This is a genomic window from Variovorax sp. OK212 (genome assembly GCF_900112425.1).
Lineage (GTDB): Bacteria > Pseudomonadota > Gammaproteobacteria > Burkholderiales > Burkholderiaceae_C > Variovorax.
Genome location: NZ_FOLP01000028.1, coordinates 1 through 56,855, shown reverse-complemented (window position 1 = coordinate 56,855; position 56,855 = coordinate 1). Strand labels below are relative to the sequence as shown.

The 56,855-nt window shown below is 69.5% G+C and carries 53 protein-coding genes (1 of these 53 running past the window's edge); 27 read left to right on the top strand and 26 right to left on the bottom strand.

The features are described from left to right. From BM004_RS36925 to BM004_RS36905, 5 genes are all read right to left on the bottom strand, one after another. A protein-coding gene (locus BM004_RS36925) for a phosphotransferase family protein (RefSeq protein WP_093221373.1) crosses the window boundary here: on the bottom strand, positions 1-846 show its 5' portion. 189 nt of this gene lie to the left of the window's left edge; 846 of the gene's 1,035 nt are visible here — the first part of the coding sequence; the start codon lies at positions 844-846; its stop codon lies beyond the left edge, outside the window. A gap of 6 nt (positions 847-852) precedes the next feature. Beyond that, positions 853-1,482, bottom strand: a complete 630-nt coding sequence (locus BM004_RS36920; protein WP_093221371.1) for a histidine phosphatase family protein — start codon at positions 1,480-1,482, stop codon at positions 853-855. 25 nt (positions 1,483-1,507) lie between these two features. Further along, complete coding sequence (locus tag BM004_RS36915; protein WP_093221368.1) at positions 1,508-2,659, bottom strand: acyl-CoA dehydrogenase family protein; 1,152 nt, start codon at positions 2,657-2,659, stop codon at positions 1,508-1,510. 121 nt (positions 2,660-2,780) lie between these two features. Continuing rightward, positions 2,781-4,337, bottom strand: a complete 1,557-nt coding sequence (locus BM004_RS36910; RefSeq protein WP_093221366.1) for a long-chain-fatty-acid--CoA ligase — start codon at positions 4,335-4,337, stop codon at positions 2,781-2,783. 85 nt (positions 4,338-4,422) lie between these two features. Further along, positions 4,423-5,640 carry a 3-hydroxyacyl-CoA dehydrogenase family protein gene (locus BM004_RS36905; protein ID WP_093221363.1) on the bottom strand — a complete coding sequence of 406 codons (1,218 nt, stop codon included), beginning with the start codon at positions 5,638-5,640 and terminating at the stop codon, positions 4,423-4,425. 185 nt (positions 5,641-5,825) lie between these two features. Here BM004_RS36905 and BM004_RS36900 point away from each other — a divergent pair, with 185 nt between their 5' ends. Genes BM004_RS36900 through BM004_RS36870 form a run of 7 tightly spaced genes read left to right on the top strand, consistent with a single transcriptional unit; the run spans position 5,826 to position 13,176 of the window. Then, positions 5,826-6,587 carry an SDR family NAD(P)-dependent oxidoreductase gene (locus BM004_RS36900; protein WP_093221361.1) on the top strand — a complete coding sequence of 254 codons (762 nt, stop codon included), beginning with the start codon at positions 5,826-5,828 and terminating at the stop codon, positions 6,585-6,587. Between the two features lie 24 nt (positions 6,588-6,611). Then, entirely contained in the window at positions 6,612-7,841 is a 1,230-nt protein-coding gene (locus tag BM004_RS36895; protein ID WP_093221358.1) for an ABC transporter substrate-binding protein, read from the top strand. Between the two features lie 18 nt (positions 7,842-7,859). Then, positions 7,860-8,738, top strand: coding sequence for a branched-chain amino acid ABC transporter permease (locus tag BM004_RS36890; RefSeq protein ID WP_093129224.1), 879 nt, complete (start codon positions 7,860-7,862; stop codon positions 8,736-8,738). Positions 8,739-8,742: 4 nt separating this feature from the next. Further along, on the top strand, positions 8,743-10,560 hold the full coding sequence (locus BM004_RS36885) for a branched-chain amino acid ABC transporter ATP-binding protein/permease (RefSeq protein ID WP_093221356.1): 1,818 nt from the start codon (positions 8,743-8,745) through the stop codon (positions 10,558-10,560). Next, positions 10,557-11,339 (top strand): ABC transporter ATP-binding protein, encoded by a 783-nt coding sequence (locus tag BM004_RS36880; protein ID WP_256220240.1) that lies wholly within the window; start codon positions 10,557-10,559, stop codon positions 11,337-11,339. Before BM004_RS36885 ends, BM004_RS36880 begins: the two co-directional genes overlap by 4 nt. A gap of 10 nt (positions 11,340-11,349) precedes the next feature. Then, a complete protein-coding gene (locus BM004_RS36875) occupies positions 11,350-12,153 on the top strand; it encodes an SDR family NAD(P)-dependent oxidoreductase (protein ID WP_093129222.1) in 804 nt (267 codons plus the stop codon). Positions 12,154-12,162: 9 nt separating this feature from the next. Next, positions 12,163-13,176 (top strand): ketopantoate reductase family protein, encoded by a 1,014-nt coding sequence (locus tag BM004_RS36870; protein ID WP_093221353.1) that lies wholly within the window; start codon positions 12,163-12,165, stop codon positions 13,174-13,176. A 9-nt stretch (positions 13,177-13,185) separates the two neighbouring features. Here the strand turns inward: BM004_RS36870 and BM004_RS36865 are convergent, their stop codons facing one another. The 12 genes from BM004_RS36865 to BM004_RS36810 form a co-directional block, all read right to left on the bottom strand. Beyond that, positions 13,186-14,055 carry an SDR family oxidoreductase gene (locus BM004_RS36865; protein WP_093221351.1) on the bottom strand — a complete coding sequence of 290 codons (870 nt, stop codon included), beginning with the start codon at positions 14,053-14,055 and terminating at the stop codon, positions 13,186-13,188. 52 nt (positions 14,056-14,107) lie between these two features. Further along, positions 14,108-14,959 (bottom strand): enoyl-CoA hydratase/isomerase family protein, encoded by an 852-nt coding sequence (locus BM004_RS36860; protein ID WP_093221348.1) that lies wholly within the window; start codon positions 14,957-14,959, stop codon positions 14,108-14,110. After that, positions 14,952-16,829: an AMP-dependent synthetase/ligase gene (locus BM004_RS36855; RefSeq protein ID WP_093221346.1), complete on the bottom strand. Its 1,878-nt coding sequence runs from the start codon at positions 16,827-16,829 to the stop codon at positions 14,952-14,954. Before BM004_RS36855 ends, BM004_RS36860 begins: the two co-directional genes overlap by 8 nt. Further along, a complete protein-coding gene (locus BM004_RS36850) occupies positions 16,826-17,632 on the bottom strand; it encodes an ABC transporter ATP-binding protein (RefSeq protein ID WP_093129217.1) in 807 nt (268 codons plus the stop codon). The genes BM004_RS36855 and BM004_RS36850 overlap by 4 nt, the downstream gene beginning before the upstream one ends. Position 17,633: 1 nt before the next feature. Beyond that, positions 17,634-18,839, bottom strand: a complete 1,206-nt coding sequence (locus BM004_RS36845) for an ABC transporter substrate-binding protein (RefSeq protein ID WP_093221343.1) — start codon at positions 18,837-18,839, stop codon at positions 17,634-17,636. Between the two features lie 47 nt (positions 18,840-18,886). Further along, a complete protein-coding gene (locus BM004_RS36840; RefSeq protein ID WP_256220239.1) occupies positions 18,887-19,927 on the bottom strand; it encodes a branched-chain amino acid ABC transporter permease in 1,041 nt (346 codons plus the stop codon). Between the two features lies 1 nt (position 19,928). Next, entirely contained in the window at positions 19,929-20,801 is an 873-nt protein-coding gene (locus BM004_RS36835) for a branched-chain amino acid ABC transporter permease (RefSeq protein ID WP_093129215.1), read from the bottom strand. Further along, positions 20,798-21,622 carry an ABC transporter ATP-binding protein gene (locus tag BM004_RS36830; RefSeq protein ID WP_256220238.1) on the bottom strand — a complete coding sequence of 275 codons (825 nt, stop codon included), beginning with the start codon at positions 21,620-21,622 and terminating at the stop codon, positions 20,798-20,800. Before BM004_RS36830 ends, BM004_RS36835 begins: the two co-directional genes overlap by 4 nt. Before the next feature lie 199 nt (positions 21,623-21,821). Then, the gene (locus BM004_RS36825; RefSeq protein ID WP_093221341.1) at positions 21,822-23,486 is read right to left on the bottom strand and encodes an AMP-binding protein; all 1,665 of its coding nucleotides are present in this window, start codon (positions 23,484-23,486) and stop codon (positions 21,822-21,824) included. Between the two features lie 148 nt (positions 23,487-23,634). Next, positions 23,635-24,099: a MarR family winged helix-turn-helix transcriptional regulator gene (locus BM004_RS36820; RefSeq protein WP_093129212.1), complete on the bottom strand. Its 465-nt coding sequence runs from the start codon at positions 24,097-24,099 to the stop codon at positions 23,635-23,637. A gap of 144 nt (positions 24,100-24,243) precedes the next feature. Then, the gene (locus BM004_RS36815) at positions 24,244-25,176 is read right to left on the bottom strand and encodes a 3,5-dioxohexanoate:acetyl-CoA acetone transferase (RefSeq protein ID WP_093129211.1); all 933 of its coding nucleotides are present in this window, start codon (positions 25,174-25,176) and stop codon (positions 24,244-24,246) included. A 51-nt stretch (positions 25,177-25,227) separates the two neighbouring features. Continuing rightward, positions 25,228-26,142 (bottom strand): SDR family NAD(P)-dependent oxidoreductase, encoded by a 915-nt coding sequence (locus tag BM004_RS36810; protein ID WP_093129210.1) that lies wholly within the window; start codon positions 26,140-26,142, stop codon positions 25,228-25,230. Between the two features lie 140 nt (positions 26,143-26,282). Here BM004_RS36810 and BM004_RS36805 point away from each other — a divergent pair, with 140 nt between their 5' ends. The 9 genes from BM004_RS36805 to BM004_RS36765 all read left to right on the top strand — a co-directional run bounded on the left by BM004_RS36805 (position 26,283) and on the right by BM004_RS36765 (position 34,786). Then, a complete protein-coding gene (locus tag BM004_RS36805) occupies positions 26,283-27,767 on the top strand; it encodes a 3-oxoacyl-[acyl-carrier-protein] synthase III C-terminal domain-containing protein (RefSeq protein ID WP_256220237.1) in 1,485 nt (494 codons plus the stop codon). After that, positions 27,767-28,972: an acetyl-CoA acetyltransferase gene (locus tag BM004_RS36800; RefSeq protein ID WP_093221338.1), complete on the top strand. Its 1,206-nt coding sequence runs from the start codon at positions 27,767-27,769 to the stop codon at positions 28,970-28,972. Before BM004_RS36805 ends, BM004_RS36800 begins: the two co-directional genes overlap by 1 nt. Positions 28,973-29,038: 66 nt before the next feature. Next, on the top strand, positions 29,039-29,809 hold the full coding sequence (locus BM004_RS36795) for a glucose 1-dehydrogenase (RefSeq protein ID WP_093221336.1): 771 nt from the start codon (positions 29,039-29,041) through the stop codon (positions 29,807-29,809). A gap of 28 nt (positions 29,810-29,837) precedes the next feature. Then, positions 29,838-30,632: an enoyl-CoA hydratase-related protein gene (locus BM004_RS36790; protein WP_093129207.1), complete on the top strand. Its 795-nt coding sequence runs from the start codon at positions 29,838-29,840 to the stop codon at positions 30,630-30,632. Positions 30,633-30,654: 22 nt separating this feature from the next. Then, on the top strand, positions 30,655-32,196 hold the full coding sequence (locus tag BM004_RS36785) for an enoyl-CoA hydratase-related protein (RefSeq protein WP_093221333.1): 1,542 nt from the start codon (positions 30,655-30,657) through the stop codon (positions 32,194-32,196). Beyond that, entirely contained in the window at positions 32,193-32,654 is a 462-nt protein-coding gene (locus tag BM004_RS36780) for a MaoC family dehydratase N-terminal domain-containing protein (protein WP_093221331.1), read from the top strand. Before BM004_RS36785 ends, BM004_RS36780 begins: the two co-directional genes overlap by 4 nt. Further along, positions 32,651-33,052 carry a MaoC family dehydratase gene (locus tag BM004_RS36775; RefSeq protein ID WP_093221328.1) on the top strand — a complete coding sequence of 134 codons (402 nt, stop codon included), beginning with the start codon at positions 32,651-32,653 and terminating at the stop codon, positions 33,050-33,052. The genes BM004_RS36780 and BM004_RS36775 overlap by 4 nt, the downstream gene beginning before the upstream one ends. Then, the gene (locus tag BM004_RS36770; RefSeq protein ID WP_093221326.1) at positions 33,049-34,293 is read left to right on the top strand and encodes an acetyl-CoA hydrolase/transferase family protein; all 1,245 of its coding nucleotides are present in this window, start codon (positions 33,049-33,051) and stop codon (positions 34,291-34,293) included. Before BM004_RS36775 ends, BM004_RS36770 begins: the two co-directional genes overlap by 4 nt. A gap of 13 nt (positions 34,294-34,306) precedes the next feature. Then, positions 34,307-34,786: a PaaI family thioesterase gene (locus tag BM004_RS36765; RefSeq protein ID WP_093129202.1), complete on the top strand. Its 480-nt coding sequence runs from the start codon at positions 34,307-34,309 to the stop codon at positions 34,784-34,786. A 17-nt stretch (positions 34,787-34,803) separates the two neighbouring features. On the opposite strand, the gene BM004_RS36760 is transcribed toward BM004_RS36765, so the two are convergent. Next, entirely contained in the window at positions 34,804-35,820 is a 1,017-nt protein-coding gene (locus tag BM004_RS36760; RefSeq protein WP_093221323.1) for an NADP-dependent oxidoreductase, read from the bottom strand. A 111-nt stretch (positions 35,821-35,931) separates the two neighbouring features. Between BM004_RS36760 and BM004_RS36755 the strand changes: the two genes are divergently transcribed. Genes BM004_RS36755 through BM004_RS36725 form a run of 7 tightly spaced genes read left to right on the top strand, consistent with a single transcriptional unit; the run spans position 35,932 to position 43,211 of the window. Then, complete coding sequence (locus tag BM004_RS36755) at positions 35,932-36,390, top strand: MaoC family dehydratase (RefSeq protein WP_093221321.1); 459 nt, start codon at positions 35,932-35,934, stop codon at positions 36,388-36,390. Continuing rightward, on the top strand, positions 36,390-37,259 hold the full coding sequence (locus BM004_RS36750; protein WP_177206747.1) for an HpcH/HpaI aldolase/citrate lyase family protein: 870 nt from the start codon (positions 36,390-36,392) through the stop codon (positions 37,257-37,259). Before BM004_RS36755 ends, BM004_RS36750 begins: the two co-directional genes overlap by 1 nt. Before the next feature lie 52 nt (positions 37,260-37,311). Beyond that, complete coding sequence (locus BM004_RS36745) at positions 37,312-38,478, top strand: acyl-CoA dehydrogenase family protein (protein WP_093129198.1); 1,167 nt, start codon at positions 37,312-37,314, stop codon at positions 38,476-38,478. A gap of 34 nt (positions 38,479-38,512) precedes the next feature. Further along, positions 38,513-39,709 (top strand): acyl-CoA dehydrogenase family protein, encoded by a 1,197-nt coding sequence (locus tag BM004_RS36740; protein WP_093129197.1) that lies wholly within the window; start codon positions 38,513-38,515, stop codon positions 39,707-39,709. Between the two features lie 34 nt (positions 39,710-39,743). Further along, the gene (locus tag BM004_RS36735) at positions 39,744-40,655 is read left to right on the top strand and encodes an SDR family oxidoreductase (RefSeq protein ID WP_256220236.1); all 912 of its coding nucleotides are present in this window, start codon (positions 39,744-39,746) and stop codon (positions 40,653-40,655) included. A gap of 13 nt (positions 40,656-40,668) precedes the next feature. After that, complete coding sequence (locus tag BM004_RS36730; RefSeq protein ID WP_093221318.1) at positions 40,669-41,634, top strand: Bug family tripartite tricarboxylate transporter substrate binding protein; 966 nt, start codon at positions 40,669-40,671, stop codon at positions 41,632-41,634. Positions 41,635-41,636: 2 nt separating this feature from the next. Beyond that, the gene (locus BM004_RS36725; RefSeq protein WP_256220235.1) at positions 41,637-43,211 is read left to right on the top strand and encodes an AMP-binding protein; all 1,575 of its coding nucleotides are present in this window, start codon (positions 41,637-41,639) and stop codon (positions 43,209-43,211) included. Between the two features lie 7 nt (positions 43,212-43,218). On the opposite strand, the gene BM004_RS36720 is transcribed toward BM004_RS36725, so the two are convergent. Next, positions 43,219-44,076, bottom strand: a complete 858-nt coding sequence (locus tag BM004_RS36720; protein ID WP_256220234.1) for a FadR/GntR family transcriptional regulator — start codon at positions 44,074-44,076, stop codon at positions 43,219-43,221. Positions 44,077-44,101: 25 nt separating this feature from the next. Further along, positions 44,102-45,385 carry a chromate efflux transporter gene (chrA, locus tag BM004_RS36715; protein ID WP_093221314.1) on the bottom strand — a complete coding sequence of 428 codons (1,284 nt, stop codon included), beginning with the start codon at positions 45,383-45,385 and terminating at the stop codon, positions 44,102-44,104. Positions 45,386-45,781: 396 nt separating this feature from the next. On the opposite strand from chrA, the gene BM004_RS36710 reads away from it, so the two are divergent. Together BM004_RS36710 and BM004_RS36705 are read left to right on the top strand one after the other, a co-directional pair. Then, positions 45,782-46,348, top strand: a complete 567-nt coding sequence (locus tag BM004_RS36710) for a hypothetical protein (RefSeq protein ID WP_093221313.1) — start codon at positions 45,782-45,784, stop codon at positions 46,346-46,348. 111 nt (positions 46,349-46,459) lie between these two features. Further along, positions 46,460-46,942, top strand: coding sequence for a hypothetical protein (locus tag BM004_RS36705; RefSeq protein ID WP_093221311.1), 483 nt, complete (start codon positions 46,460-46,462; stop codon positions 46,940-46,942). 64 nt (positions 46,943-47,006) lie between these two features. Here the strand turns inward: BM004_RS36705 and BM004_RS36700 are convergent, their stop codons facing one another. From BM004_RS36700 to BM004_RS36680, 5 genes are all read right to left on the bottom strand, one after another. Then, positions 47,007-48,281: an MFS transporter gene (locus BM004_RS36700; RefSeq protein ID WP_093129191.1), complete on the bottom strand. Its 1,275-nt coding sequence runs from the start codon at positions 48,279-48,281 to the stop codon at positions 47,007-47,009. Between the two features lie 7 nt (positions 48,282-48,288). Continuing rightward, positions 48,289-49,347, bottom strand: coding sequence for a beta-keto acid cleavage family enzyme (locus tag BM004_RS36695; RefSeq protein WP_093129190.1), 1,059 nt, complete (start codon positions 49,345-49,347; stop codon positions 48,289-48,291). Between the two features lie 48 nt (positions 49,348-49,395). Beyond that, positions 49,396-50,295, bottom strand: a complete 900-nt coding sequence (locus tag BM004_RS36690) for a TauD/TfdA dioxygenase family protein (protein ID WP_371271207.1) — start codon at positions 50,293-50,295, stop codon at positions 49,396-49,398. Positions 50,296-50,376: 81 nt separating this feature from the next. Next, positions 50,377-53,076, bottom strand: coding sequence for a winged helix-turn-helix domain-containing protein (locus BM004_RS36685; protein WP_256220233.1), 2,700 nt, complete (start codon positions 53,074-53,076; stop codon positions 50,377-50,379). Positions 53,077-53,080: 4 nt separating this feature from the next. Next, on the bottom strand, positions 53,081-54,163 hold the full coding sequence (locus BM004_RS36680; RefSeq protein WP_093221308.1) for an AraC family transcriptional regulator: 1,083 nt from the start codon (positions 54,161-54,163) through the stop codon (positions 53,081-53,083). A gap of 94 nt (positions 54,164-54,257) precedes the next feature. Here BM004_RS36680 and BM004_RS36675 point away from each other — a divergent pair, with 94 nt between their 5' ends. Next, entirely contained in the window at positions 54,258-54,845 is a 588-nt protein-coding gene (locus BM004_RS36675) for an RBBP9/YdeN family alpha/beta hydrolase (RefSeq protein WP_093221307.1), read from the top strand. A gap of 43 nt (positions 54,846-54,888) precedes the next feature. Further along, the gene (locus BM004_RS36670) at positions 54,889-56,133 is read left to right on the top strand and encodes a porin (RefSeq protein ID WP_093221305.1); all 1,245 of its coding nucleotides are present in this window, start codon (positions 54,889-54,891) and stop codon (positions 56,131-56,133) included. A gap of 2 nt (positions 56,134-56,135) precedes the next feature. Here the strand turns inward: BM004_RS36670 and BM004_RS36665 are convergent. After that, positions 56,136-56,855: acetyl-CoA C-acyltransferase (locus BM004_RS36665; protein ID WP_143120477.1), on the bottom strand; the 720-nt coding region annotated here is incomplete at its 5' end.

Below are 56,855 nucleotides of genomic sequence, written 5' to 3'. Positions count from 1 at the left end.
GCCGGCCTTCTCGGCATAGCGGGCGTAGAACCAGTCGGGCTCGGCCAGCCGGCAGATGAGCTTGCTGCCGCCCATGTACATGGGCAGGCTGGCCCAGCCCAGGTCTTCGTGCGGGTCGCCCAGGTGCACCAGCTCCCAGTCGAGGATGGCGGTGATGCGCCCGTTCTGTTCCAGGAAGTTGCCGGTGCGGTAGTCGCCATGCACGATGGCCACGCGCGGCGCCACCGGGCAGTGCGCCTTGAGCCAGCGCAGGCCCCATTCGGCCTGCGGATAGGGGCGCATGGCCCAGCGCGCGATCTGCGACTCCCAGTGCTCGACGTTGAGCAGCGCCGCGTTCCCGGCGGTGATGCCGTGCGCCATGGCGGCCACGGGCTTGGTTCGCCAGGGCACGCAGTGCAGCGCGGCCAGCGCGTCGATGAACTGTTCGGCCAGTTGCTTGCGGTAGCCCTCTTCCAGCCCCGGCTCGTTGGCCGAGACCCAGGGCACCACCGCGTCGCCCGAGACCTTCTCGCAGAACATGAAGGGCGCGCCGAGTATCGAGGGGTCGTCGCTGCTCCAGAAGGCGCGCGGCACGGGCACGGCGCTGCCTTCGAGCGACTGCATGGAGAGCACCTGCGGGCCGGCGCTGTAGGGGGCGAACAGGCCGTAGTCGGGGCCCAGCCGCAGGATGAGTTCGCGCGTGGCGCCGTCACCGTCGATGTCGGTCACGGGCACCGCATAGGTCAGCCACGAGAAGCCGACCGGAAAGCGTCGCACGGCGCCCACGGTCACGGCGTGGCCGAGCTGCGTGGCCAGGTAGTCGGCGATCTTGGGCGCCAGGGTCGTGTCGTCTATCAGCGTGGTCATGCAGGCTCAGTGAATGGGTGTGGGAGGCGTGGGAGGCAGGTGGCCGCGCTCGTTCACGCTGGCCACGCCAATGGCATGCGGCTCGGCGGCGGTGTGCAAGATGCGCAGCCGCGTCATCGACGCATAGCCGGGCGCGAAGTGAACGATGCGCTCCAGGCCCAGCGCGTGCGACAGCACCACGTTGATGGGCAGGCCGTGGGTGAACACGGCCACGTGGGCCTTGCTGGAGTTGGCGGGGCCGGCTTCGACCGTGGCGGCCAGCGCGCCCAGCACTGCACTGCGAAAGCTCGCGCTGTCGCCGCCGAAGTACGCAATGGGGTCGGCCATGAAGCGTCGCCATTCGCCTTCGCCGAGCGCGCGCAAGGTTTCGGTGGAGCGGTAGCGCGCCACGTGGCGGTCGGCCTCGGCCCAGCCGTCGATGGTTTCCACCGACAGGCCCAGCAAGCGGGCCAGCGGCTGCGCGGTCTGCGCGGCGCGCGCCATCGGGCTGCTGACGATGCGCGTGATGCCTTCCTGCGCCAGCCGCGCCGCCACGGCCTCGGCCTGTGCGTGGCCGTCGGCGCGCAGCGGCGGGTCGTGCGGGCGTTCGCTGTCGTCTTCGTCGGGGCGTCCGTGGCGCACGAGCACGATCTTCATGGCGGTATGTGCCTGTGGCGCCGTGTCAGAGGTACTGCACCGCCGCGCGGCCGATGCGCTGCCGCGCAATCACAAGCTTCATGATGCCGGCGGTGCCGTCGCCAATTTCCAGACCCATCACGTCGCGCATGCGCTGCTGGTGCGGCAGGTCCTTGGACCAGCCGTAGTGCCCGAAGGTCAGCAGGCACTGGTGGATCACGTCGAACGCGGTCTTGGGGCCCATCCACTTCACCATGGCGGCCTCGCTGGTGTGCGGCTGGCCCGCGTCGCGCAGCGCCAGCGCGTGAAAAGACAGCTGGCGCACCGCGGCAATGTGCGACTCGCCTTCGGCCAGCGGAAAGGTCACGCCCTGGAACTGGCCGATGGGCCGGCCGAAGGCCTCGCGTTCCTTGGCGTAGGCCCACGCCTCGTCGAGCGAGGCTTGCGCCGCGCCGCAGCACTGCAACGCGATGAGCGCGCGGCTGTAGTCGAAGCCCTGCATCACCTGCGTGAAGCCCTTGCCCTCGTCGCCCAGGCGGTGGCTGGCGGGCACCTTCACATCGTCAACGAACACAGAGCCGCGCCCGATGATGGCGCTGCCCACGTCGTCGAAGTGCGTGCGCTGGATGCCGGGCGTGCTCGCGGGAATGAAGAAGGCGGACACGCCCTTGGCGCCGTCTTCGGGCCGGCCGGTGCGCGCGAAGATGAGGTAGGCATCGGCGCGGTCGGCGAAGGTGATGGAGGTTTTCTCGCCGTTGATGATGTAGTGGTCGCCGTCGCGGCGCGCCTTCATCTGCAGGTTGCTGGCGTCGGAGCCGCCGCGCGGCTCGGTCAGGCAGATGGCGACCACGGCCTCGCCGCGGATCATGCGCGGCACCCATTCCTCGACCACGTCGGGCTGCGCATGGCGAATGAGAATGGCGGCGTTGAGCGACACGCCCACCGGCACGGCGCTGATGTTGAAGTCGCCGTAGGCCAGCTCTTCCGCAATGATGCCGGTGGTGACAGCGTCGGCCCCCAGGCCGCCCAGGCGCTCGGGCAGGTCGACGCCGATGAGGCCGAGGCTGCCCATTTCGGCGAGCAGGCCGCGGTCGAGCACGCCGATCTTCTCGCGCTTCTGGTAGTCGGGCAGCAGGCGCTCGCGGGCGAAGCGGCGCGCGGATTCCTGCAGCGCTCTCTGGTCGTCGTTCAATACCATCGGGTTGTCTCGTTGAGGTTGAAGGTCGCGCGCGGCAAGCGGAGCCGGGCGCATCGATTGTTGTTCGCTGCCGTACGGTTTGCGGCGTGAACGGCTTTCACAGATGCTGTTCCGGGCGTTCTCAGATCTTGCGTTCGTGGCCGGCCCAGTACGGGTCGCGCAGCACGTTCTTGCGCACCTTGCCCACGGGCGTGACGGGCAGCGGATCGGCACGGAACTCGATGCTGCGCGGGCACTTGTAGCCGCCGATGAGCGTGCGGCAATGCGCAATGAGTTCTTCCGCCGTGGCGCTGGCGCCGTCCTTCAGCACCACCACGGCGTGCACGGCCTCGCCCCACTGCTCGCTGGGAATGCCGATGACGGCGGCCTCGCGCACGGCCTTGTGCAGGAAGAGCGCGCGCTCGGGCTCGATGGAGTAGACGTTTTCGCCGCCGCTCACGATCATGTCTTTCACGCGGTCGGCCACGTACAGGAAGCCGTCGGCGTCGAGGTAGCCGGCGTCGCCGGTGTGCATCCAGCCGTCGCGCAGGCAGGCGGCGGTGGCCTCGGGGTTGTTCAGGTAGCCCGTCATGAGGAAGTCGCTGCGCACGATGATCTCGCCGATTTCGCCCACGTCGGCGTCGTCGCCTTCGATGCGCACCACGCGCACCTCGTTGCCGAAGCCGGCCTGCCCGGCCGAGCGCAGGCGCGAGGCCTTTTCACCCGAGACGATGTGGTCGCGCCAGCGCAGCATGGTGGCAAAGCCGCCGGTCTCTGTCATGCCGTAGATCTGATAGAAGCCCCAGGTCGGCACCATCTCCATGGCGCGCAGCATGAGCCCTTCGGGCATGGGCGAGCCGCCGTAGATGCAGGTCTTCAGGCTGCTGAGGTCGTACTGCTTGAAGTCCGGATGGCTCAGCAGCATGTTGACCATGGTGGGCACCAGCACGGCGTTGGTCACGCGGTGCTGGCCAATGGCCTTCATGACGGGCAGCGCCTCGAACTTGGGAAGAATGGCGTGCGTGCCCGCGGCCATGGTGATGTACCAGAGCGCGCTGGCACCGGCAAAGTGAAAGTAGCCGGCCACGTAGAGGAAGGTGAGGTCTTCCACGCTGGGCAGCAGCGCCAGGTAGCAGCAGGTGGCCAGGTACACGCCGCGGTGCGACATGGCCACGCCCTTGGGGTGGGCGGTGGTGCCGCCGGTGTAGAAGATGACGTAGAGGTCGTCTTCCTTGCGGTCGGCATCGGGCATGGGCGCGTGCTGGGCCACCAGCTCTTCGTACGACAGCATGCCGGCGGGCGTGGGGCCGTCGCCCAGGTAGATGAAGTGGCGGATGCCGGGGCGCTCGGCGCGCAGAAAGTCGACCTGCTCCAGGAAGCTGTCGTCCACGAACAGCACCTCGGCATTCGAGTCTGTCAGCGCGTAGACGTTTTCCACGGCCGACCATCGGACGTTGAGCGGCGCCAGCGCGCCGCCGGCCCAGGGCACGGCAAAGAACAGCTCGAGGTAGCGGTCGCAGTTCATTGCCAGGATGGCGACGAAGGCACCGTCCTGCACGCCGAGCGAGCGCAGCGCGGCGGCCATGCGCGGCACGCGCTCGCCGACTTCCCGCCAGGTTCGCTGGCGGTCGCCGCTGATGGTGGCGATGCGCGATGCGCTGCATTGCACTGCCCGCTTGAGCAGTTGGGTACCCTGCATGGTCGTTCCTCGGTGGGTTGGATCGCATCAGATATGCCTGCATACGTTACGCTACCGTACGATCAGGCGGAAGCCGGGGAATCCCCTAGCGCAAGGCGTGGCGCTCGCGCAGCCAGGGCGAAGGCCGAAAGCGTTCACCGCACCAGTCGGCCAATGCATCGCACTCGGCCACGAAGCGCGCGAGGCCATGGCGCTCCACCTGTGCGAGCACGCCGCCCTGCGCCTTGGGAAAGCCCAGGCCGAGCACCGAGGCCAGGTCGGCGTCTTGCGCGCTGGCGACGATGCCTTCTTCGAGGCAGGCCACCGCCGCGAGCGCCTGCGCGTGCATCAGGCGGTGCTGCACGTGTTCGGGCTCGGGCTGGTCGGCGCGCAACGCAAAGGCCTGCGCCAGCCCGGGCCAGAGGTTCTTGAACTGCGCGCCGGGGTAGTCGTAGAAGCCACCGCCGTCGCGCCGGCCGCGCCGGCCCAGCTCGCTCACCATGCGGTCGAGCACCGGCCAGGCCAGCGGGCGGCAGAAGCGCTCAGACAGGCCGTCGGCGCGCGCCTGCCTGGCCTGCTGCCAGTTCAGCGCCAGGCCGGTTTCGTCGAGCATCGCGAGCGGGCCGACCGGCATGCCGGCCGCGGCGGCGGCCGCCTCGATGCGCTCGGGCGCCACGCCCTCGCCCACCATGGCGGCGGCCTCGTCGAGGTAGGCGGCGAACACGCGCGAGGTGAAGAAGCCCGGGTTGTCGCGCACCACCACCGGCTGCTTGCCCAGTCGACGCACCCAGGCCAAGGCGGCCTCGGTGGTGGCGGCGCTGGTCTCCCGCCCCACGACCACTTCGACCAGCGGCATGCGGTCGACCGGCGAGAAGAAGTGCAGGCCGATGAAGCGATCCGGGTGCGCCAGAGACGCGGCCAGCCCGCCGACCGGCAGGCCGGAGGTGTTGGTCGCGATGACCGCGCCGCGCGCAACAGCGGCCTCGATGCGGCGCAGCACGGCCTGCTTGACCTCGCGGTCTTCGGACACCGCCTCCACCACCAGCGCGCAGCCTGCGAGCGCGCTGTCGTCGTCGGCCGCCGTGGCTGCGGCATGCAGTTGCGTGGCCACGGCTGCGTCGAGGCGACCACGTGCAACGCGTTGTGTCAGTTCCTCACGCCACCTTTCAAGCCCGCCCCGAGCGGCCTCCGCACTGCGCCCGACCAGCACCGCGCGCAGGCCCGACAGCGCCGCCGCATGGCAGATGCCCAGGCCCATCAGCCCCGGCCCGACAACGCCGATGGTGGGAAGAGCGGGCGCGGCATCGGTCTGTGTCGTGGTCATGGAGCGGGTGAATGGATTGGGAAAGGATTGGGAAAGGATTGGGAAAGTCGGCCGCCGCAACCGAGGGAAATCCCGTACGGCAAAGGCATCGAGTTTTTTAGTTCACGTGCGTACGATATGCACAGGTACCAGATGCGTCAATCAAAAACGAACCCGGCTGCACCGGGCACGGAGACATCAACGCAATGAACTCGATCGATCTGCACGGCCATGCCGCCGTGGTGACCGGCGGTGGCAGCGGCATCGGCCTTGCCAGCGCCAAGCGCTTTCTGCAGTCGGGCGCGCGGGTGGAGCTGTGGGGCCGCGACCCCGCCAAGCTCGCGGCCGCGGCCGAGGAGCTCAAGCCCATCGCACCGGTCACGTGGCGCGCCGTCGACGTGGGCGACCACGCCGCGGTGCAGCGCGCCGCACAGGAGGCGCAGGTCACCATGGGGCACGTCGACATCCTCATGAACAACGCCGGCGTGGCGCTGGAGGTGTGCCCCATGACCGAGATGTCGCTGGACGCATGGCACCAGAACATCGCCATCAACCTGAACGGCGTGTTCTACGGCTGCCGCGCGTTGGTGCCGGAGATGGTGCGGCGCGGGTGGGGCCGCATCATCAATGTGTCGTCCATGGCGGGCAAGGACGGCAACGCGATGCAAAGCGCCTACTCCGCGGCCAAGGGCGGCGTCATCGCCTTCACCAAGAGCCTGGGCAAGGAGCTGGCCACCACCGGCGTGACGGTGAACGCGCTGGCGCCCACGTTGTTCGAAACACCCCTGGCGCTGGCCACCATGGCCGAAGCGCCCGCGGCCATGCAGGCGGTGATCGACAAGATTCCCATGCGCCGCATGGGCCGCGCGGACGAGGCCGCCGCCATGGCCGCGTGGCTGGCCTCGGACGACTGCTCGTTCACCACCGGCTTCACCTTCGACCTGTCCGGTGGCCGCGCCACCTACTGACCCCACCTCGCAAGGACGCAGACCATGAGCTCGCAACGTACCCACCTCCCTCACCTCTCTCACCTTTCCCGCCGCGACGTGCTCGGCCTCGGCTCCGCGCTGGCCGGCGCCTCGCTGATGGGCGGCGCGCAGAACGTGTTCGCGCAGCGCGGCGACACCATCAAGATCGGCTCGGCGCGCGCCATGACCGGGCTGGTCGCGTCGTCGTTCGCGCCGCTGTACGTGTCGGTGAAGATCGCGGTGGAAGAGATCAACGCCAAGGGCGGCATCCTGGGCCGGCAGGTCGAGATCGTGGAGGCCGACGACGAAAGCTCGCCCGCCAAGGAGCCGGCCGTCATGCGCAAGCTGATCGATGCCGGCGCGCAGGCGCTGCTCGGGCCCGTGGGCAGCTCGCACACCATCGCGGCGGCCACCACCACCACGGCGGCCAAGGTGATCCATGCGGGCGGCGGCTGGGCCGAGGAACTGGCCGACGGCCGCAAGTACCCCTACCACTACCAGTTCACCTACAACACCGGCCACCAGGGCGAAGCCATTGCACGGCTGATCGTGGAGAAGCTCAAGCTCAAGAAGGTGGGCATCCTGCAGGAGAACAGCGGCCTGGGCGAATCGGGCGGCGCGGCCACGGTGCGCTCGCTGAAGAAGCGCGGGCTGGAGCCCGTGGGCATCGAGGTCTACCCGCCGAACGCAACCGACCTGAAGGTCTACCTGAACAAGCTGCGCGCGGCGGGGGCCGATGCCATCGTGCTGTGGAACTCTCCGGTGCAGGGCATGCTGCTGACGGCCGCGGGCCTGCAGGCGATGAAGTGGTACCCGGCGCTGCTCGGCGGCAACTCGCTGTTCTCCAACACCGTGCTGGAGAACACCGACCCCGAGGTGCTGAAGAACGCCTACGGCACGCTCATCAAGACCATGACCTACAGCGCCACCGAGGCGCCGGGCGCGCGCCAGGTGGCGTACGCGAAGCGCGTGGTGACCTTTCCGGAAGCCAAGTTCTGGGAAATCAACGCAGCCATCAGCCCCTTCTACGACTACCTGCACCTGCTGAAGGCGGTGGTGGAAAGCGAGAAGCGCTTCGACACCGAGCGCATCAAGAAGGCGTTCGACGCCACCAAGGACTACGACGGCATGATCGGCAGCATCAGCTTCACGCCGGACAACCACTGCGCGCTCACGGGCGACCAGATGGTGATGGCCACGCTGCTGTCGGGCAAGGACGCGCGCTCGATGGGTGTGTTCCGCGAGCGCGCCTGACGCACGCGCGGCCCCGCCATGTGGACCGACGTCGTCGTCTCCGGCCTGACCGCCGGCAGCCTCTACTGCCTGGTGGCGGTGGGCTTCAACATCCTGTACCGGCCGACCAAGGTCTTCAACTTTGCGCAGGGCGACCTGGTGATGGTGGGCGCCATGGCCAGCGCGCTGCTCATGACGCAATGGCACTGGCCCTGGGTGCCGGCCTTTGCGGCCGCCGCGGCGGCGGTCGCGCTGCTGGCCCTGCTGGAAGAGCGCGTGGCCGTTGCGCCGGTGCTGCGGCGCAGCGCCAGCGGCACGGGCTGGATCATCACCACGCTGGCGGTCGCGATGATCATGACCAACGTGGTCGGCAAGGTGTGGGGCGCCGACCCGATCGTGGTGCCCGCGCCGGCGCCGCTGTCGAACGACATGCTGGCGTTTTCGGCGGTGAGCATTTCCAGCTACCAGGTGGCGCTGATCGTGCTGACCGTGGCGCTGGTGGCGGTGGTCGAGCTGCTGTACGCCAGCCTGTGGGGCAAGGGCGCGCTGGCGGTGGCCGAAGACCGCGACGCGGCGCTGCTGCGCGGCATCGACCCGGTGGCGATCAGCCGCTGGTCTTTCGCGCTGGGCGGTGCCTTCGCCGCGCTCACGGGCGCGCTGGCCGCACCGGTGCTGAGCGCATCGACCGGCCTGGGCGCGATGCTGCTGCTCAAGGGCTTTGCCGCCGCGGCCATCGGTGGCCTGGGCAGCAACCGCGGGGCGCTGCTGGCGGGCTACCTGATTGGCATGGCCGAGGCGGCGAGCGCGCTGCTGCTCTCGCCCGGGTATCACAACGCGGTGATGCTGGTGCTGGTGCTCGCGGTGCTGCTGGCGCGGCCGGGCGGGCTGTTCAGCTCGCTCGAAGCGCGCACGGTGTAGCGGCATGAACACGACGACTTCTTCCTTGCTCGCCGCGCCTTCGCCCGCGCGCCCCTGGCCGGGCCGTGCCGGCAAGGCTGTTGCGGTGCTGGCCGCCGTGGCGGCCGCGCTGTCGGTGCCGCTGTGGTTCCGAGGCGACTTCGTGCTCTTCATGGCCACGCAGGCCGGCGTGATGATGCTGGTGGCCATCGGCCTGAACCTGCTGACCGGCTATGCCGGCCAGGTGTCGCTGGGCCACGGCGCATTGGTGGCCGTGGGCAGCTACACCACGGCCTTGCTGATGATCGACGCGCACTGGTCGTTCTGGCTCGCGGCGCTGGCGGGCATGGCGGTGTCCACCTTGGCCGGGCTGGTGATGGCGCTGCCCGCGCTGCGCCTGTCGACCTGGTACTTCGCGCTGGTGACGCTCACCTTCGCGCAGGTGGTGACCGACCTGCTGGTGGAGTGGCGCAGCCTCACGCGCGGCTTCTCGGGCCTGGTGGGCATACCGCCGCCGGCCGTGGGTGCGCATGTACTGGGGCCGGTCGAGGTGTACCTGGCGGTCGCGGTGTGCGTGGTGCTGGCGTTTCTGGGCGTGCGCAACCTGAGCCGCTCGCGCTACGGCCGCGGCATGGTGGCGGCGCGCGACAACCCGCTGGCGGCCACGGCCTCGGGTGTGTCGCTGCTGCGCATCAAGCTGTTCGCGTTTGCCGTGAGCGCTGCGCTCGCGGGCCTGGCCGGCGCGTTCTATGCGGTGCAGAAGACGGTGATCACGCCGGAAGACTTCACGGCCGACTTCTCGATCTTCTTCCTGCTGATCATCGTGGTGGGCGGGCTGGGTCGCCTGTGGGGGCCGGTGGTGGGCACGCTGGTGTTCTTCCTTCTGCCGGAGCTGCTGGGGCCGCTGCAGAGCTGGCGGCTGCTGATCTACGGCGTGGTGCTGCTGGTGCTGATGGTGTTCGCGCCGCACGGCATCATGGGCATGCCGGTGTGGCAGCGCCGGCGCCGGCATGCGCTCCCCGATGCGCCGCCGGTGGATGCGCCGGTGCAGGCGCAGCCGGTGCAACGCCTGTCGCTGACGGTGCGCGACGTGCACAAGCAGTTCGGCGGCGTGGCCGCGCTGCAGGGCTGCGCGCTCACGGCCGAGGCGGGCAGCACGCACGCGCTGGTCGGGCCCAACGGCTCGGGCAAGACGACCACGTTGAACGTGATCAGCGGTTTCATCCGCAGCGACAAGGGTGGCGTGCTGATCGGCGACACCGACGTGTCGGGCCGCGCGCCGCACCGCATCGCGCAACTGGGCGTCGGGCGCACCTTCCAGACACCCAAGCTGCTGCACGACCTGAGCGTGCTCGACAACGTGCGCCTGGGCGGCTTCGCGAGCGAGCGGGCCAGCGCCTTCGAGATCTTGTTTGGCCTGCCGCGCGCGCAGCAGGACCGGCGCGACGGCTCGGCCGCCGCGATGGCGCTGCTGCGCTTCGTTGGCCTGGCCGAGCGCGCCTGTGACCTGGCGGGCGACCTGCCGCACGGCCAGCAGCGGCTGGTGGAGATTGCGCGGGCCATGGCCGGGCAGCCTTCCTTGCTGCTGCTCGACGAGCCGGCGGCCGGCCTGTCGATGGACGAGCTGGACCGGTTGGGCGCGCTGATCGAGGCCATTGCCGCGCTCGGCACCACGGTGCTGGTCGTCGAACACCACCTGGAGTTGATCGCGCGCATCAGCCGCTCGGTGACGGTGCTGGACCGTGGCCACGTGCTGGCCGCGGGCACGCCGGCGCAGGTCTTCAGCCACCCCGAGGTCGAGCGCGCGTACATGGGCCGCGAAGGCACCGGAGGCTCGCGGTGAGCACCGCACCGCTTTCGCCCTTGGCACCCGCGCTGCTGCAGGTGCGCAACCTGCATGCGGGCTATGGCCGCGTGAGCGTGCTGGAGGGCGTGTCGCTCGACGTGCCCGCGGGCGGGCTGGTGGCGCTGGTCGGCAGCAACGGGGCGGGCAAATCGACGCTGCTGCGCGCGCTGTCGGGCCTGTTGCGCGCGGGCAAGGGCGAGGTTCTGTTCGACGGGCACAGCCTGCTGGGTGCGTCGCCGGCCGCCATCGTCGGGCGCGGGCTGCTGCACGTGGCCGAAGGCCGGCGGCTGTTTCGCACGCAGTCGGTACACGACAACCTGCAGTTGGGCTTGTGGGGCGCGAAGCTGTCGAAGGCCGAGGAGGCGCTGCGCTTCGAGCGCGTGTTCACGCTGTTCCCGGTGCTGCACGAGCGCCAGGCAGCGCGCGCCGGCATCCTGTCGGGCGGGCAGCAGCAGATGCTGGCGGTGGCGCAGGCGCTCATGCACGCGCCGCGCCTGCTGATGCTCGACGAACCCTCGCTGGGCCTTGCGCCCGCGGTGATCGACCAGTTGCTCGACGCGGTGGTGCAACTGCGCCGCGACGGCACCGCCATCCTGCTGGTCGAGCAGATGGTGGAGCGCGCGCTGCAGATTGCCGACACCGCCTACGTGCTGCAGAACGGCCGCGTGATCGGCCACGGCCCCGCCGGCGAGCTGCAGCACAGCGCGCTGCTGCGGCAGGCTTACCTGGGTGCGGCGGCGTCTTCGGACGCCGCGGCTTCTTCCATCCTTTCCTGAGGACAACCACATGAAACTCCAAGGCAAGACCGCCCTTGTGACCGGCGGCGCGCGCGGCCTGGGTCGCGCCTATGCGCTGCGCCTGGCGTCGCTGGGCGCCGACGTCGCCATCGTCGACCTGAACCTCGACGGCGCCGCCGAATTTGGCGAACACCTCGGCGCGCCCAGCGTGGCCGCCGAAATCGAGCAGCTGGGGCGGCGCAGCCTGGGCATCCAGGCCGACCTGACGCGGCGCGACGACGCCTTTCGGGCGGTGGAGGCCGCGCGGGCGGCGCTGGGACGCATCGACATCCTGGTGAACAACGCGGGCGGCGCCATCACGCCGGCCGAACGCAGCCATGCCTCGGCCACGCCGGAGGAAGACACGCGGCTGCTGATGGACGTGAACTTCATGAGCACGGTGCACTGCTGCCAGGCGGTGGCGCCGCTGATGAAGGCGCAGGGCGGCGGCGTGATCGTCAACATCTCGTCGCAGTCGGGCATCACCACCTACAACCAGGGCCTGCTCGCGGTGTATGCGGCCGCCAAGGCGGCGGTGACGCACTACACCCGCTACCTGGCGGCCGAGCTGGGCCCGCACGGCATTCGCGCCAACTGCCTCGCGCCCGGCGTGATGCTGACGGCGCGCGTGGCGGCGCAGGCGGCGGCGCGCGGCATTGGCACCGATGCCGAGGCGGCCAAGGTGCCGTTGCGCCGGCTTGGGCAGGTGGAAGACTGCGCGGGCGTGCTCGAGTTTTTGGCGACCGACCTGTCGCAGTACGTCACCGGGCAGGTCGTTTCAGTGTGCGGCGGCGCGGTGCTCACGCCCAGCTGAGGCCGCGCCATGAAGATCTGCATCTACGGCGCGGGCGCCATCGGCGGCTACCTGGCCGCGCACCTTGCGCAGGCTAGCGGCGTGCACGTGAGCGTGGTGGCACGCGGCGAACACCTGGCGGCCATCCGCCGCAACGGGCTGGCCGTGGAGTCGCCGCAAGGCACGCTGCGCGCCCGCGTGGAAGCCACCGACGACCCGCGCGCACTGGGCCCGCAGGACTACGTGGTGCTGGCGCTGAAATCGCACCAGGTGGTCGCGGCGCTCGAGGGGGTGCAGGCGCTGCTGGGCCCGCACACGGCCGTGCTGCCTCCGACCACCGGCATTCCCTACTGGTACTTTCACGGCCTGCCCGGCGCGTTGCGCGGCCGGCAGATCGAGCGGCTCGATCCGCAAGGCCTGCAGTGGCGCGCGATGGCGCCCGAGCGCGTGCTGGGCTGCGTGTACTGGGTGGCCTCCGAGGTGACGGCGCCGGGCGTGATCCACCACGACGGCAGTCTCTCGCGCTTTCCGGTCGGCGAGCCCGACGGATCGAACAGCGAGCGTGTGCTGCGCCTTGCCGCCGCCATGAAGGCGGGCGGGCTCGACGCGCCCGTGGTGCCCGACATTCGCGGCTGGATCTGGGCCAAGATGATCAGCAGCCTGTGCTGGAACCCGGTGGCCACGCTGACGCTGGGCACCCTCTCCGAGATGAACGCGCGGCCCGAGGTGGTGGCCGTGGTGCGCGCGATGATGGCCGAGGCCGACGCGCTCGCGCAGCGCCTGGGCGTGGAACGCACGCCCATCACCATCGAGCAGCGCATTGCCGCGGCGCGCAACGCGGGCGACCACAAGATGTCGATGCTGCAAGACCTGGAGCGCGGCCGGCCGCTGGAGCTGGGCGTGCTGGTCGATTCCATCGAGGCGATGCGCGAGCTTGCGCAAACGCCCACGCCGACCATCGACATGGTGTACGCGTTGCTGCGGCTGCGCGCCGAGAAACAAGCGAAGCAGCCCGAGCCCGCCGTCAGCATGACGGCAGGCTGAGGGAACGCTTCACTCGCGATTGCGCAGCAGCTCCGGCAGCACGGCCCGGTGGAAGCCCGTGAACGCGCGGTTGCGGCTGGCCGGCTCCAGCTTCCAGTTGTTGCGCAGGTTGGGCGTGCCGCCGTCGATGCGGATGCAGCTGCCCGTGATGTACGCCGCCGCGGGCGACAGCAGGTAAACGATGGCCCCGGACACCTCGGCCTCGGTGCCGAAGCGCTTGAGCGGCACCACGTCGGTGAACTCCAGGATCTTGGCCTTGGCCTCCGGCGTGTAGGTGTCGAAGCCGCTGGACGCAATGCCGCCGGGCGCGACGGTGTTCACGCGCACGCCCGAGCCGGCCCACTCGCAGGCGGCCGTTTCGCTCAGCGTGAGCATGCCGCCGCGCGAGGCGCCGGAGTGCGCCATGTCGGGCCAGCCGCCCCAGATGTCGGCGATCATGTTGACGATGGCGCCGCCGTGCGCTTCCATGTAGCGGGCGTAGGCCTCGCGCATGAAGATGAAGCCGCCGGTGAGGTTGTTGCGCACCACGGCCTCGAAGCCCTTGGTGGAAATCGACTTCATCGGCGAGCGGTATTGCCCGCCTGCGTTGTTGACCAGCCCGTCGAGCCGGCCGCGCTGCTGAAGCACGGTGTCGATGGTGGCGCCCACCGCCGCCTCGTCGCGGATGTCGCAGGCCAATGCGCTGGCGCTGCCACCGTCCTGCACGATCTCGGCGCGCACGGCCTCGACCTTCTCGATGGAGCGGCCCACCAGCACGACGTGCGCGCCCAGCGAGGCAAGCTCGTGCGCGGTGCAGCGGCCGATGCCGCTGCCGCCGCCGGTCACGATGATGGTCTGCCCCGCGAAGAGTTCGGGGCGGTAGATGGACTGGTAAGGCACGGTGGTTCCTTCTGGAAGATCGATGGGTTCGGCGATGGGTTCAGCTATGGCTTCAGGTATTGCCCTGGGCGGCGCGCTTGCGCCGCGCCAGGAGCTGTTCTGCGGCATGCGCCAGCTCGCCGGTGGTGCGCGCGAGGATCTGCGTGCGGTTCTCCAGCTCGATGGCGGCCTGCAGGCTGCCCGTCTCGGCGTTGGCCCAGGTGCCGCGCTTGGTCATCCAGACGCCGAAGGCGCTGTTGGCCGCAATGGCGCGGGCGATGTCCAGGGCGCGCGGCAGCAGCGCCGCGTCGTCCACCGTCTCCGACACCAGCCCGATGCGCTCGGCCTCGGCCGCGTCGACCATGCGGCCGGTCAGCATGATGTCGAAGGCGCGCGACAGGCCCACGCAGCGCGGCAGCAGCCAGCTCACGCCGATGTCGCAGCTGGACATGCCCACGCGCACGAAGGCGGCGTTGAACTTGGCGGCGCGGCCCGCGATGCGGATTTCCGCCGCCAGCGCCAGGCCCAGCCCCGCGCCGTTGGCCGGCCCGTTGACCGCCGCGATCACCGGTTGCGGCAAGGCACGCAGGCGCGTGACCAGCGCGGCAAAGGCCTCCTGCCGGCGCATCCACGCCGCCGTTTCGCCCAGCTCGGCGCTGCCCGGTGCATCGGCCGCCAGGCCCAGGTCGAAGCCCGCGCAGAAGCCCTTGCCCTCGCCGGTGAGGATGAGCGCGCGCACGGCGGGGTCGGCACCGATGCCGTCGAGCAGGCGCGCAATGGCGGCCACGGTGTCGTCGCCCAGCGCGTTGAGGTTCTGCGGCCGGGCCAGGCGCAGCAGCGCGATGCCGGGCTCGGGGTGTTCGAGCCGCACGCCTGCGGCTGCAGTGCCGGTTGCGTTGTCGGCGGCGGTGTCTGCTTCAGACATAGATCTCCTCGATGACCTGCGCGTACTTTTCGAACACCGCCTTGCGCCGCACCTTCATGGTGGCGGTCACCTCGCCGTCGTCGTGGTCGAGCTCCTTGGTGAGCAGGTGGAACTTGCGCACCTGCTGCACCTGCGGCATGCGGGCGTTGGCCGTGTCCACCTCGCGCTGCACCAGCTCGCGCACCTGGGGCAGCTCCACCAGGCTGCGGAAGGTGGTGTAGACCAGCCCCTTTTCTTCGGACCACTTGCTCACGGTCTCGAAGTCGATCTGGATCAGCGCGGAGACGAAGTGCCGGCGGTCCGCAATGGCCACCGCCTCCTTGATGAAGGGCGAGAAGCGCATGGCGTTCTCGATTTCCGAGGGCGTGATGTTCTTGCCGCCCGCGGTGATCATGATGTCCTTCTTGCGGTCGACGATGCGCAGCTCGCGCCCCGCGGGCGCGTCGTCCCAGCGGCCGATGTCGCCGGTGTGCAGCCAGCCCTCGGCGTCGATGGCCTCGCGCGTGGCGTCTTCGTTCTTCAGGTAGCCGCGAAACACCACCTCGCCGCGCACCAGGATCTCGCCATCGTCGGCCAGTTGCACTTCCACGCCGGGGTAAGGCACGCCCACGGTGCCCACGGGCGAGTCGTCGCCGGGTTGCATGGTGGTGGCACCCGAGGCCTCGGTCATGCCGTAGGCCTCCCGAATGGGCACGCCCAGCACGCGGAAGAAGCGCAGCACCTCGGGCGCGATGGGCGCGGCGGCCGACACGGCGACGCGGCAGCGCCGCAGGCCCAGGTAGTTGAGCAGCGACCGCAGGATGAGCACGTACCACACGGCCCAGCGGGCGCGCTGCAGCCAGTTCCAGCGCGCGCGCGGCACGGCCGCGTCGTGCGCCAGCGAATGCATCGCGCGCTCGTACAGCCACAGCCGCAGCCCGCCGGCCTCGCGCAGCTTGTTCTGGATGGACGCGTGAAACTTCTCCCAGATGCGCGGCACGCCGAAGAAGATGCGCGGCGACAGTTCGCGCAGGTCGTCCTGCACGGTGCGCAGGCTCTCGGCAAAGTTGACGACCGCGCCGAAGGCCACGGGAATGTGCAGCGAGAACATCTGCTCGCCCATGTGGCACAGCGGCAGGTAAGACACCAGCGAATCGCCCTCGCGGCAGCCCAGCACCGAGTTGAGGCCGCGCGCGGCGGTGCCCAGCCCGCGCCAGCTCATCATGGCGGCCTTGGGGCGGCCGGTGGAACCCGAGGTGAAGACGATGAGGCCGATGTCGTCCAGCTCGGGGCCGACGGTGGCCGCTGCGGCTGCCGCAGGCTGGTCGGCTTCGAACTTGCGCCCGAGCGCGATCACCTCGTCGAAGTCGACCATGCCGGTGCGGTCGTAGCGGCGCAGGCCGCGCGAGTCGATCAGCACGATGGTGCGCAGGTGCGGCAGCCGCTCGCGAATGGAGAGCACCTTGTCGAGCTGCTCCTGGTCTTCGCAGACGATGACGGGCGCATCGGACAGCGTGAGCAGGTGCTCGATCTCGGGGGCCGGCGAGGTCGGGTACACGCCGGCGGTGACGCCGCGCACCAGCGCCGCGCCCAGTTGGGCGAACACCCACTCCTTGCGGTTTTCGCTCAGCACCGCCACCGCCTGCCCCGGCAGCAGGCCGAGCTGCAGCAGCCCCAGGCCGAACCAGCGCGCCTGCTGCGCGTAGGCCGACCAGGTGATGGGCTGCCACACGCCGTATTCCTTCTGGCGCAGCGCCACCGCGTCGGGCCGCTGCGCGGCCCAGTGCAGAAGCTGTTGCGGCAGGGGCAGCGCCTTCAGTGCATCGGAAGATGAAGTGAAGGAGGTGGTGGACGTAGAAGACGTGGAAGACGTTGAAGGGCCTGTGCTCATGACAGCCAGCGCTTGCGCCGCTTGTAGTGTTTGACGTCGCGGAAGCTGACGTGGCCTTCGCCCGCGTCGCCGCTGCCGAGGTAGAAGCGCTGCACGTCGGGGTCGCCCAGCAGCTTGGAGGTTTCACCGCTGATGACGATGCGTCCGCTTTCCATGATGTAGCCCGCATGCGCCACGCGCAGCGCGACATGCGCGTTCTGCTCCACCAGCAGCATGGCCACGCCCTGCTCCCGGTTGATGCGCGCGATGATGCCGAAGATGTCCTGCACCACCAGCGGCGCCAGCCCCAGCGAGGGCTCGTCGAGCAGGATGAGCCGGGGCCGCCCGACGATGGCGCGGCCGATGGCCAGCATCTGCTGCTCGCCGCCCGACAGGTACCCCGCCACCTGCTTGCGGCGCTCGCGCAGGCGCGGAAAGTAGCCGAACACCAGCTCGGGGTCGACGTCGCCGCGCTGGCGGCCGGTGAGCGCGTTGGCCGCGGCCACCAGGTTTTCTTCCACCGTGAGGTCGCCGAAGATGTGGCGCCCCTCGCGCACGTGGGCCATGCCCTGGCGCGCCAGCTGGTAGGCGGGCCGCCCGACGATGTCTTCGCCGAAGAAGGTCACGCGGCCCGCGGCAATGCGCCCTTTCTCGTAGGGCAGCACGCCCGAGGCGGCCTTCAGCGTGGAGGTCTTGCCTGCGCCGTTGGAGCCGAGCAGCGCGACGATCTTGCCGTCGGGCACGTCGATCGACAGGCCGCGCAGCGCCTGCACGCTGTGGTTGTAGATGACCTCGATGTTCTCGATGCTCAGCGCAGCGGTCATCTCACACCTTGATCCACGAGCCGGCGGGTTCCATCACCTTCTTGTCGGGGTCGTAGCTGTACATGCGCCCGATCGGGATCTGGTGGCTGCTCATGTCGGCCAGCAGGCCGGTGATGCCGCCGGTGTCCCACTCCTTCATCGACTCCAGCGCGGCCTTCATGTTGGGCAGCAGCAGCGGCTTGTTGGCCTTCAGGCAGCGCTCGGCGATCTCGGCGAACACCATGCCGCTGAGCCAGCTGGAGATGTAGAAGGGCGAGATGTACTTCATGTCGGGCCGCGCCTTGGCGGCGTGGTCGCGCATCGACTTGATCATGGGCGCGTCGGTCTCGTGGCCGTAGCGGTAGGCGCTCACGCCGGTCAGGCGCACGCCGAGCGCGGCCAACGCGTCGTAGGCCGGCTTGTCCAGGCCCCAGGCGGTGCCCATGATCTGCGGGTTCAGGCCGGCCTCGCGCATCTGGCGCACGAACTCGGGCATGGGCGCGAGGATGTAGCCCTGGAAGATCACGATGTCGGGCTTGGCGCGGCGCAACTGGGCCACCTCGGTGGTCACGTCCACGCCCGATTGCTTGGTGACGATCTCGGCCACGATCGGCAGCCCCAGCTTCTGCGCGCGCGCCTTGCCGCCCGGGATGCCGTCGCGGCCGAACTCGGTGTCGGCATACACGTAGGCGATCTTGGGCTTGGTGGCGGCGCCCTGCGAGGTGCGCGCAATGTGCTCCATCAAGATTTCGTGCAGCCGCGGGTAGGTGGGGCTGGGCACGAAATGCTGCGGCATCTTCACCGGGTCGGCCACCGACACGGCGAGCGAGGTCGACGAGGTCATCACGTGGTTGGAGGCAATGGCGTCCTGCGCCACCGCCTTCACCGACGGCGTGCCGTCGCAGTAGAAGAACGAGGGCTTCTCGCTGGCCATGATCTTCTTGAAGATGGCGGCCGACTGGTCGACCTTGAAGCCGCTGTCTTCGGCCACGTAGCGCAGCTTCTGGCCGGCCACGCCGCCGTTGGCGTTCTTCCAGTCGACGAAGTCGGCCAGGCCGTTGTTCATGGCCGCGCCCGCGAACGCGAAGACGCCGGTGATGGGCTGGGCCGCGCCGATCACGATGTCGCCCTTGTGCGCCTGCGCGAAGGCGGCGCCGCCCGCGAACGGGCCGATGGTGGCGGCGGCGCCGATGCCTTGCACCAGCTTGCGTCGGATGAAGTCGGTCATGGTTGTCTCCTGTTTTGGCTGCGGGAAGAAACTGACGGCGTACCGCCTCAGGTGCGGAAAGGCCAGAGGTGGAAGGTGCGGCGCACGCGCGCCCAGATGGCGGCGAGCCCGTGCGGCTCGAAGATGAGGAACACGATGATCAGCAGGCCGAACACCACCTGCCCCATCGGCAGCAGCAGCCCGGCCACGCCCGGGAAGGCCTGCGAACTGACCGAGGCCAGCAGGCGCAGCGCCTCGGGCACGAAGGTCATGAACACCGCGCCCAGCACGCTGCCCAGCACCGTGCCCAGCCCGCCGACGATGACCGCGGCCAGGTAGAACACCGAGAGCGTCAGCACGAAGTAGTCGGGCGTGATGGAGCCGTAGAAGTAGCCGAGCAGCCCGCCCGCCACGCCCGCGTAGAAGGCGCCGATGGCGAACGCCGTGAGCTTGGTGCGCAGCAGGTGCACGCCCAGGATCTCGGCCGAGATGTCGCGGTCGCGCACCGCGACGAAGGCGCGCCCGATGTGCGTGCGCGCCAGGTTGCGCGCGGCCACCGCCATGGCGAAGGCGCAGATGAAGATCAGGTAGAAATTGCGCCGGTCGCCCACCAACTCGAAGCCGAACAGGTTGGCCCGCGGAATCGACGTGCCCGACACGCCGCCCGTCACCACGTCCCACTCACGGAACACGAAGCTCAGGATAAAGTGCGCCGCCAGCGTGGCGATGGCCAGGTACAGGCCCTTCACGCGCAGGCTGGGCAGGCCCACGATCACGCCCAGGAAGGCCGCGGCAAAGCCCGCCACCGGCAGCGCGATGAAGAACGGCACGCCCTGCTTGCCCAGCCACGCCACCGTGTAGCAGCCCACGCCGATGAACGCGCCGTGGCTCAGCGAGATCAACCCCGCGTTGCCGGTGGTGAGGTTCAGGCCCAGCGCCGCGATGACGTGGATGCCGACGATGCAGGCCATGGCCAGCACGTAGTCGCTGCCCCACAGCGGCAGCGTGAACAGCGACAGCACGAAGGCGGCCATCCACACGCGCGAGGTGGGCGAGTCCCAGAGGCGTTCCTCTGAGGCGAAGTTCTGATGGAAGACACCGGTTCTCACGTCAGAGCCTTTCGATGGTGCGGGTGCCGAAGATCCCGTACGGTTTGACCACCAGGATCGCCAGCACGACCACGTAGGGCACCACGTCGCGCGACTTGCCGCCCAGGTACCCGGCGGACACCGACTCGACCCAGCCGATCAGCAGGCTTGCCACGATGGCGCCCAGGATGCTGTCGAGACCGCCCAGGATGATGGCGGCGAACACGCTCAGCGCGGCCGAAGCGAGCAAGGGAGAGAGCCCGGCCGAACTGGCGATGAGCACCCCCGCGAAAGTGCCGACCAGGCCGGACAGCAGCCACGTGAGCCGCTGCGCGTAGTTGATGTTGATGCCCAGCGTGGCGGCCGTGACCGGGTCGCTGGCGGTGGCGCGCAGCGCGATGCCGGTCTTCGAATAGCGGAAGAAGGCCAGGAAGCCGCCGATGAGCACCGCGGCCACCGCGAAGTTGCCCAGCACCGTGCCCGGAATGAGCACCTCGCCCAGCATCAGCGGCGTGCGCGGCAGCAGCGTGGGCGGCGAGAGCGTGTCGCCGCCCCACACCGCCTCCACGCCGCCGTGCACGATGCTGGCCATGCCGATGGTCGCCATCAGCACCGCCACCGCGGGCTGGCCCGACAGCGGCCGCAGCACCGCCCGCTCGATGGCGATGGCCAGCACGCCGATCACCACCAGCGACAGCGCGAACGCCACCCATGCGGGCAGGCCGAAGGTGACGGCGCCCGCGTAGTAGATGTAGGCGCCGAGCATCATCACCTCGCCGACGGCGAAGTTGACGACACCCGTGCCCTTGTAGATCAGCACGAAGCTCAGCGCGATGAGTGCCATCACCCCGCCCGAGAGCAGGCCGAGCAGGCTGTATTCCAGGAACTCGCTCATGCCGCGACCTCGCTTTCCGCACCGAGGTAGGCCTCGATCACCTGGGGATGGCGCCGCACCTCGGCGGGCGTGCCGCTGGCGATGACCTGGCCGAAGTTGAGCACCACCACGTGGCTGGAGATGTCCATCACCATGCCCATGTCGTGCTCCACCAGCAGCACGGTGACGCCCCACTCCTCCTGCACGTCGAGGATGAAGCGCGCCATGTCTTCCGTCTCCTCGCGGTTCATGCCGGCCACGGGCTCGTCGAGCAGCAGCACGCGCGGGCGCATGGCCAATGCGCGGGCGAGCTCCACGCGCTTCTGCAGGCCGTAGGGCAGCACGTCGACCGAGAGATGGCGCACGTGGTCGATCTCCAGGAAGTCGATGACCTTGCGCTCCACCTCGGCGCGCAGGCGCAGCTCTTCCTCGCGCGCGGCGCGGCCGTAGGCGAGCGCGGAGAACACGCCGGCATGCATCGTGTGGTGGCCGCCGAGCTTCACGTTCTCCAGCACGGTGAGGCCGCGGAACAGCGCGATGTTCTGGAAGGTGCGCGCCAGGCCACGGCCGGCGCGGGTGTGCACGGGCGTGGCGGTGATGTCTTCGGCGCCGAGCAGGATGCGCCCGGCGGCGGGCCGGTAGAAGCCCGAGATGGTGTTGAACACGCTGGTCTTGCCGGCGCCGTTGGGGCCGATGACCGCGGTGATCTGCCCCGGCGCCGCGGCAAAGGACACGCCGCGCAGCGCATGGATGCCGCCGAAGCGCAGGTCGACGCCTTCGACCGACAGCGCAAGGCCACCGGCGGTGCCGCTCTGGAGGATGGGGGTTCCGGCAGTGCTCAAGGTCGTTCCACGGGTCAGAGGTTGAGATCGAGGTCGGGCAGCCGCCAGGACGGCGCCTGTCGACTGACCGGCAGCGCATCCGCGCGGGCACCCTCGCCTTTCGGCTCGGATGCATACCGTACGCTACCGCATAATGTTGTACAGAACCTTGGTACTTTCCCGCGCCGCGGGGCAAGGTTCGGCCCGGGGGCGGCCCGGCTCAGGCGCCGGCCGCGGCGGAGAGGCGGAAGTCCTTCACGCGCTCCTTGAGCAGGTACTTCTGGATCTTGCCGCTGGGCGTGCGCGGCACCATGTCGAGCACCTCGACCCGCTCGGGCCAGTACTGCTTGGCCACCTTGCATTCGGCCATGTAGGCCTGCACGGCCGCCAGGTCGAGCGTGGCGCCAGGGCGCAGCTCGACGAAGGCGCAGGCGCGCTCGCCCAGGCGGTCGTCGGGGAAACCCACGATGGCGGCCATGGCCACCGCCGGGTGCTTGTAGAGCAGCGCCTCGATCTCCACCACGGGCACGTTCTCGCCCCCGCGGATCAGCACGTCTTTCGTGCGGCCGTTGATGCGGATGTAGCCCTCGGCGTCCATGTAGGCGAGGTCGCCGGTGTCGAACCAGCCTTCGGCGTCGTAGGTGGCGATGTCGGGCCGCTTGTAGTAGCCCAGCGACATCTGCGCGCCGCGCACCATCAGGCGGCCGGTTTCGCCGGGCAGCATCGGCTTGCCGTCGAAGTCCACGATGCGAATGCCCACGCCGTCGAGCGCGCGCCCGTCGGTGCTGGCGGACTTGTCGGCGGCGCGCGCCGGCTCGGTCAGCGTGCTGGAGAGCGACTCGGTCATGCCCCAGAGCGAGCACACCTTCAGGTCGAGCTCGCGCGCGGCGCGCTCGATGAGCACCGGCGGAATGGGCGCGCCGCCACACAGGAAGGAGCGCATCCGGTCGGGCCGCGGTGCGCCTTCGGTCACGGCGTTGCAGATGTCGGACAGGAAGGGTGACGACGCCGCGGTGTAGGTCACGCCTTCGGCGGCCATCAGCGCGACCCCGCGCTTGCCGTCCCAGATGTCCTGCAGCACCACGGTCGAGCCCAGGTAGATGCCCAGCATCATCACGGCGGCGTAGCCGGTCATGTGGCCGACCGGCGAGCAGGCCAGCAGCACGTCGTCGGTCGAGAGGCCGAAGCGGCCGGACAGCGCGCGGTTGCAGGCCAGCAGCGTGTTCGCGCTGTGCATCACGCCCTTGGGCGAGCCGGTGGTGCCGGACGTGAACATCATCACCGACAGGTCACCCGGCTGCAGCGCCGACGCCGCGGGCGTGGCCGCCGGCTCCACCCGTGCCGTGCCGCCGAGCAGCACGCGGTCGAAGGCGTCGTCGCCCTGTCCGTCGACCACGATCACGTGCAGGAGCTTGGGCAGGCGGCTCCGCAGGCTGGCCGCCATGGCGGCATGGTCGAAGCCGCGGAACATCGCGGGCACCACCAGCACCTTGGCTTCGGCAAAGCCGAGCATGAATTCCAGCTCGCGCTCGCGGAAGATCGGCATGAGCGGGTTCACCACCGCGCCGATGCGGCCGCAGGCCAGCGAGACGACCACGAACTCCCACCAGTTGGGCACCTGCACCGCGACAACGTCGCCGGCCTGCACGCCCAGGCCGCGCAGCGCGCCGGCGGCCAGCGCCACCTTGTCGCCGAGTTCGCGGTAGCTGATGCGCACCGGCGCGCCGTGGTCGAGGCGGTCGGCGCGGTAGCCGACCAGGGCGGCCTTGTCCGGTGTGCGCTCGATGGACGCGGCGAGGAAGTCGTCGGGCGTCTTGTCGAGCCAGAAACCCGCGGCGCGCATCGCGCGGGCATGGGCGGCGGGGGCGAATGCGTTGTTCGTCATGTCCAAGTGTCTCCGAGGCGGCGAATATAGTTCACTACCGTACGATACGTTGGATGACAAACTATCGCAAGCCCGCAGGCCCCTGGAAAACCCCGGGAAAGCGATGACGCGCGCAACTCCCGATTGTGAGAGGCGCGCCTTCCGCAGGCTAGATGTCGGAAGACTGCAGGTAGGTGAGCAGGTTGCGCTTCATCGCGTCCAGCGTGGTGGCGGCGGCTTCGAGCTTGGGGTCGGTCAGGCCGTCGAGGATCTGCTCGTTCAGGCGGTGGCTCACCTTGCGCATCTTGGCAATGAGCTGCTTGCTCTTGGGCTCGAGGAACACGCGGTTCACGCGGCGGTCGCTGGCGTCGGCGTCGCGGCGCACCAGGCCGGTCTTTTCGAGCCGGTCGATCAGGCCGCCGACGGCCACCTTGCCCAGGTCGAGCTCTTCGGCCAGTTGCGACTGCGTCATGCCGTCCTCGCGCGAGAGGTAGGCCAGCACCCACCATTGCGAGCGGGTCACGTTGAGCGGCTTCAGGCAGCGGTCGAAGGCGCTGCGGCGCAACCGGGACACATCGTGAATCAGAAAGCCGAGCCGCAGCTCCCAGTCGATCGAGTGTGCTTCAGTTGCCATGGTTCGTGGGGCCGCCGTTTGCCGACGACCTTTTACTGTAATGATGCTTACATTCTAGCGGCGCACGAACTGTCTTCCGCAAGCGCGGCGGCCCTCGGGATGCAACCGCCAGGGCAAACCGTGGCGCGCTCGGCGCAACGGGGACTAGAACGCGACCGCGTCCTTGCCCTTGAGCGCGAGGATCTCTCGCGCCTCGGCCGGCGTGGCCACGGCGAGGCCCAGGCCTTCGATGATCTCGCGCACCTTGCGCACCTGCTGCGCGTTCGACTCGGCCAGCTTGCCCGCGCCGATCCAGAGGCTGTCTTCCAGGCCCACGCGCACGTTGCCGCCCATCGAGGCCGACATGGCGGCAATCGGCATCTGGCTGCGGCCCGCGCCGAGCACCGACCAGCGGTAGTCCGCGCCGAAGAGCCGGTCGGCCGTGCGCTTCATGTGCATCACGTCGTCGGGGTGGCTGCCGATGCCGCCCAGGATGCCGAACACCGTTTGCACGAAGAACGGCGCCTTCACCAGCCCGCGGTCGACGAAGTGCGCCAGGTTGTACAGGTGCGAGGTGTCGTAGCACTCGAACTCGTAGCGCGTCTGGTTGGCCGACAGTTCGGTCAGCACCGTTTCGAGGTCGCCGTAGGTGTTGCGGAAGATCAGGTCCTTGCTGCCTTCCAGGTAGGGACGCTCCCAGTCGTGCTTGAACTCCTTGAAGCGCTCCAGCATGGGGAACAGGCCGAAGTTCATGGTGCCCATGTTCATCGACGCCACCTCGGGCTTGAGCACCTTGGCCGGCATCATGCGTTCCTGCACCGTCATGTAGGGCGAGCCGCCCGTCGTGAGGTTGATGACGGCATCGCTGCGCGCCTTGATGTCCTTCAGGAACGGCACGAAGGCCTCGGGCCGCTGGTCGGGCTTGCCGGTGACCGGGTCGCGCGCATGCAGGTGGATGATGGCCGCGCCGGCCTCGACCGCGCCCACCGCGGCATCGGCGATTTCCTGCGCGGTGATGGGCAGGTGCGGCGACATCGAGGGCGTATGGATCGCGCCCGTGACGGCGCAGGTGATGATCACTTTCTTCTGTGCGGACATGCGTGGTTCCTCTGGATGGGGGGACGTTGAAAAAGATGCGGCTCGTGCCGGTCAGACCGGGTCCCAGGTGAACACGTCACCCGAGCGGTCCAGCGGGAAGAAGGCGGCGCGCAGCATGGGCAGTGCGGTGTCGAGCACGCCTTCGGGCGTCCAGCCTTCGCCGCAGTGCGCGCTGCGGATGGGCCGGGGCTGGCTGAAAAGGTAGATCTCGTTGTTGCGCACGCCGAAGACCTGGCCGCTGACGTCGCTCGCCGCGTCGGCGCACAGGCCGACCACGAACGGCGCCACGCGCTCGGGCACCAGCTTCTTCAGCCCTTCGACGCGCTTCTTCTGCTCGGGCGTCTCGCTGGGAATCGAGTCGATCATGCGGGTCCAGGCGAAGGGCGCGACGGCATTGGAGCGCACGCCGAACTTCTGCATGTCGAGCGCGATGGATTTCGACAAGCCCACGATGCCGAGCTTGGCTGCGCTGTAGTTGGCCTGGCCGAAGTTGCCGATCAGCCCTGACGTCGACGTCATGTGCACGTAGGAGCCGCTGCCCTGTGCCTTGAAGTGCGGCGCCGCCGCGCGGCTGACGTTGAAGCTGCCCTTCAGGTGGACCGCGAGCACCGCGTCGAACTCGGGCTCGCTCATGCGGTGGAACATCACGTCGCGCAGGATGCCCGCGTTGTTGACGACGATGTCGATGCGCCCGAAGGTGTCGACCGCCGCCTCGACCATCTTCGCCGCGGCGTTCCAGTCGGACACCGAGCCACCGTCGCTGATGGCCTCGCCGCCCATCGCCTTGATGGCGGCGACCACCTCGCTGGCGGGCTGCTCATGGTCGAGTTGCCCGTCTAGCGATGCGCCCAGGTCGTTCACCACCACCTTGGCGCCGGCCTGCGCCATGGCCAGCGCAATGCCGCGCCCAAGGCCGCGTCCGCCGCCTGTGACAAGGGCTACCTTGCCTTCGAGAAGCTTGCTCACATCTGTCTCCTTCTTTTCGCCGCCGTCGAGGGTAAACCCCTGCCCGCCATCTCGAATCCGGCTTGCGGAAATATCGTGCGCTAGCGTACCATGTGCCACATGATGATGTACAGCAGGCTGACGTGCCGACGCGAATATCCATGAACGAAGAAAGCAACGAATTCGGCCTGCTCGCCACCACGCGCTACGTGCCGCGGTTGCGCCTGGAGCGCGGCGACGTGCTGGCGCAGCACCGCTGGATGGCCCCGGGCCTGAAGTCGCTCGCCAGGGGCCGCCGCGCCATGGCCAACTGGGATGAAGACAGCGTGACCATGGCCATCGAGGCCGCGCGTCAGCTGCGCACGGCATCGCCCGGCACCGCTGTCGCGGAGTTGACACTGGCCTCCACCACCCTGCCCTTCGCCGAGCGGCTGAACGCGGGCATCGTGGCGTCGGCCGTCGGCATCGCGCCCGACGCCGTGCTGCGCGACACGGCATCGAGCCAGCGCGCCGCGCTCACCGAACTTGCCGCGGCACTGCGCCGCCCCGCGGTTACCGCGCCGCAGATGCTGCTGGCATCGGAGCGACGCATCGCGCGCCCGGCCAGCACGCAGGAAATGATCTTCGGCGACGGCGCCGCCGGTGCGCTGGTCGGCCGCGGCGCGGCCATCGCGACGCTGGTGGCCAGCGCCAGCACGCACGCCGACCTGGTCGACCACTTCCGCCAGACCGGCGACGACCATGAGTACGGCTGGGAAGAGCGCTGGGTGCGCGACGAGGGCTACATGAAGATCGCCGTGGCCACGCTGCGCCAGTGCCTGAAGGACGGCGGCGTTTCGGCCGGCGATGTCACGCAGTTCGCCATGCCCGCGCCGCTCGCGCGCATCAACGATGCGGTGGCGAAGAAGCTGGGCATTGCGCCCGCGGCGCTGGTGTCGGCCGAGCACGACAGCGTGGGCGACCTGGGCTGCGCGCAGCCGCTGGCCATGCTCGACATCGCCCTGCGCGCCGCGGCGCCCGGCGCGCTGGTGCTGGTCGCGGCCTTCGGCAGCGGCTGCGACGCGCTGCTGCTGCGCCGCACCGCCGTGCCCTGCCCCGGCCCCGTGCCCGACGAAGGTCGAGCCGAAACCAGCTACATGAAGTACCTGTCGTTCACCCGCCAGATCGACCTGGCCTGGGGCATGCGCGCCGAGATGGACAACAAGACCGCGCTCACCGCCGCCTGGCGCGACCATGCCCGCGCCTCGCGCTTCGAGGCCGGGCGCTGCAGCGCCTGCGGCACCGTGCAGTTTCCGCGGGCGCGCCTGTGCGTGAACCCCGAGTGCCGCGCGCAGGACACGCAGGCCCCCACCTACCTGGCCGACACACCGGCCCGCGTCATGTCGCACACCACCGATTTCCTGGGCTACACGCCCGACCCGCCCTTCCAGTTCGGCCACATCGACTTCGAGGGCGGCGGCCGCGTGCTGATGGAGTTCACCGACACCGACGTCGGCGAGCTCGAAGTGGGCCTGCCGCTGCGCATGGTCTACCGCGTGAAGGAGTTCGACCACCAGCGCGGCTTCCGGCGCTACTTCTGGAAGGCCACGCCCGTGCGCCCAGCGGCTTCCCAGGCCTTACCGGCCTCCACGACGGGAGCACGCTGATGGCCACCGGTATCCGCGACAAGGTCGCCATCCTCGGCATGGGCTGCTCGCGCTTCGGCGAGCGCTGGGACTGCGGGCCCGAAGACCTGATGCTCGAAGCCTTCAACGAAGCCGTGGCCGACGCCGGCATCGACTTCAAGCAGATCGAGGCTGCCTGGTTCGGCGTGTGCCTGGAGGAGAACAACGTCGGCAAGACGGCCGGTCCGCTGGCCCAGGCGCTGCGGCTGCCGCGCATTGCCGCCACCCGCGTCGAAAACGCCTGCGCCACCGGCACCGAAGCACTGCGCGGCGCGGCCTACGCGGTGGCTTCGGGCGCCTATGACATCGTGCTGGCGCTGGGCGTGGAGAAGCTAAAAGACACCGGCTACGGCGGCCTGCCCGTGCGCACGCGCGGCGTGGCCAACGACCTGTGGCTGCCCAACTCGACCGCGCCGGGTGCCTTCGCACAGCTGGCCTCGGCCTATGCGGCCAAGCACGGCGTGCCGATGGCCGACCTGAAGCGCGCGATGGCGCACATTTCGGTGAAGAGCCACGCCAACGCGGCGCTCAACCCCAAGGCGCACCTGCGCAACAAGATCACCGAGGAAGACGTGCTGAAGGCGATGACCATCGCCGCGCCGCTGGGCCTGTACGACTGCAGCGGCGTGAGCGACGGCTCGGCCTGCGCGATCCTCACCACGCCGGAGATCGCGCGTGCGCTGCGGCCCGGTGCGGAGCTGATCACCATCAAGGCGCTGGAGGTCTCCGTCAGCAACGGCGAGGAGGCCAGCTTCAGCAACTGGGACGGCGCGCACATCGCCACCGCCCGCACGGCCGGCGCGCGCGCCTATGCCGCCGCCGGCATCACCGAGCCGCGGCGCCAGCTGCAGATGGCCGAGGTGCACGACTGCTTCTCGATTGCCGAGGCCGTGACGATGGAAGACCTGGGCTTCAGCGCGCCCGGCCGCGTGATCCACGACGTGCTCGACGGCCTGTTCGACCGCGACGGCGCGCTGCCCATCGGCACCGACGGTGGCCTCAAGTGCTTCGGCCACCCCATCGGCGCCTCGGGCCTGCGCATGGTCTACGAGGTGTACCTGCAGCTGCAGGGCCGCGCGGGCGAGCGGCAGCTCAAGCACGTCGACCTGGGCCTGACCGAGAACCTGGGCGGCCATCCGCACCAGAACGTTTGCGCGGTGTCGATCATCGGGCGCCACGGCGCCTGAGCGAACCGCTTTTTCTCTCTCTTTTTTCCCTTTTCCCTTTTCCCTTTTTCCACAGGAGACATCCCCATGCGAGGACTCAAAGGCAAGACCGCCATCGTGACGGGCGCGGGCAGCGGCATCGGCCGCGCCATTGCGCTGCGGCTGGCGGCCGAGGGCGTGACGGTCGGCGTGTTCGACATCAACGAGGCCGGCGCCGGCGACACCGTCAAGGCCATCGAGGCGGCCGACGGCAAGGCCGTGGCCGTGGCCTGCGACATCACGGACTACGCCGCAGTGACCGCCGCGGTGAAGAGCTTCGAGAGCAGCACCGGCGCGGGCACCGACATCCTGGTGAACAACGCCGGCTGGGACACGCCCATGCCCTTCCTCAAGACCGAGGAGGCCTTCTGGAAGAAGGTGACGGCCATCAACTGGTTCGGCCCGCTGCACATGACGCACGCCGTGGCGCAGGGCATGGCCGCGCGCAAGAGCGGGCGCGTGGTCAACATCGCATCCGACGCGGGCCGCGTGGGCTCCACCGGCGAGGTGGTGTATTCGGGCTGCAAGGGCGCGACCATCGCCTTCGCCAAGGCACTGGCGCGCGAAGTGGCGCGCAGCAACGTCACGGTGAACACGGTGTGCCCGGGCCCGACCGACACGCCCGCCATGGACGCCTTCGTCGGCACCGGCGAGCAGGGCCAGAAGATCCGCGACGCGATGGTGCGCGGCGTGCCCCTGGGGCGCATCGGCGTGCCCGACGACTACCCCGGCCTCGTGGCCTTCCTGGCCAGCGACGACGCCGCCTTCATCACCGGCCAGACGATCAGCGTCTCGGGCGGCCTGAGCATGCACGGTTGAACACACACGAACACAGGAGCAAAGAGACATGAGCAAGCCATACAAGGACATCCTCTACGAAGTGCGCGACGGCGTCGTGAACATCACCATCAACCGCCCCGAGGTGTACAACGCCTTTCGCAACCAGACGCTGGAAGAACTCATCGACGGCCTGCGCCGCGCCGACGAAGAAAAGAGCGCCAACGTGATGGTGCTCTCGGGCGCCGGCGACAAGGCCTTCTGCACCGGCGGCGACCAGAAGGTACACCTGAGCGAAGACGGCCTGTACGGCCCGCGCGGCACGGTGGGCATGCCCATCGAAGAGATGCAGACCGCCCTGCGCGACCTGCGCAAGGTGTCGATCGCCAAGGTGCAGGGCTTCGCCATTGGCGGCGGCAACGTGTTCGCCACCCTGTGCGACCTGACCATTGCCAGTGAAAAGGCCACCTTCGGCCAGGTCGGCCCGAAGGTCGGCTCGGTCGATCCGGGCTGGGGCACGGCCTACCTCGCGCGCATCGTGGGCGAGAAGAAGGCGCGCGAGATCTGGTTCCTGTGCCGCAAGTACAGCGCCGCCGAGGCCGAGAAGATGGGCCTGGTCAACAAGGTGGTGCCGCACGACCAGCTCGACGCCGAAGTCGAGCAGTGGTGCAAGGAGATCAACGAGATGAGCCCGACCGCGCTGACCATCGCCAAGCGCTCGTTCAACGCCGACACCGAGAACATCCGCGGCATCGGCTTCCTGGGCATCCAGACCGTGAAGCACTACTACCAGTCGGACGAATCCAAGGAAGGCGTGAAGGCCTTCAACGAGCGCCGCAAGGCCGACTTCAAGAAGTACCTCTGAGCGCGCGACCGGAGACCGCCACGTGGAACCCACGCTGATCCAGACCGCGCTCGATGCCGACGGCGTGCTCGTCGCCACCATCGACATGCCGGGGCGTTCGATGAACGTCTTTTCCACCGAACTGATGGACGCGCTCGACGCGCTGATGGACCGCGCCGAAAGCGACGACGCGGTGCGCAGCGTGGTCGTCACCTCGGCCAAGCCGACCTTCCTGGCCGGTGCCGACCTGGTGATGGTGCGCGGCTTCACCGAGCGCGCGCGCCGTGGCACGCACGACGAGATGTTCGCGCTGTGCGGCCGGCTGGGCCGGCAGTTCGTGCGCCTCGAGGCCTCCGCCAAGCCCTGGGTGGCGGCCGTCAACGGCATCGCGCTCGGCGGCGGGCTCGAGCTTGCGCTGGCCTGCCGCGTGCGGCTGGTGACGGACGACCCGCGCACCCAGCTCGGCGTGCCCGAGGTGCGCTGGGGCCTGCTGCCCGGCGCGGGCGGCACGCAGCGGCTGCCGCGCCTTGCCGGCTTCGAGGCGGGCATCGACCTGCTGCTGAGCGGCCGTTCGATCAACCCCGCCGACGCCGTTCGGCTCGGCATCTTCGCGCGACAGGTTCCTGTGGCGCAGCTGCTCGACGAGGCCAAGGCCGCGGCACGCGCCATGCACGGCCAGACCTGCGACGCGCAGGCGAAATTCTCCCGCCTGGCACAGGCCGACGTGCCGGCGTGGAGCGAAGACACGGCGCGCGGCATCGCGCTGCGCCACGGCGTCGCGGAGGCGGACTTCGCGCTCTACCCGGCCTACAGCGCGATCGTCGACAGCGTGCTCAAGGGCGCGCGCCTGCCGCTCGCCGAAGCCACCGACGTCGAGATGACACAGTTCCTGCGGCTCATGTTCAACCCGGTGGCGGGCAACATGGTGCGCACGCTGTTCCTCGAGCGGCTGCGGGCCGAGCGCGAACTGGCCGCGCCCGAAGGCGTGCGCATCGAGCGCATCGGCGTCGGCGCCATCGGAGCGTCGCGGCGCGCGTGGACCGATGCGCTCGCCAAGGTGAAGCTGCCGCAGGCGCCCGACTCCACGCTGCCGCCCGACACGCTCGAGCTGGTCGACACGCAGGGCCGGCACACGCAGGTGGCGCTGCGCGTGCTCGACGAGCCTGCGTCCGCCGGCGACGACGGCGTGCCCGTTGCGGTGCTGTCGCCGGCCGGGCCGTACGGCCGCGTGCTGGAGATCGTGGGTGCCGACGATGCGGCGGCTGCTGCCATCGCCAGCCTTGCGGCCCGGCTGTGGTCGCTGCCCTGGCGCACCCGCGGCCACGGCAGTGTGCTGCAGGGCCTGCGAGGCACGCTGGCGGCCGCCCAAGTTCAGGCGGCCGTGCGGTATGCGGCGCGCCCCAACGCGGGCGACCCGGCCTTCCTCGACGTCGCAGCCTGCCTTGCAGGCGTGACACCGGCGTGGACCGGCGGGCCGCTCACGCAGGCCTGGGCCGAGCGCGACACGCTGGTGCCGACCTTCGACGCCGACGCGCGCGCGGCCTGGGCCACGCTGCAACCCGTGCTGGCGCGGGCCGCGGCATGACCGACCGCAGCCGCGTCGGCTTCACGACGCCCCCAACGCTGGTGGACGTCGATGCCTGGCGCGTCAAGCTGTTCTGCCAGGCCACCGGCGAGACCGATCCGGTCTACTGGGACCCGGTGGCCGCGCAAGCGGCCGGCCACCCGGCCTGCCCGGTGCCGCCCACGTTCCTGAAGGCGATCGAGGGCGAGCACTTCAGCAGCGCGCAACTCATGAGGCTGCTCGACGTGCCGCTGCGCGGCGTGCTGCATGCCGAGCAGTCCTTCGAATGCCTGGCGCCGGTGCACGCGGGCGACCGCATCGAGGTCAGCCGCACCGTGAGCGATATCTACGACAAGAAGGAAGGCGCCTTCACCTTCATCGTGGTCGACACGCACTACCGTGCCGCCGCCGGACCGGTCGCCACGAGTCGCCAGACGATCCTGGTGCGCAATACCCTGAACCCCGCGGCCTCCGCATGACCGCGCACACACCCTATCCCGCGCAGATCACGCTGAACTGCGGCCCCGTGAGCGCGGTCGACCTGGCGCTGTTCGCGGCCGCCTCGGGCGACCACAACCCGCTGCACCTGGACCTTGCCACCGCGCAGGCCGCGGGCTTCGACCGCCCGGTGGTGCACGGCATGCTGACGATGGCGTACGCCGCGCGGCTGTGCAGCAGCCACTTCGGCCCCGGCAGCGTGCGCGCGCTGCAGACCCGCTTCACCGGTGTCGCGAAGCTCGGCGACACCGTGCGGTTCACCGGCACGCTGACGGGCACCGAAGGCGCCTGCGGCATCTACACGCTCAGCGCGCTGGCCACCGACGGCAGCGAACTCATGACGGGCACCGCCCGCGTCGAGCGCCGGGGCGCCGCATGACCTCTGCCCGCCTCATCGACGCGCTCCAGCCCGGCCTGCGTGTGTTCGTGCCCACGCTGAGCAACGAATCAGCGCTGCTGCAGCAGGAGCTGCAGGCCGACCCGGAGCGCGCGCGCGACGTCACTTTCACCGGCGTGCAGTTCCCCGGCATCGACCGCACCGACTACCTTGCGGTGCACCCGCTGGCGCGCCAGCAGGCTTTCTTCATGTCGCCCTCGGTGCGCGCGGGCATGGCCGAGCGCCGCGCCGAGTTGCTGAGCCTCGACTACGTGGGCCTCGCCCGCCACCTGCGGGAGAGCCCGCCGCCCGACGTGGCCATTGCGCAGCTCACCCCGCCCGATGCCGAAGGCTGGTGCAGCCCCGGCCTCACGGGCGACTTTCTTCCGCTGGTGTGGTCGCGCGCGGGCAAGCGCGTGGCGCACATCAATCCGCGCATGCCGCGCACGCAGGGCGGCTTTCGGGTGCACGTGTCGAAGATCGACGTGGCCGTGGAGGCCGATGCGCCACTGGCCAGCTTCACCGACCCGGCCGCTGGCGAAACGGAACTGCGCATCGGCGCGCATGCCGCCACGCTGGTGCGCGACGGCGACACGCTGCAGTTCGGCATCGGCTCGGTGCCGCTGGCGCTCGGGCGGGCGCTGGCATCGCACCGGCGGTTGCGCTTTCATGGCGGGCTGGTGTCGAGCGCGCTTCGCGTGCTGTGGGAGGCCGGTGCGCTCGACCGCAGTGCGCCCATCACCACCGGCGTGGTGCTGGGCGACACCGCCTTCCACCACTTCGCGGCCGACCTGCCTTCGCTGGCGATCCGCGACGTCTTGCACACGCACAACACGGCGGTGATCGCGGCCATTCCCCGCTTCGTGGCGATCAACTCGGCGATCGAGGTCGACCTCTTCGGGCAGGTCAACGCGGAGCGCGCGGGCGGCGTCATCCAGGCCGGTGCCGGCGGCCTGCCCGTCTTTGCGCAAGGCGCGCTCGCCTCGCGCGGCGGGCGGCTGCTGATCTGCCTGGCGGCCACCGCGCGCAAGGGCACCGTGTCGCGCATCGTGCCGTCGCTGACCGACCAGAGCCTGTGCACGCTGCCGCGCTACCTGGCCGACGCGGTGGTCACCGAACACGGCGTGGCCGAACTGCGCGGGCTCTCGCTCGACGCGCGCGCTGAGGCGCTGATCGCCATCGCCGCCCCCGAACACCGCGACCCTTTGCAAGCGGCATGGGCCGCGATGCGGCGCACCGCCTGAACCGCCTCAGCTCATGAATCCACAGACTGCTGCCGCGCCGGAAGGCTTCGAACCGGTCGAACTGGGCGGTGCGTTCGCGGTGCACAACGGCCCGCTGTTCGCCCGCTGGGCCGACGACCACCTGCTGCTCGGGTTTCGCGTGGGGCCGAAGCATGTCAACCCGGGGCAAGGCTGCCACGGCGGCATGCTGTGCACCTTCGCGGACATCCTGGTGTCGACGGCGGCGCAGTACCAGACCGACATTCCGCGCCAGTTCCTGCCGACGATCAGCCTGCAGACCGACTTCCTCGCCATCGCTCCGCTGGGCAGCTGGGTGCAGGGCCGCGCCGACGTGCTGAAGGTCACGCGCAACCTCGTGTTCTCGCAAGGGTTGGTGCAGGCCGATGGCGAGACCGTGTTGCGCGTGAGCGGCGTCTTCCGCCGCGGCCCGCTGCTGGCCGAGTCCGACGGCGACCAGGCGCTGCGGCTGCCGGGCATGCCGCAACGCGCCTGAATCTTTTCTGATGCTCTTCAGTCGTCCGTGAGGCGAATGAGGCGCTTGCCGAGGTTCTCGCCGCGGTAGAGCCCCGCGACGGCGTCGGGCGCGTGCGCGATGCCGTCGAGCACCTCCTCGAGGTACACCAGCTTGCCTTCGCGCAGCCATTGCGCCAGATCGCGGCGGGCCGCGGGATAGCGGTCGGCATGGTCGAAGATCACGAAGCCCTGCATGCGCGCGCGCTTCACCAGCAGGTGGCGTTCCACGCGCGGGCCCTGCGGCGCGGGGTTCCAGCTTGCGACCGATGCCGTGCCGCACACGACAATGCGCGCACCGACGTTGAGGTGCGCCATCACCGCGTCGCTGATGGCGCCAGCGGTGTTGTCGTAGTACACATCGACACCGCCTTCGCAAGCCTTCGCGAGCTGCTCGGCAAAGTCGTCGGTCTTGTAGTCGACGGCCGCATCGAAGCCGAAGCGTTCGACGCACAGCGCGCGCTTGTCGGGCCCTCCGGCAATGCCCACGGTGCGGCAACCGTGGATCCTGGCGATCTGCCCGACGCACGAGCCCACGGCACCCGCGGCCGTAGAGACCACGACGGTCTCGCCAGCCTTAGGCTGGCCGAGTTCCAGCAGGCCGAAGTGCGCCGTCACGCCGTTGATGCCCATCACGCCGAGCGAGGTAGACAGCGGCAGGTCGTCTTCCTCCACGCGCCGTTCGATCGCCGTGCCCTGCACCACCGCGTAGTCCTGCCAGCCGAAGAGGCCTGTCACCTTGGTGCCGACAGGCAACGCCGGGTCGCGCGATGCCTCGATGCGCCCCGCCGCAAAAGAGCGCATGACCGCGCCGATGGCCACCGGCTCCGAGTAGTTCGCCACCGCGGCCACCCAGCCCCTCATTGCGGGCTCCACCGAGAGGTAGATGTTGCGCACCAGCACCTCGCCGGGCTGCAGCTCCGGCACCGGGCTCGTGACGATCTCGAAGTGTTCCGCCTGCGGAATGCCGGGGGGCCGCGAAGCAAGAAGAACCTGTCTGTTGACGCGCTGGGACATGTGGGTTTCTCCGGGGGTGCGGACGGTATGCCGCTGGTTCAAATCCGCTATAGTACACATGCGTATGATGTACATCCATACGCTCAACGACACAGCACAGGAGACGAGTCGATGGCTGGAAAATGGTTCGAGGAATTCGTGGTCGAACAGCGTTTCGATCATGAGATACGGCGCACTGTGCTCGAGTCGGACAACATGTGGTTCAGCAACGCCACCTGCAACCCGGCGGCCATCCACATCGACGCAGAGTACGCCAAAGGTACCGAGTTCGCAAAGCCGCTGATGAACAGCATCTTCACGCTCGGGCTGGTCATCGGCCTGTCGGTGCAGGACACCACGCTGGGCACCACGGTGGCCAACCTGGGCATGACCGACGTGCGCTTTCCCGCGCCGGTGTTCGCCGGCGACACGCTGCGCTCGCGCACCACGGTGCTCGAGGTGCGCGCGAGCAAGTCGCGGCCCAACGCCGGCATCGTGACCTTCCTGCACCAGGGCTTCAACCAGCGCGACGAAGAAGTGGCCACGCTGCGGCGCCAGGCCCTGATGCTGCGCAAGCCGGAGGCCGCGTGATGGCCCTGCGCTCGATGCTCTTCGTGCCGGCCGACAGCGAACGCAAGCTCGCCAAGGGGCTGGGCAGCCCCGCCGACGCGCTGATCCTCGACCTGGAAGACGCCGTGGCGCCCGCGCACAAGGCCGCGGCGCGCGGCAGCGCCACCGCCTTCATCGCCGAGCACGCGGCGCGCCTGCAGACGCAGCTGTACGTGCGCATCAACCCGCTCGACTCCGGCCTGGCCATGCAGGACCTCGCCGCCGTGGTGGTGCCCGGGCTGGCCGGCATCATGCTGCCGAAGACGCGCAGCGCCGACGACATCCGCCGCGTCGCCTTCTGCCTCGATGCACTCGAGGCCCGCGCCGGCATCGCGCCGGGCACGGTGCGCATCGTGCCGGTGGCCACCGAAACCGCACAGGCCATGCTCACCATGGCCAGCTACACGCGCGACGTGCCGCGGCTCGCCGGCATCACCTGGGGCGCCGAAGACCTGTCGGCGGCCATCGGCGCCATCTCGAACCGCGACGCGGACGGCAGCCTGTCGCCGCTGTACACGCTGGCCAACTCGATGTGCCTGTGCGCCGCGGCCGCCGCGGGCGTGCCGGCCATCGACACGCTCTACGCCGACTTCCGCGACGCGGCCGGCCTCGTGGCTTCGTGCGCCGTGTCGCGCCGCCGCGGCTTTGCCGGCCGCATCGCCATCCACCCCGACCAGGTCGCGGTGATCAACGAGGCCTTCTCGCCGAGCGAGGCCGAACTGGCCCACGCGCGCCGCGTGGTCGAGGCCTTCGCGGCCCAGCCCGATGCGGGCACCGTCGGCCTCGACGGCGCGATGCTCGACATGCCCCATCTGAAACAGGCGCGCCGCACGCTCGGCCTCGAAGGCTGAAGCGCAGCGCGCCTTCGCCCACTCGCCCCTTCAAGCAACGGAGACATCTGCAATGGACTTCTCGATCCCCGAGGACCACACGGCCATTCGCGACGGCGTCGGCGCCGTGGTGAGGTCGTTCGACGACGAATACTGGCTCGCCCGCGACGACGACGGCGAGTTCCCCAAGGCCTTTCACCGCGCCATGGCCGATGCAGGCTGGCTCGGCATCACCATGCCGCAGGAGTACGGCGGCGCCGGCCTGGGCGTGACCGAGGCGGTGATCATGTTGCACGAGGTGGCGAGCCACGGCGGCGCGATGGCGGCCGCATCGACGGTGCACATCAACCTGTTCGGGCCGCACCCCATCGTGGTCTTCGGCACCGAGGACCAGCGCAAGCGCTGGCTGCCGCGCCTGGTCGAGGGCAAGGACCAATGTTGCTTCGGCTTCACCGAGCCCGACGCGGGGCTGAACACCACCGCCATCAAGACCTTCGCCGAGAAGGTGCCGGGCGGCTACGTGGTGCACGGCCAGAAGGTGTGGACCTCGACCGCGCAGGTCGCCAACAAGATCATGCTGCTCACGCGCACGACCAAGCTGGAAGACTGCAAGCGACCGACCGACGGCATCACCATCTTCTACACCGACCTGGACCGCAGCAAGATCGAGGTGCGCCGCATCCCGAAGATGGGCCGCAAGGCGGTGGACTCCAACGCCATCTTCATCGACGGCCTGTTCATTCCCGACGCGGACCGTGTCGGCGAGGAAGGCAAGGGCTTCAGCTACATCCTGCACAGCCTGAACCCCGAGCGGCTGCTGGTGGCGGCCGAGGCCATTGCCATCGGCCAGGACGCATTGCGCCGCGCCACGCGGTACGCGCGCGACCGCGTGGTGTTCGACCGCCCCATCGGCCAGAACCAGGGCATCCAGCATCCGCTGGCCGAGCGCTGGATGGCGCTGGAAGCGGCCTGGGCGATGACCATGAAGGGCGCCTGGCTCTACGACAACCACCGGCCCTGCGGCGCGGAGGCCAACACGGCCAAGTTCCTGGGCGCGCGCGCGGGCTACGACTCGGCGCTGCAGGCGGTGCTCACGCACGGCGGCTTCGGCTACGCCAAGGAATACCACGTCGAGCGCTTGCTGCGCGAGGTGACCATCACGCGCATCGCGCCCATCACCGAGCAGCTCATCCTGTCGTTCATCGCCGAGAAGGTGCTGGACCTGCCCAAGTCGTACTGACCGCAGTAGCGACTTCCCTTGTGAAGGAAACAATGTGATCAAACGCGGACTCTTCAGCGAGGAGCACGATGCCTTCCGCGACATGGTGCGAAAGTTCATCGAAAACGAGATTGCGCCCCACCACGCGGCGTGGGAAAGCGAAGGCATCGTGCCGCGCGAGCTCTGGCGCAAGGCCGGCGCGGCGGGCATGCTCTGCTGCACCATCCCCGAGGAATACGGCGGCGCCGGCGCCGACTACCTGTTCGACGTGGTGGTGTTCGAGGAAATGGCGCGCTCGGGCTACACCGGCCCGGGCTTCATGATCCATTGCGACCTGGTGGCCACCTACGTGAAGTCTTTCGGCACCGAGGCGCAGAAGAAGCAGTGGCTGCCGAAGATGGTGCGCGGCGAGGCGATCGGCTCGCTCGGCATGACCGAGCCCCACGCCGGCTCCGACCTGAAGGCGATCCGCACCAAGGCGGTTCGCGATGGCGACGACTTCGTGATCTCCGGGCAGAAGGTGTTCATCTCCAACGGGCAGCTGTGCGACGTGATCGTGCTGGCCACCAAGACCGACTCCACGGCCGGCGCCAAGGGCGTCACGCTGTTCCTGGTCGACACCAGCCTGCCGGGTTTTCGCCGCGGCAAGAACCTGCAGAAGCTCGGCATGAAGGGCCAGGACACGTCGGAGCTGTTCTTCGACGAGGTGCGCGTGCCGGCCTCGGCCATGCTCGGCGAGGAAGGCCGCGGCTTCGAACTGATGATGACCAAGCTCGCGCAGGAGCGCCTGGCCCAGGCCATCCGCTCGGCCACGGTGGCCGAGACGGTGGTGGAGTGGACGGTCGACTACGTGGCCAACCGCAAGGCCTTCGGCAAGACCATCGGCGACTTCCAGAACACGCAGTTCAAGCTCGCCGAGCTCAAGACCGAGGCCGTGGTGGGCCGCCAGTTCACAGACAAGTGCATCGAGAGTTTCATGCAGGGCGAGCTCGACGCGGTCGACGCGGCCATGGCCAAGATGTGGCTGTCGAACACGCACTGCAAGATCGTCGACGAGTGCCTGCAGCTGTTCGGCGGCTGGGGCTACATGTGGGAATATCCGATCGCGCGGGCCTACGCCGACGCGCGCATCGTGAAGATCGCGGGCGGCTCGATCGAGGTGATGAAGCACATCATCGGGCGCCAGATGTTCTCCAGCTACCAGAAGGGCGGCGACCGCTACAACGGCGTTGCCGGCATCAACCCCGCCTGAGGCGCGCACGCCCCGGCATTCGAAGGAACGACCCATGACGACGATGGCCAGCGGACCGATCCGCGACGACGCCCTGAAGGGCAAGCGCATTCTCATCACCGGCGGCGGCACCGGCCTGGGCAAGGAGCTGGCACGCGCCTTCGTGGCGCACGGCGCGTCCGTGCACATCTGCGGGCGGCGCGAAGGCGTGCTGCAGGAGGCCGTGGCCGAGCTGCGCGCGCAGGCCGCGCACGGCGGCACGGTGGAGCACCACATCTGCGACGTGCGCAGCGCCGAGCAGATGGAGGCCATGGTCGAGAAGATCTGGGAAGGCGGAGCGCTCACCGGCCTGGTGAACAACGCCGCGGCCAACTTCATCTCGCCGTCGATCGAGATCAGCCCGCGCGGCTTCGAGGCCGTGCGCTCCACCGTGATGGACGGTGCGCTCTACGCCACGCTGGCCTGCGGGCGCCGCTGGATCGCGCAGGGCCTGCCCGGCTCGGTGGTGAGCATGCTGGTGACCTGGGTGTGGACGGGTTCGCCCTACGTGCTGCCCTCCGTGATGGCGAAGACGGCCGTGCACGCCATGACGATGTCGCTGGCCGTGGAATGGGGACAGCACAACATCCGCGTGAACGCGGTGGCGCCCGGCCCCTTCCCCACCGAGAGCGCATGGGAGAAGCTCGCGCCGATCCCCAAGGCCAACGTGGGCGCGGCCTCTTCCGAGAAGGTGCCCATGGGCCGCTTCGGCAAGATGAACGAGCTGTGCAACCTGCTGATGTTCCTGCAGTCGGACGGCTGCGACTACATCACGGGGCAGAACATCGCCATCGACGGCGGTCACCACCTGGCGGCCCCCAGCACCTTCGCCGAGATGAACGCCATGACGCCCGAGGACTGGGCCGAGGCCAAGCGCATCGTGCGCGGACGCGCGGAGCAGGAAAAGGCGCAACGCAGCGCTGGCTGAGCGGCACCGTCGCATGACCCGCAGGAGAAGTTTTCTCGGCGCCGTGGCGCTGGCATCGGCGCTGCCTTTCGACACCGTGCGCGCGCAGGGCTTCCCGTCGCGGCCGATCACGCTGATCGCGCCCTCGGTGGTGGGCGGCTCCACCGACGTGGTCTGCCGCGCCATGGCCGAGGCGGTCGGGCGCCGGCTCGGCGTGGCGGTGGTGGTGGAGAACAAGGCCGGTGCCGGCGGCTCGCTGGGCGGCCTGGCGCTCGCTTCCGCCAGGCCCGACGGCCACACGGTGGCGTTGCTGCCGCTGGCCACCTTCCGCATGCCGCTGATGCAGAAGATGGCCTTCGACCCGCTGCGCGACATTGCCTACGTGGCCGGCCTCGGCGGCTTCGTGTTCGGGCTGGCCGTGAAGGCCGATGCCCCGTTCCACAGCCTGGCCGAGCTGATCGACCACGCGAGCCAGCACCCGGGCGAAGTGAGCTACGGCCACGCCGGCATCGGCTCCACACCGCACCTCGCGGTGGAAGAGCTGGCGCAGAAGACCGGGGTGCAGTTCACGGCCGTGCCGTACAAGGGCTCGAACGAGGCGCTGGCCGCGCTGCTCGGCGGGCAGATCTCGGTGATGAGCGGCACCACCGAATTCGCGCCGCATGTGCAGTCGGGCAAGCTGCGCGTGCTGGCCACGCTGGGCGCCAAGCGTGCCGCGGCGTTTCCCGACGTGCCGACGCTGCGCGAATCGGGCGTGGACATCGTGAACGAGTCGCCCTTCGGCATCGGCGCGCCGCGCGGCACCGACGCGTCGGTGGTCCGCACGCTGCACGACGCCTTTCGCGCGTCGCTGGACGACCCGACCGTGAAGTCCGTCTACGCGCGTTTCATGCTGCCGATGATTCCCATGAACCCGGCCGAGTACGAGGCCTTTGCACGCCGCACGGTCGCCTCCGAACGCGCGACGCTCGCGCGGCTCGGCCTGCTGAAGAAGGAGTGAGTGTGTCGAGTCTTTCCGCGCCGGTGCTGGACCTGCGCCTGCATGCCCGCAAGGCCCCCGACCGCCCCGCCATCGTCTGTGGCGACGTGCAGCTCAGCTACGGTGAACTGGAGGCGCTGGCCAATCGCTGCGCCGGCGTGTTCCGCCGGCTCGGGCTGGTGCGCGGCGACCATGTAGCCACGCTGCTGAGCAACCGGCCCGAGGGGCTGGCCGCCGCCTGGGCTGCATGGCGCTCGGGCCTGTACCTCACGCCCATGTCGACAGCGCTCGCGCCGCCGGAGCTGCAGTACCTGGTGGAAGACTGCGACGCGAAGGCGGTGCTGGTCGATGCATCGCTCAGGGAACTGATTGCTGCGCTGCCCGGCGCCGTCGCGCGGCCGGTGCACTGGTTGTCTTTGGGCGGCGCCGTCGACGGCTTCTCTGCGCTCGAGCCGCTGCTGGACGCGGCCTCGCCCGCCCCGCACGCCGACGAGCCGCCGGGCGCGCTGATGATGTACACCTCGGGCACGACCGGTGCGCCCAAGGGCGTGATCCGCCCGCTGCTGCCGCCCGAGTGGCGCGGCACGCCGCCTTTTGCTGCCGACCTGCTCGACCTGTTCCAGGTGGGCGGCGACGACGTTCGCTACCTGTCGACCGCGCCGCTGTACCACGCGGCACCGCTGCGCGTGGCGCTGGCCGTCACTGCCGGCGGCGGCACCGTCTTCGTGATGGAGCGCTTCGACGCCGAGGAGGCGCTGCGGCTGATCGAGCACGAAGGCATCACGCACAGCCAATGGGTGCCTTCGATGTTCCAGCGGCTGCTGGCACTGCCGGCCGAGCGCCGCGCCGCCTTGCGCGCACCCGCGCACCGCATCGCCGTGCACGGCGCCGCGCCCTGCCCGCCCGCGTTGAAGCGCGCAATGATCGATTGGTGGGGCCCGATCCTGCTCGAGTACTACTCGGGCAGCGAAGGCGTCGGCCTGACGCTGATCGACTCGGTCGAGGCGCTGCGCAAGCCCGGCTCCGTGGGCCGCGCGCGCAAGGGCGTGGTGCACATCGTCGATGCCGACGGCGGCGAACTGCAGCCCGGGCAGACCGGCGTCGTGTACTTCTCGGGCCTCAAGCCCTTCGCGTACCACAAGGCGCCGGAGAAGACGCTGAGCCGCACGCACGCGCAGGGCTGGCAGACCTTCGGCGACATGGGCCACGTCGACGACGAAGGCTGGCTGTTTCTCACCGACCGGCAGGACGACATGATCATCTCGGGCGGCGTCAACATCTACCCGCAGGAAATCGAGGCCGCCATGCTCGAGGTGCCCGGCGTGTGGGAGTGCAGCGTGGTGGGTGCGGCGGACGAGCGCTTCGGCGAACGGCCCGTAGCCTTCATCGTGCCGGCACGCGACGCGGCGCACGACCCCGATGCGCTGGTGGCCCTGCTGGCGCGCGTGCGCGCGCACAACAAGGAACGCCTGGGCCGCCTGAAGCAGCCCGACGAGATCCACCTGATCGACCAGCTGCCGCGCACCGCCACCGGCAAGGTGCTTCGCCGACAGCTGCGCGACAGTCTCGGCAAGGGCCTTTCAGGCAAGGCCCTTTAAAGGCCCTTTAGTCAGCGGAAGAGAAGGCCGGCCCCTGCGGTGGCTCGCAGGCGCGCCGCCGTTCCTTTCCGTTGGTCAGGTGGAGCCGCATGGCCGCACGCGCGGCTTGTGCGTCCTGCTGCTCGATGGCCTGGAAGATGCACCAGTGCTCGTGGCGCGCCTGGTTCATCCACACCGCGCTCTGCTTCTCGCCGCCCACGGCGATGAGGAACGCGGTCGGCACGCAGGTGGGGCTCAGCGCCTCCAGGATCGCGGAGAAATGCGGGCTGTGCGAGATGCGCGCAATTTCAAGGTGGAACTGGAAGTCGGGAAAGGCCGTGTCCATGTCCTGGTCCATCGCGGCGTTGAAGGCGTCGAGCGCGCGCTTCAAAGAGGCCAGCTCGTCGGCGCTGCGGCGTTGCGCCGCCAGCGCCGCAGCCTCGGTCTCCAGCCCGATGCGCAGCTCGATCAGCGCAATCGCCTGCTCGAGGCTGTCGTCGGGGCTGCTGTCGACGCGAAACGGCCTGGCCCGCGACGCGCCCACGACGAAGGTGCCCACACCCCGCTGCGGCCGGACCATGCCGGCGGCCTGCAGCTTCGACAGTGCCTCCCGCACCACCGTTCGGCTCACGCCGAACTCCTGCATGATCGCCGCCTCGGTCGGCAGCTTGTCGCCCGCGCGCAGCGGGCCGATCCGGATCCGCCTGCCCAATGCATCGACGACGCCGGCGCTCAGGCTGCGCGGGCGGCTGCGCTCGAACGGTTTCATGTGCAAATCCGCCCATGGTACGGGCAAGGCCCGGTCCGTCGTCGGCAACTGGCAGCTCATGGCCGACGGCTCGGAGCCGAGGTCCTGCAGGTGCTCGGCGAATTCGGGCTTGGCCACGATGCGTCGAAAGTCCTGCCCGGTCTCAGAGCGCGAGCAGCCAGCCCGCGAGCGCCGCGAGCGCGACGACCAGCACGGGCGACTGCCGCCCGTACACCAGCAAGCCGAAAGCGCCCAGCGCAAGACCGAAATCGGCCCGCGAATGGATCGCGCTGGTCCACACCGGGTCGTACAGCGCGGCCGCCAGGACACCGACCACGGCCGCGTTGATTCCGGCCATCGCACGCTGCACGCCGTCGCGCCGGCGCAGGACCTCCCAGAACGGCAGCGCGCCGACCACCATCAGGAAGGCGGGAACGAAGATGGCGACAAGAAGCGTCAAGCCACCAATCCATCCGCCCAAGGTGCCCGTCATCGCCGCGCCAAGGTAGGCCGCGAAGGTGAACAACGGGCCGGGCACGGCCTGCGCTGCGCCGTAGCCGGCGAGGAACGCGTCGTTGCCGAGCAACCCGTTGGGCACCACGCTGGCCTGCAGCAGCGGCAGCACCACGTGCCCCCCGCCGAACACGAGCGCACCCGATTGGTAGAAGGACGAGACGACCGACAGCGCCGGCATGCCGACCGCAGCGGCCAGCGGCGGCAGCAGCACGAGCAGGAGCGCGAACAGCAGCAGCATCGCCGCGCCTGTCCGCCTGCTCACGCCGTAGTCTCGGTGCACGGCGACCGGCAGATGGCCGATCTGCACCGCCCATCGCCCGGCAACGCCGCCCGCGACGATGGCAGCGACCTGCCCCGTCACCGAAGGAACGGCAAGCACCAGCAACGCGGCAACGACGGCGACACCCGCCCGCGTGCGGTCCGGGCAGAGCGTCCTGGCCATTCCCCAGACCGCCTGCGCGACGACGGCGACCGCGACGATCTTCAGACCATGGACCGCACCCGACTGCGCCAGCGCGGACCACCGGGCGACGCCCAGTGCAAACAGGATGAGGGCGATGGCGGAGGGAAGCGTGAACCCGGCCCATGCGCACAGCGCGCCCAGCCACCCCGCCCGCCCGAGCCCGAGCGCAATGCCCACCTGGCTGCTCGCCGGACCCGGCAGGAACTGGCACAGCGCAACCAGGTCCGCATAGCTCTTGTCGTCCAGCCACGCGCGGCGGTCGACGAACTCGGTGCGGAAGTAGCCAAGGTGCGCAACGGGGCCGCCGAACGAGGTCAGGCCGAGTTTCAGGAAGGCCAGGAACACCTCGATGGCCGAGCCGCCGGTCGGGCTTGCACTCGCTGGCGAAGCGGCGGTTGCGGCGTTCCCCTTGTGTGCGCTGTGTGCCTTGCCTGCCCTTCTTTCCTTGCTTGCCTGATGCCGGCTCATCGGATTTCCACCCTGAATGCTGTTTCGTCGGGCATCTTAGCGAGGGATCTTGACCAGCTTCTTTCCACCGATGCATTGCATCTGAACAAGCGCTGCATACCTTCTCCGTGCGCTTAAGTCGTTCACCTCAACTTCACGACCTGGCATGTTCCAAGCGGACGACGCTTTTGCGCTCGCGCCGCCGCTCGTGGTGGTCACGGCGGTGCAATGTGCATGGCCAAGCTGAACCTGTTCCGAACGGAATCCACCGCATGACCAGGACCCCATCAACTCCTGGCAAAAATAGATGAATCTGAATGGTTTGTGAACTACTAAAGTATTACATTTTCTGACGCCGAAAAGCGAGGAGCGAATGAGGAAGCCAACCGGCTCGCGCGACTTCGAGGAGCAGAGCGAATGCCACTGGACTACCTGATCAAGCTCCACCATGGTCAGCTGCCTGTCACCGTCACTTCTCCAGCGGATCTGAAGCAGATCTCGTTGCTCAAGGCGACCGGTCTCATCGAGGCCACGCTGGCGCTCTCCGGCGCGCCGGACAAGGCTTTTCAAAGAATCGAAGCAGCGCTCGTCCAATCGATCACGGATGCGGGCAAGGCTGAAATCACGGCCGCCACGGGCCATGCAACGCATGGCGGATTGCCCCTCCCCGGGGGGAACACGCTCGCGCTCGAGTACCTCCGCCTGATCGAGTACTGCAGCCTGCCGATCTCCGTCACGGAACACAGCGTGGTCGACAGTGTCGAGGCGCTTGCCAGGGCAGGACTTGTCGATGCGACCATCGAGACCTTGCCGCGCCAGGCGCCGATGGCCGGCGAGCGCAGCGCACGGGTTCACCGGATCACCGAGGTGGGGCATGACTTTCTATCGCGCAAGCATGGAAAGGCCGTGAACCGCACAAGAAGCCAGTCCCTTCAAACTTTGCAAGCCTGGATTTCCGCCGGCGCGCAGCCGCTGGAGGCCTGAGACAAGACGGAGGCTGTGCGCAAACCCGCGACGACATTCAGACGAGGAGCAATCGCAGGATGCGGTTGACGCGGGGTGGCGCCAGCAGCGCCGACAAGGGGAAGTGACGAGATGGAACCGATCCCGTATCTGATTTGGCTCCAGGGCAAGTCGCTGCCGCTCGCTGTTTCGACACCGCAGGAAACCCGGCTCGTGTCCATGCTCAAGGCGGCCGGTCTGGTGGAGGCGACGAACCCGGCTCCAGCGAATGCCCAAGGCCGACATTGGCCGGCAGCCGAGGCTGTCGTCCTGTGCATCACCGACCAGGGCCACGAGGCCATCGCGCGACACGTGGCGATGCGAGGTTCCACCGCTACTCCGCAGAAGCACATGCCGCTGGACTGTCTTCGATCGCTCGAGCACTCTGCGTTTCCCTTGCGCGTGGAAGACCCGAACGCGATCAACAGCATCGCCGTGCTCATGGCTGCAGGATTCGTCGAAGCGACGCTCAGCGGCGCTCCTGCTTGTGGAGATGCCCAAGAGTGCAGCAATCAAGCACTGGTGATACGCATCACCGAACTCGGGCGTGCGGCGTTGGAGAGAAATCGACGCTGATCGATCACGGATATCCAGACGCCGTCGAGCACCGCGTACCGGCCCGGCCCGGCCCGGTGCAGGCCTAACCCTGCAAGGCCGCCCGCGACACATCGCGCTCGTAGCCACGCGCAGCCACCATGAAAAGGCCGGCAGCCAGCACGCCGAAGACCGGCATCACCGCCAACGCGGCCTGCAGCGACCAGGCGTCGGAAATCCAGCCCGCGATGAACGGCCCCGCGGCCAGGCCCAGCAGGTTCTGCGCGAGCGACAGCACCGACGCACCCGTCGAGCGCACACCGGGGTGCACCACGTCCATCACCACCGCCGCCACCACGCCCGCCTGGCAGGTCATGAAGAAGCCGCCGAGCGCGATGACCGCGAACTGCACCTGCGGCGCGAGCACGATGCCGAAGCGCGATGCACCGAACGCAAAGCCCAGCACCGCGGCGGAAACGAGGCACAGCAGCGCCGTCACCTGCAGCTTGGCGCTCGCACGCCAAAGCCCGGCGCGATCGGCCACTGCGCCCCACACCACGGCGCCCGCCGCACCGCACAGCACGACCAGCGCCGCGCGCAGGGCCGCCTGCTCCGGCGCGAGGCCGTCGACACGGTTCAGGTAGCTCGGCAACCAGGCCCACACGGCGGAGACGAGCACGACCTGCGCCGGCGCTGCAACGCAGACCCAGAACAGGGTCGGCACATGGGCCAGCAGCTTCATCGCGCCGCGCAGGCTGCCATGGCCTGCTGCGGCGCCGCCGGCCGCCAGCGGCACCGTGTCGTAGTCGCGCACCTTGAGGTACAGCAGCGCCAGCAACAGTCCCGGCACGCCCACCACGCCGAACGCCGCCCGCCAACCCCAACGGGCCGCGATGACGCCACCGAGCACCACGCCCAGCACCGACCCCACCGACGCGCACGAGAAGAACACCGCGAGCACCGTGCCGCGCATGCGCATCGGAAAGTGGCTGGCGATCAGCGCCGTGCCCACCGACCCGTAGCCGGCCTCGCCCAGACCGACCACGGCGCGCGCCCCCAGCAGCTGCGTGTAGTTGCGGCTGAACATGCACGAGATGGACGCCATGCTCCAGATCAGCGCCATGCACACGATGCTCTTCACGCGGCTGAACCGGTCGGCGGCCAGCGCGACCGGAATGCCCGCGAGCGCCACCGTCACCGACACCACCGAGGCCAGCGCGCCGAGCTGCTTGTCGGACAGCCCCCACTCCTGCTTCAGGTGCGGAAAGAGCGACACGATGACCTGCCGGTCGATGTAGTCGAACAGCATCAGCCCGCAGGTCATGGCAAAGGCGAACCAGGCCTGGCGCGGTCCGATGAGGTAGCTGTCGCGGGCGTTCATGCCAGGCTCAGGCCGCCTTGCGCAGGTAGCCTTGCTGGCCGCCGTTGCGGTTGGCCGCGAAGCCGTTGGCCAGCAGCGATTCCTCGGTGGTCTCGTAGAACACGCCGATCTTGGAGATCTCGCGCGCCTGCTGCGCCGTGGCGATGGGGCGGCCGAACTCGCGCGAGATGCGCACCAGCTGCTCGACCTGTGCGACCGTGCCCATCTTCGCGCTGCGCGACTGGTTCCACAGGTTGTCCTCGATGCCGCAGCGCACGTGCAGGCCCATCGCGATGCCCATCATGTTCACCGGCAGCACGTTGCGCATGGAGCTTTCCACCGTGAGCACCGCGCCGTCGGGCACCGCGCGCACGAAGTTCGCGAAGCTGTAGATGTTCGGCGCGTCCATGCCGCCGCCGATGGCCACCCAGTTCATTACCAGCGGGCCCTTGTAGATGCCCCGGCGCATCAGCCGCTCGACCGATTCGAAGCTGTTGATGTTGTAGCACTGGAACGCGCTCTGGATGCCGGCCTTGTTGAGGCGGCGAATGTGTTCCTCGGCCCAGCCGGGCTGCGCCGGCACGGTCATTTCCTTGTAGGCCTTGTAGACCTCCGGGTCTTCCATCGACGTGCCGCGGATGTCCGCGTCTTCCCAGTGCTCGACCACGTTCATCTGCGAGGTGTTGATGGTCACGGTGACCTGGTCGGGCTGCGGCTCCAGCTCGGCCAGCATGTGGCGCGTGTCGTCGCTGAGCCATTTGGCGGCCGCGCCTTCGCTCTCTGGCGCGAAGCTGATCGAGCCGCCGACCTGGATGATCATCTCGGGCACGGCCTTGCGCACGCCGGCAATGAGTTCGTTGAACTTCGACAGCCGCTTGCTGCCCTTGCCGTCGAGTTCGCGCACATGCAGGTGCAGCACGGTGGCGCCGGCGTTGTAGCAGTCGACCGCCTTCTGGATCTGCTGCGCCATCGTGAGCGGGATGTCTTCCGGAAAGTCGGAAGGCACCCACGACGGCGCATAGGGCGCGGCGGTGATGATCAGCGGCTGCTGGTTTTCGGGGTACAGGTGTCCGTCGAGAAAATTCATGGCGTGGGCCTCGTTGAAGAAGTGAAGAAGGGAAAAAAGATGGGCCGCTCAGTACGTCGCCTCGCCGACGATGCCGGCGCGCTCCATCTTGCGGTGGCAGGGCGGGTAGTCCATTACCGCGTAGTGCTGCGTGGCGCGGTTGTCCCACATCACCACGTCGTCGGGCTGCCAGCGCCAGCGCACCTGGTATTCAGGAATCTGCGCCTGGCCGACCAGGTACGCGAGCAGCATCGCCGCACCGGGGTTGTTGTCCTGCCCGCAGCGTACGTTCGACGGCGTGTGGAAGTTGGTGAAGTGCGTGGTGAAGCCGTTCACGAACAGGATCTTCTCGCCCGTGTCGGGATGCGTGCGCACCACGGGGTGTTCGGCGTCGGGGTATTGCGCCTTCAGCGCGAGGCGCTTTTCCGTCGGCATGGCGGCGCCGAAGCTGGCCTCGATGCTGTGCCGCGCACGCAGCGTCGCGATGCGGTCCTTGATGTGCTGCGGCAGCCGCTCGTAGGCCAGCGCCATGTTGGCCCACATGGTGTCGCCACCCACGGGCGGGCACTCCACGCAGCGCAGCACGCAGCCCATGGCGGGCGCCTCGCGCCAGGTGCCGTCGGTGTGCCACGCGTTCTCGTAGCGGTCGGGCGGGTTGTCGGGCGACTTGTAGATCTGCACCAGGCCCGGGTGCGCGGGGTCGCTGCCGATCACCGGATGGTCTTCGAGCTCGCCGAAGTGGCGCGCGAAGGCGACGTGCTCGGCGCGCGTGATGTTCTGGTGCCGGAAGAACAGCACCCGGTGCTTCACCAGCAGCGCGCGGATCTCCGCCGCCAGCCCGGCGTCGCGCGAGGCCTCGGCGAGGCTCACGTTGCGCAGTTCCGCGCCGATGGCGCAGGTGGTCGGGCGGACCTCGATGCCATGCGCCACCGAAGAAGTTGCCGAAGAAGCTGTCGAAGAGGTCGTCATCGAAATCATGTCTTTGTCTCCTGGACAAAGAATAGGCCGCCCCCCCCTTCCCCGCCCCCTCCTTGCGGGAGGGGGCCTCGCTCAGTGTTGACCGCCCAGCAGCCCCAGGATGCGCGCGCGCTGCACCACCTGCGCGCGCGTGCCCGCGTCCAGCTTGGCGAACAGGTTCTTCACGTGCCACTTGATCGTGGTCTCGCCGGCCTGCATGGCGCGCCCGATCTCCTTGTTCGACAGGTTGCGGGCCAGCAGCGCGAGCACCTCGCGCTCCTTGGGCGTGAGCACGGCGCTGGTGGCGGGGGGCGGCGCCGGGTGCATGGGCACGGCAGCCGGTGCCGCGGCGGCAGGCTTGTCGCCGCCGGCCGCAAGGGTGTCGACCCATGCGGCCAGCTCGGGATGCGCATCGGCGAACACGCGCTGCAGCCCAAGCGCGCGCGCCAGGTCGATCGCCTCGCGGACCAGCGCGACCGACGGCTGCCCGCAGCGCTCCAGCGCCAGCGCGCGCAGCCCCAGCAGTTCGATGTGCAGGCCGCCCTGGCGCAGTGCGCGCGCCGCTTCGTCGGCACGCTCCAGCGGCGCGAGCGCGCCTTGCCATTCGCGAGCGGCAATGGCCTCGTACGCCTGCGCCACGTCGCGCAGCATGCCAGCGCTGTGGCGCCACAGCGGGCCTTGCGGCACGGCCGGGTCGGCCAGGTGCGCGTCGATGCGGTCGCACAGCTCGCGGCAGGTCTGTGCGCGATGGCGCCTCGCATGCACGCGCACCTGCTCGACGCAGCTCGCGATGCGCAGGCGCGGCAACCGGCGTGCGGCCCCCGCTGCGTCCAGCGCGGCAAGCAGCTCCAGCGCGCGATGCTCGGCACCCTCAGCCACCGCCATGCGCGACGCGGTGAGGTAGGCCTGCATGAGCGACTCCGGCAGCCCGCTGTGTTCCAGCACGTCGAGCCGGTCCGCCAGCAGGGCCGAAGCATCGGCCGGGAGGTCGCGCGCCCATGCCGTCGCCGCCAGCAACGCGGCCAGGTTGCAGCTGAAGCGGTGGCGCCGGCCCAGCTGCGCTTCGGCACTGGCCACGGCGCTGCGCAGGCAGGGCTCGGCCAGCAGGGCCTGGCCCTCCCACACATAGCTCAGCCCGACGACCAGTTCGCTCCAGCGCCGGATGTAGTCGGTGCCATGGTCGACACCGCCTGCATGGCCTGCATGGCCTGCATGGCCGGCATGGCCGGCATGGCCGCGCGCGGCCTGCTGCTCCCGCAAGCGCGCCAGCGCGGGCTCGCCCTCGAGCAGCGCGCAGTACGCCATGCGGTTGGCATGCGACTGCAGCAGCAACGGGTCGGTCAACGGCACCGCGCCGGTCCACGGCGCATGCAACGCAACGAAGCGGTCGGGATCGTCCGCGAACACGGCCGCGCCGCCGAGGATCAGCGCGCATTCGCAGCGCAGCGCATCGCTCGCCCCGGGTTGCGCGAGGATGCGCGCGACGAAGCGCGCGGCCTCTTCGTGCCGCTCGCTGGAGGCCAGCGTCCACGCGACCGCCAGCAGCAGGCGCGGGCGCTGGTCGAGTTCTTCGGCCGGCAGCTGCGCGAGCCATTCGAGCACCGCGCCCAGCCGGCCATGGCGCATGAGCGATTCGTAGAGGCTGCGTTCGGCCAGCGCATAGGCCTGCTGGTGCTGGCCCGCGCTCAGCGCATGGCGTGCGGCTTCGTCGAGCAGGTCGTGCGCGGCCAGCCATTGCGCCGCGTCGGCATGCACGCGGACCTGTTGCGCCTCGTCCAGGCCGGCAAAGCGCCGGCGCAACGCGTCGCGCACCAGCGCGTGCATGCGCAGCCAGTCACCGCCCTCCGTCGCGGCAAAGACCGGGGTGTCGCTGGCGAGCCGCGTGAGCCGCGCGGGCGCGTCGTCGACGCCGGCCATCGCGCGGCACAGCGCGGGATGCAGCAGCTCCAGCACCGACACGCGCACGAGAAAGTCGCGGTCTGCCGCCTCCATGTCGGCCAGCAGCAGGCCCACGAGTTCCCCCTGGAGTGCGCCGCCCGCCGCACCGAGCCCGGCAATGGCGGTGTTCATGTCGGCGCCCGTGTCGGCGCCGCGCCCCACGATGCTCATCGCCAGCTGCAGGCCCAGCGGCCAGCCTTCGGTGAGCGCATGCAGCCGTGCGGCGGTGTCGCGGCCGACGCGCGCGCCGAACCGCGCCTGCACCAGCTGCAAGGTCTCCTCGAGGCTGAACCCGAGCTGCGCCGCGCCGATCTCCACGCACTGGCCATAAGCAATGAGGTCGTCGATGTCGAGCTGCCCGTCGGGCCGCGCCGCCATGAAGACGCGCACGTTGAGCGGTGCGTTGCGCAGCAGGTAGGCCAGTGCGGCGCGCGAGGCGGCGGGCAGCCGGTCGACCTCGTCGACGACCAGCACCACGTTCGCGGCGGACTGCGCCAGCTCGGCCAGCAGCGCCGTCATGCCCGCGAGGTTGCCGGGCCTGTCGTCCTCCAGCACGCTGCGCCCGAAGGCGGGCCGCGCCATCGCAATGCGCAGCGACAGGGCCAGGCTCTGCGCGAGCCGGTCCGGGTCGTCGACGGCCTGCGCGCTCACCCATGCGACCGGCACGCCCAGCCCCAGCTGCTCCAGGCGCCACTGCGCCAGCAGCGAGGTCTTTCCCGTGCCGGCGGGCGCGCGCACCATCAGCGCGGCGGCATCGCGCAGCGCATCGGCGGCCGACGACAGCCGGCCGCGCGCGACGACGTGGCGCTGCACGCGCGGCGGCGTCACCTTGAGGACCAGGTCTTGCGGAATCAACGCGTCATTTCCGCGCGGATGCGACACCGGCCTTGCCGTGCTCGGGTCGCATATCGGCCTCGCGGTGCTCGGCTGTGGCATCGGCCCTTCGGCGCTCGGCGCGGCTGTGCTTGGCGCTGCAGCCGAACTCATGGTGGAACCAGCGCGACAGGCCGCTGGGCGCGGAGAAGCCCAGCAGGCTCGCCACCTCGGCCAGCGGGCGGTCGCCCTCCAGCACATGGCGCCTCGCCAGTTCCTTGCGGATGTCGTTGACCATCGACGAGAAGGTCTGCCCGTGCTCGGCCAGCCGGCGCTGCACGGTGCGGCACACCACGCCAAGGTACTGCGCCACCTGCTTGATGGTGCAACGCCCGCTCGGCAGCAACAGCAGCACGGCCCGGCGCACGTCGTCGAGCACCGCGGCGCCCGGTGTGCGGGCCGATGCGTCGAGCATCTGCTGCGCATAGCGCGCCATGGCGGGGTCGGCCCACGGGTTGCGCGCGTCGAGGTCGCGCGGGGCGCAGACGATGCAATTGAAGTCGTGCTCGAACTCGATGGTGCGGCCCATGAGACGGCGGTGCGCGCCCAGGTCGCGCGGCGCGGCATGTGCCAGGCACACGCGCTTGGGTTGCCACTCGGCGCCGAGAAACTGGCGCATGAGCCGCAGCATCACGCCCAGCGCCAGCTCGATGCGTTGCCGCGTCGACAGCTGCGCGCTGCCCGGCCTGAGCTCTTCGCGGATCACCACCACGTCGTCGAACTCTTCGATCATCAGCGACAACGAGCCGTTGAGCAGCGTCTGGTAGCGCATCAGCACGTTGAGCGAATCGCGCAGGGTCGGCTGGTCGCGAATCAGCATGCCGACCGTGCCGAGGTTGGACAGCAACCGCTGCTCGGCCATGCACAGCCCGAAGCTCTCGTTGCCCGACTGCGTGGCCGATGTCTGCAGCAGCAGCGCGACGCTCTCCACCGGAATCATGAGGTCGGGCTCGCGCAGGACGCTCGGGCTCAGGCCCGCATCGAGCAGCATGCGCACCGGGTCGAGCCCGCTCGCGCGGGCAACTTCGCTGTAGTTGGTGAGACTGGCGGCACGTACCAAGGAGGACATCGAAAGCCTGGGCTGCGGGGTGGCATCGAAGGGTAAGTGCGTGGCACGCAAAGTCAATCGGGAGAACACGGTCCCGAACAGAATCCGCGGCACCATGAACAGCACGACCCCCACCGTTCTCATCGTTCCCGGCCTGCGCGACCACGTGGCCGATCACTGGCAGACGCTGCTCGCGGCGAAGCTGCCCAAGGTACACAGCGTGCCGCCGCTCGAACACGACAAGCTGAGCTGCGCCGCGCGCGTCGACGCCATCGACCGTGCGCTGCAGGACATCGGGGGGCCCGTCGTCATCGTCGCGCACAGCGCGGGCGCGATGATGGTCGCGCACTGGGCCATGAGCCGATACACGCGATACACGTTCGGCACACGCAACACGCTCGACATCCGCGGTGCGCTGCTCGCCGCGCCCGCGGACCTCGAGACACCGATGCCCGCGGGCTACCCCACCGTCGACGTGCTCGACAGCAACGGCTGGCTGCCGCTTCCACGTGCCGTGCTGCCGTTCCCCAGCATCGTCGCGGCCAGCAGCAACGACCCGCTCACCCGCCTCGATCGCGCGCGCGAGCTGGCGCGGTGCTGGGGCAGCCGCCTGGTCGAGCTCGGCGCCGTCGGCCACCTGAACCCGAACTCGGGTTTCGGTGAATGGCCGCGCGCCGAAGAACTGATTCGCGAGCTCAGCTGAGCCGCTCAAGGGTTTTCACAACTAGCCATCGGAGACACCGGGCATGCTAAAAAAATTCATTCTTCTTGCGGGTTCGGCTTGCGCCGCCAGTGCGGGCGCGCAGTCGTCCATCACGGTGTTCGGCGTCATGGACGCGGGCGTCAGCCACTACGCGACCAAGAGCGCGACCTACGGCGCCGCGAACAGCCTTGGGGCGCGCACCGTGACGCAGAGCCAGACCGTGCTTTCGCCTTCCGGCCTGAGCTCGAGCCGCCTGGGCTTTCGCGGCACCGAGGACCTGGGCGGCGGCCTGGCCGCGAGCTTCTGGCTTGAGGCACCGCTGAGCAACGACACGGGCGGCGGCGTGACCAATTTCGGGCGCCGCTCCACGCTGAGCCTGAGCGGCCCCTTCGGCGAAGTGCGCCTGGGCCGCGACTACACGGCCTCGTTCTGGAACGACGCGGTGTTCGACCCGATGACGGTCAACGGCGTGGGCACCAACCTCATCGCCGTCGTGAACAGCAACATCGCCGCCTCGCGCGCGCTGGCCACGGGCGGGCTGTTGAACGGCGGGCTTTCCGCGGGCACCGACAGCTACCTGCGCACCAGCAACTCGATCGGCTACTTCCTGCCGCCGGACCTCGGCGGTTTCTACGGCCAGCTGCAGTACGCCTTGCCCGAGAACACCAAGGGCCTCGGCCCCACGGCCGCGGCGACCACCGGGCAGCGCGGGCGCTACCTGGGCACGCGCGGCGGGTGGGCCAACGGCGCGTTCGACGTGGCGCTGGCCTACGGCGAAAGCACCGTGGCCGACACGGCGACGTACAAGGAAGTGATCAAGACGATCAACCTCGGCGCGTCCTACAACTTCGGACCGGCCAAGCTCTTCGGCGAACTCTCGCGCGTGAAGGACGACATGCAGCGCCTGCCGGGCGCGCTGAACCTGCGCGTGAGCGACAGGTACAACGCGGCCCTGGTCGGCGTCACCGTGCCGGTCGGCGTCGGCCTCATTCGCGTGTCGTACGCCAACGTGAAGTTCGACAGCGGCTCCAATGCGCCCAACTCCGATGCGAGCACCAGCAAGATTGCGCTGAGCTACGTGCACAACCTGTCGAAGCGCACGGCGCTCTACGCGTCGGTGGCGCGCATGCGCATGCGCGACGCGCACAGCAACCCGACCGTGATGGGCGTGACGCCGCTGGTGCTGAGCCTGCCTTCGATCTTTCCGCAGCCGAGCTACATCACCACCGGCGGGTTCGAGCCGAAGAGTGCCGTGGGCTACGACTTCGGCATCCGACACGCTTTCTAGGCTCAGAACCAGCGCTCGAAGACGGCGGCAATGCCCTGGCCGCCGCCGATGCACATCGTCACCAGCGCGTAGCGGCCGCCGGTGCGGTGCAGTTCGGCAATCGCCTTGGTGGTGATGATCGCGCCCGTCGCACCCACCGGATGGCCCAGCGAAATGCCCGAGCCGTTGGGGTTCACCTTGGCCGGGTCGAAGCCCAGCTCCTTGATGACCGCGCAGGCCTGCGCCGCGAAGGCTTCGTTCGACTCGATCACGTCGAAGTCGGCAACCTTCAGGCCGGTGCGCTCCAGCACCTTGCGCGTGGCGGGCACGGGGCCGATGCCCATGTACGCGGGCTCGACACCGGCATGCGCGTAGCCCACCAGGCGCGCCAGCGGCTTCAGGCCGCGGGCCTTCACGCTCTCGCCACTGGCCAGCACCACGGCGGCAGCACCGTCGTTGATGCCCGAGGCGTTGCCGGCGGTCACGAGGCCGTCCTTCTTGAACGCGGGCTTCATCTTGCCGAGCGTCTCGGCGGTGGTGTCGGCGCGCACGTGCTCGTCGGTGTCGAACAGCACGACGCCCTTGCGCGTCTTCACCTCGACCGCAACGATCTGCTCCTTGAAGCGGCCCGCGGCAATGGCGGCCGCTGCGCGCTGCTGGCTGGTCACGGCCAGTTCGTCCATCTGCTCGCGCGTGATGCCGTAGCGCGCGGCCACGTTCTCGGCGGTGATGCCCATGTGGAT

Bases quoted from the DNA above. Each gene is read 5' to 3' on its own strand.
- BM004_RS36860 (WP_093221348.1), bottom strand. From the start codon at position 14,959: ATGTCTGAAGCAGACACCGCCGCCGACAACGCAACCGGCACTGCAGCC.
- BM004_RS36695 (WP_093129190.1), bottom strand. From the start codon at position 49,347: ATGAATTTTCTCGACGGACACCTGTACCCCGAAAACCAGCAGCCGCTG.
- BM004_RS36750 (WP_177206747.1), top strand. From the start codon at position 36,390: ATGGCCCTGCGCTCGATGCTCTTCGTGCCGGCCGACAGCGAACGCAAG.
- BM004_RS36910 (WP_093221366.1), bottom strand. From the start codon at position 4,337: ATGCAGGGTACCCAACTGCTCAAGCGGGCAGTGCAATGCAGCGCATCG.
- BM004_RS36770 (WP_093221326.1), top strand. From the start codon at position 33,049: ATGACCTCTGCCCGCCTCATCGACGCGCTCCAGCCCGGCCTGCGTGTG.
- BM004_RS36825 (WP_093221341.1), bottom strand. From the start codon at position 23,486: ATGACGAACAACGCATTCGCCCCCGCCGCCCATGCCCGCGCGATGCGC.
- BM004_RS36875 (WP_093129222.1), top strand. From the start codon at position 11,350: ATGAAACTCCAAGGCAAGACCGCCCTTGTGACCGGCGGCGCGCGCGGC.
- BM004_RS36800 (WP_093221338.1), top strand. From the start codon at position 27,767: ATGGCCACCGGTATCCGCGACAAGGTCGCCATCCTCGGCATGGGCTGC.
- BM004_RS36690 (WP_371271207.1), bottom strand. From the start codon at position 50,295: ATGACGACCTCTTCGACAGCTTCTTCGGCAACTTCTTCGGTGGCGCAT.
- BM004_RS36680 (WP_093221308.1), bottom strand. From the start codon at position 54,163: ATGTCCTCCTTGGTACGTGCCGCCAGTCTCACCAACTACAGCGAAGTT.
- BM004_RS36765 (WP_093129202.1), top strand. From the start codon at position 34,307: ATGAATCCACAGACTGCTGCCGCGCCGGAAGGCTTCGAACCGGTCGAA.
- BM004_RS36845 (WP_093221343.1), bottom strand. From the start codon at position 18,839: ATGACCGACTTCATCCGACGCAAGCTGGTGCAAGGCATCGGCGCCGCC.
- BM004_RS36730 (WP_093221318.1), top strand. From the start codon at position 40,669: ATGACCCGCAGGAGAAGTTTTCTCGGCGCCGTGGCGCTGGCATCGGCG.
- BM004_RS36670 (WP_093221305.1), top strand. From the start codon at position 54,889: ATGCTAAAAAAATTCATTCTTCTTGCGGGTTCGGCTTGCGCCGCCAGT.
- BM004_RS36850 (WP_093129217.1), bottom strand. From the start codon at position 17,632: ATGACCGCTGCGCTGAGCATCGAGAACATCGAGGTCATCTACAACCAC.
- BM004_RS36675 (WP_093221307.1), top strand. From the start codon at position 54,258: ATGAACAGCACGACCCCCACCGTTCTCATCGTTCCCGGCCTGCGCGAC.
- BM004_RS36735 (WP_256220236.1), top strand. From the start codon at position 39,744: ATGACGACGATGGCCAGCGGACCGATCCGCGACGACGCCCTGAAGGGC.
- BM004_RS36790 (WP_093129207.1), top strand. From the start codon at position 29,838: ATGAGCAAGCCATACAAGGACATCCTCTACGAAGTGCGCGACGGCGTC.
- BM004_RS36775 (WP_093221328.1), top strand. From the start codon at position 32,651: ATGACCGCGCACACACCCTATCCCGCGCAGATCACGCTGAACTGCGGC.
- BM004_RS36700 (WP_093129191.1), bottom strand. From the start codon at position 48,281: ATGAACGCCCGCGACAGCTACCTCATCGGACCGCGCCAGGCCTGGTTC.
- BM004_RS36870 (WP_093221353.1), top strand. From the start codon at position 12,163: ATGAAGATCTGCATCTACGGCGCGGGCGCCATCGGCGGCTACCTGGCC.
- BM004_RS36760 (WP_093221323.1), bottom strand. From the start codon at position 35,820: ATGTCCCAGCGCGTCAACAGACAGGTTCTTCTTGCTTCGCGGCCCCCC.
- BM004_RS36855 (WP_093221346.1), bottom strand. From the start codon at position 16,829: ATGAGCACAGGCCCTTCAACGTCTTCCACGTCTTCTACGTCCACCACC.
- BM004_RS36915 (WP_093221368.1), bottom strand. From the start codon at position 2,659: ATGGTATTGAACGACGACCAGAGAGCGCTGCAGGAATCCGCGCGCCGC.
- BM004_RS36705 (WP_093221311.1), top strand. From the start codon at position 46,460: ATGGAACCGATCCCGTATCTGATTTGGCTCCAGGGCAAGTCGCTGCCG.
- BM004_RS36895 (WP_093221358.1), top strand. From the start codon at position 6,612: ATGAGCTCGCAACGTACCCACCTCCCTCACCTCTCTCACCTTTCCCGC.
- BM004_RS36920 (WP_093221371.1), bottom strand. From the start codon at position 1,482: ATGAAGATCGTGCTCGTGCGCCACGGACGCCCCGACGAAGACGACAGC.
- BM004_RS36905 (WP_093221363.1), bottom strand. From the start codon at position 5,640: ATGACCACGACACAGACCGATGCCGCGCCCGCTCTTCCCACCATCGGC.
- BM004_RS36815 (WP_093129211.1), bottom strand. From the start codon at position 25,176: ATGTCCGCACAGAAGAAAGTGATCATCACCTGCGCCGTCACGGGCGCG.
- BM004_RS36835 (WP_093129215.1), bottom strand. From the start codon at position 20,801: ATGAGCGAGTTCCTGGAATACAGCCTGCTCGGCCTGCTCTCGGGCGGG.
- BM004_RS36710 (WP_093221313.1), top strand. From the start codon at position 45,782: ATGCCACTGGACTACCTGATCAAGCTCCACCATGGTCAGCTGCCTGTC.
- BM004_RS36745 (WP_093129198.1), top strand. From the start codon at position 37,312: ATGGACTTCTCGATCCCCGAGGACCACACGGCCATTCGCGACGGCGTC.
- chrA (WP_093221314.1), bottom strand. From the start codon at position 45,385: ATGAGCCGGCATCAGGCAAGCAAGGAAAGAAGGGCAGGCAAGGCACAC.
- BM004_RS36885 (WP_093221356.1), top strand. From the start codon at position 8,743: ATGAACACGACGACTTCTTCCTTGCTCGCCGCGCCTTCGCCCGCGCGC.
- BM004_RS36890 (WP_093129224.1), top strand. From the start codon at position 7,860: ATGTGGACCGACGTCGTCGTCTCCGGCCTGACCGCCGGCAGCCTCTAC.
- BM004_RS36820 (WP_093129212.1), bottom strand. From the start codon at position 24,099: ATGGCAACTGAAGCACACTCGATCGACTGGGAGCTGCGGCTCGGCTTT.
- BM004_RS36755 (WP_093221321.1), top strand. From the start codon at position 35,932: ATGGCTGGAAAATGGTTCGAGGAATTCGTGGTCGAACAGCGTTTCGAT.
- BM004_RS36795 (WP_093221336.1), top strand. From the start codon at position 29,039: ATGCGAGGACTCAAAGGCAAGACCGCCATCGTGACGGGCGCGGGCAGC.
- BM004_RS36805 (WP_256220237.1), top strand. From the start codon at position 26,283: ATGAACGAAGAAAGCAACGAATTCGGCCTGCTCGCCACCACGCGCTAC.
- BM004_RS36780 (WP_093221331.1), top strand. From the start codon at position 32,193: ATGACCGACCGCAGCCGCGTCGGCTTCACGACGCCCCCAACGCTGGTG.
- BM004_RS36900 (WP_093221361.1), top strand. From the start codon at position 5,826: ATGAACTCGATCGATCTGCACGGCCATGCCGCCGTGGTGACCGGCGGT.